Source organism: Rhodovulum viride (genome assembly GCF_003265965.1).
GTDB lineage: Bacteria > Pseudomonadota > Alphaproteobacteria > Rhodobacterales > Rhodobacteraceae > Rhodovulum > Rhodovulum kholense.
On the sequence record NZ_MUAV01000004.1, the window covers coordinates 53,754 to 109,499 of the forward strand.

At 68.1% G+C, this 55,746-nt stretch carries 51 protein-coding genes and 2 tRNA genes (2 of these 53 running past the window's edge); 22 read left to right on the forward strand and 31 right to left on the reverse strand.

Features of this window, described 5'->3' with window-relative positions:
- Positions 1 to 403: the 5' portion of a cupin domain-containing protein gene (locus tag BYZ73_RS04315; RefSeq protein ID WP_112315033.1), read on the reverse strand. 26 nt of this gene lie to the left of the window's left edge; 403 of the gene's 429 nt are visible here — the first part of the coding sequence; its start codon is at positions 401 to 403; the stop codon falls past the left edge of the window.
- A gap of 262 nt (positions 404 to 665) precedes the next feature.
- On the opposite strand from BYZ73_RS04315, the gene BYZ73_RS04320 reads away from it, so the two are divergent.
- Positions 666 to 911 carry a hypothetical protein gene (locus tag BYZ73_RS04320; protein WP_146746255.1) on the forward strand — a complete coding sequence of 82 codons (246 nt, stop codon included), beginning with the start codon at positions 666 to 668 and terminating at the stop codon, positions 909 to 911.
- Between the two features lie 134 nt (positions 912 to 1,045).
- On the opposite strand, the gene eno is transcribed toward BYZ73_RS04320, so the two are convergent.
- The 9 genes from eno to mazG all read right to left on the reverse strand — a co-directional run bounded on the left by eno (position 1,046) and on the right by mazG (position 11,214).
- Complete coding sequence (gene eno, locus BYZ73_RS04325; RefSeq protein ID WP_112315035.1) at positions 1,046 to 2,323, reverse strand: phosphopyruvate hydratase; 1,278 nt, start codon at positions 2,321 to 2,323, stop codon at positions 1,046 to 1,048.
- A gap of 48 nt (positions 2,324 to 2,371) precedes the next feature.
- The gene (locus BYZ73_RS04330; protein ID WP_112315036.1) at positions 2,372 to 3,247 is read right to left on the reverse strand and encodes a DMT family transporter; all 876 of its coding nucleotides are present in this window, start codon (positions 3,245 to 3,247) and stop codon (positions 2,372 to 2,374) included.
- Positions 3,248 to 3,351: 104 nt separating this feature from the next.
- The gene (locus tag BYZ73_RS04335; protein WP_112315037.1) at positions 3,352 to 4,326 is read right to left on the reverse strand and encodes a zinc transporter ZntB; all 975 of its coding nucleotides are present in this window, start codon (positions 4,324 to 4,326) and stop codon (positions 3,352 to 3,354) included.
- A gap of 2 nt (positions 4,327 to 4,328) precedes the next feature.
- A complete protein-coding gene (locus tag BYZ73_RS04340; RefSeq protein WP_108026087.1) occupies positions 4,329 to 5,594 on the reverse strand; it encodes a cation:proton antiporter in 1,266 nt (421 codons plus the stop codon).
- A gap of 97 nt (positions 5,595 to 5,691) precedes the next feature.
- Entirely contained in the window at positions 5,692 to 7,131 is a 1,440-nt protein-coding gene (locus tag BYZ73_RS04345) for a protein adenylyltransferase SelO (RefSeq protein WP_112315038.1), read from the reverse strand.
- A 129-nt stretch (positions 7,132 to 7,260) separates the two neighbouring features.
- A complete protein-coding gene (locus BYZ73_RS04350) occupies positions 7,261 to 7,881 on the reverse strand; it encodes a VPLPA-CTERM sorting domain-containing protein (RefSeq protein WP_112315039.1) in 621 nt (206 codons plus the stop codon).
- Between the two features lie 302 nt (positions 7,882 to 8,183).
- The gene (locus BYZ73_RS04355; RefSeq protein ID WP_112315040.1) at positions 8,184 to 9,122 is read right to left on the reverse strand and encodes a nucleoside hydrolase; all 939 of its coding nucleotides are present in this window, start codon (positions 9,120 to 9,122) and stop codon (positions 8,184 to 8,186) included.
- A gap of 113 nt (positions 9,123 to 9,235) precedes the next feature.
- Positions 9,236 to 10,243 (reverse strand): Fe(3+) ABC transporter substrate-binding protein, encoded by a 1,008-nt coding sequence (locus tag BYZ73_RS04360; RefSeq protein ID WP_112315041.1) that lies wholly within the window; start codon positions 10,241 to 10,243, stop codon positions 9,236 to 9,238.
- 122 nt (positions 10,244 to 10,365) lie between these two features.
- Positions 10,366 to 11,214 carry a nucleoside triphosphate pyrophosphohydrolase gene (mazG, locus tag BYZ73_RS04365; RefSeq protein WP_425451062.1) on the reverse strand — a complete coding sequence of 283 codons (849 nt, stop codon included), beginning with the start codon at positions 11,212 to 11,214 and terminating at the stop codon, positions 10,366 to 10,368.
- Between the two features lie 98 nt (positions 11,215 to 11,312).
- Here mazG and speB point away from each other — a divergent pair, with 98 nt between their 5' ends.
- The 5 genes from speB to BYZ73_RS04390 all read left to right on the forward strand — a co-directional run bounded on the left by speB (position 11,313) and on the right by BYZ73_RS04390 (position 15,599).
- The gene (speB, locus tag BYZ73_RS04370; protein ID WP_112315042.1) at positions 11,313 to 12,293 is read left to right on the forward strand and encodes an agmatinase; all 981 of its coding nucleotides are present in this window, start codon (positions 11,313 to 11,315) and stop codon (positions 12,291 to 12,293) included.
- Positions 12,290 to 12,760, forward strand: coding sequence for a DUF1499 domain-containing protein (locus tag BYZ73_RS04375; RefSeq protein ID WP_112315043.1), 471 nt, complete (start codon positions 12,290 to 12,292; stop codon positions 12,758 to 12,760). The genes speB and BYZ73_RS04375 overlap by 4 nt, the downstream gene beginning before the upstream one ends.
- 31 nt (positions 12,761 to 12,791) lie before the next feature.
- Positions 12,792 to 13,844: a peptide chain release factor 1 gene (prfA, locus tag BYZ73_RS04380; RefSeq protein ID WP_108026105.1), complete on the forward strand. Its 1,053-nt coding sequence runs from the start codon at positions 12,792 to 12,794 to the stop codon at positions 13,842 to 13,844.
- Positions 13,841 to 14,686, forward strand: a complete 846-nt coding sequence (gene prmC, locus BYZ73_RS04385; RefSeq protein WP_112315044.1) for a peptide chain release factor N(5)-glutamine methyltransferase — start codon at positions 13,841 to 13,843, stop codon at positions 14,684 to 14,686. Before prfA ends, prmC begins: the two co-directional genes overlap by 4 nt.
- Before the next feature lie 238 nt (positions 14,687 to 14,924).
- The gene (locus BYZ73_RS04390) at positions 14,925 to 15,599 is read left to right on the forward strand and encodes a DUF4167 domain-containing protein (RefSeq protein ID WP_112315045.1); all 675 of its coding nucleotides are present in this window, start codon (positions 14,925 to 14,927) and stop codon (positions 15,597 to 15,599) included.
- Between the two features lie 94 nt (positions 15,600 to 15,693).
- On the opposite strand, the gene rsmA is transcribed toward BYZ73_RS04390, so the two are convergent.
- From rsmA to lptF, 6 genes are all read right to left on the reverse strand, one after another.
- The gene (gene rsmA, locus BYZ73_RS04395; RefSeq protein WP_108026111.1) at positions 15,694 to 16,542 is read right to left on the reverse strand and encodes a 16S rRNA (adenine(1518)-N(6)/adenine(1519)-N(6))-dimethyltransferase RsmA; all 849 of its coding nucleotides are present in this window, start codon (positions 16,540 to 16,542) and stop codon (positions 15,694 to 15,696) included.
- Between the two features lie 80 nt (positions 16,543 to 16,622).
- A complete protein-coding gene (gene pdxA / locus BYZ73_RS04400) occupies positions 16,623 to 17,606 on the reverse strand; it encodes a 4-hydroxythreonine-4-phosphate dehydrogenase PdxA (RefSeq protein WP_112315046.1) in 984 nt (327 codons plus the stop codon).
- The gene (locus tag BYZ73_RS04405; protein ID WP_108026115.1) at positions 17,603 to 18,838 is read right to left on the reverse strand and encodes a peptidylprolyl isomerase; all 1,236 of its coding nucleotides are present in this window, start codon (positions 18,836 to 18,838) and stop codon (positions 17,603 to 17,605) included. Before BYZ73_RS04405 ends, pdxA begins: the two co-directional genes overlap by 4 nt.
- 28 nt (positions 18,839 to 18,866) lie before the next feature.
- Complete coding sequence (locus BYZ73_RS04410) at positions 18,867 to 21,035, reverse strand: LPS-assembly protein LptD (RefSeq protein ID WP_112315047.1); 2,169 nt, start codon at positions 21,033 to 21,035, stop codon at positions 18,867 to 18,869.
- A complete protein-coding gene (gene lptG, locus BYZ73_RS04415) occupies positions 21,035 to 22,135 on the reverse strand; it encodes an LPS export ABC transporter permease LptG (protein WP_108026119.1) in 1,101 nt (366 codons plus the stop codon). Before lptG ends, BYZ73_RS04410 begins: the two co-directional genes overlap by 1 nt.
- Complete coding sequence (gene lptF, locus BYZ73_RS04420) at positions 22,132 to 23,259, reverse strand: LPS export ABC transporter permease LptF (RefSeq protein WP_108026449.1); 1,128 nt, start codon at positions 23,257 to 23,259, stop codon at positions 22,132 to 22,134. Before lptF ends, lptG begins: the two co-directional genes overlap by 4 nt.
- A 132-nt stretch (positions 23,260 to 23,391) precedes the next feature.
- On the opposite strand from lptF, the gene BYZ73_RS04425 reads away from it, so the two are divergent.
- From BYZ73_RS04425 to BYZ73_RS04440, 4 genes are all read left to right on the forward strand, one after another.
- Positions 23,392 to 24,861 (forward strand): leucyl aminopeptidase, encoded by a 1,470-nt coding sequence (locus BYZ73_RS04425; protein ID WP_112315048.1) that lies wholly within the window; start codon positions 23,392 to 23,394, stop codon positions 24,859 to 24,861.
- A 45-nt stretch (positions 24,862 to 24,906) separates the two neighbouring features.
- Entirely contained in the window at positions 24,907 to 25,308 is a 402-nt protein-coding gene (locus tag BYZ73_RS04430) for a VOC family protein (RefSeq protein ID WP_112315049.1), read from the forward strand.
- Positions 25,309 to 25,317: 9 nt separating this feature from the next.
- On the forward strand, positions 25,318 to 25,776 hold the full coding sequence (locus tag BYZ73_RS04435; RefSeq protein ID WP_112315050.1) for a DNA polymerase III subunit chi: 459 nt from the start codon (positions 25,318 to 25,320) through the stop codon (positions 25,774 to 25,776).
- 70 nt (positions 25,777 to 25,846) lie between these two features.
- Positions 25,847 to 26,737, forward strand: a complete 891-nt coding sequence (locus tag BYZ73_RS04440; RefSeq protein WP_245943049.1) for a shikimate dehydrogenase — start codon at positions 25,847 to 25,849, stop codon at positions 26,735 to 26,737.
- Here BYZ73_RS04440 and BYZ73_RS04445 read toward each other — a convergent pair.
- The 5 genes from BYZ73_RS04445 to BYZ73_RS04465 form a co-directional block, all read right to left on the reverse strand.
- Positions 26,734 to 27,180, reverse strand: a complete 447-nt coding sequence (locus BYZ73_RS04445; RefSeq protein ID WP_112315051.1) for a PaaI family thioesterase — start codon at positions 27,178 to 27,180, stop codon at positions 26,734 to 26,736. The two genes, BYZ73_RS04440 and BYZ73_RS04445, sit on opposite strands and share 4 nt — an antisense overlap.
- A gap of 62 nt (positions 27,181 to 27,242) precedes the next feature.
- On the reverse strand, positions 27,243 to 27,824 hold the full coding sequence (locus tag BYZ73_RS04450) for a retropepsin-like aspartic protease family protein (RefSeq protein ID WP_112315052.1): 582 nt from the start codon (positions 27,822 to 27,824) through the stop codon (positions 27,243 to 27,245).
- Between the two features lie 60 nt (positions 27,825 to 27,884).
- Entirely contained in the window at positions 27,885 to 28,505 is a 621-nt protein-coding gene (locus BYZ73_RS04455; protein ID WP_108026131.1) for a MarC family protein, read from the reverse strand.
- Positions 28,506 to 28,508: 3 nt separating this feature from the next.
- Entirely contained in the window at positions 28,509 to 30,371 is a 1,863-nt protein-coding gene (locus BYZ73_RS04460) for an ABC-F family ATP-binding cassette domain-containing protein (protein WP_112315053.1), read from the reverse strand.
- Positions 30,372 to 30,412: 41 nt separating this feature from the next.
- A complete protein-coding gene (locus tag BYZ73_RS04465; RefSeq protein ID WP_112315054.1) occupies positions 30,413 to 31,858 on the reverse strand; it encodes an alanine/glycine:cation symporter family protein in 1,446 nt (481 codons plus the stop codon).
- A 179-nt stretch (positions 31,859 to 32,037) separates the two neighbouring features.
- On the opposite strand from BYZ73_RS04465, the gene ndk reads away from it, so the two are divergent.
- Positions 32,038 to 32,460 (forward strand): nucleoside-diphosphate kinase, encoded by a 423-nt coding sequence (gene ndk, locus BYZ73_RS04470; RefSeq protein WP_075785376.1) that lies wholly within the window; start codon positions 32,038 to 32,040, stop codon positions 32,458 to 32,460.
- A gap of 99 nt (positions 32,461 to 32,559) precedes the next feature.
- Here ndk and BYZ73_RS23975 read toward each other — a convergent pair whose 3' ends face one another.
- Positions 32,560 to 32,685, reverse strand: a complete 126-nt coding sequence (locus BYZ73_RS23975; RefSeq protein ID WP_281269462.1) for a hypothetical protein — start codon at positions 32,683 to 32,685, stop codon at positions 32,560 to 32,562.
- A 269-nt stretch (positions 32,686 to 32,954) separates the two neighbouring features.
- Entirely contained in the window at positions 32,955 to 33,278 is a 324-nt protein-coding gene (locus BYZ73_RS04475) for a hypothetical protein (RefSeq protein ID WP_108026136.1), read from the reverse strand.
- A gap of 391 nt (positions 33,279 to 33,669) precedes the next feature.
- On the opposite strand from BYZ73_RS04475, the gene pufB reads away from it, so the two are divergent.
- The 5 genes from pufB to BYZ73_RS04500 all read left to right on the forward strand — a co-directional run bounded on the left by pufB (position 33,670) and on the right by BYZ73_RS04500 (position 41,223).
- Positions 33,670 to 33,825: a light-harvesting antenna LH1, beta subunit gene (gene pufB, locus BYZ73_RS04480; RefSeq protein ID WP_042460741.1), complete on the forward strand. Its 156-nt coding sequence runs from the start codon at positions 33,670 to 33,672 to the stop codon at positions 33,823 to 33,825.
- A gap of 21 nt (positions 33,826 to 33,846) precedes the next feature.
- Entirely contained in the window at positions 33,847 to 34,038 is a 192-nt protein-coding gene (locus BYZ73_RS04485) for a light-harvesting protein (RefSeq protein WP_075785378.1), read from the forward strand.
- Between the two features lie 156 nt (positions 34,039 to 34,194).
- Positions 34,195 to 35,604, forward strand: a complete 1,410-nt coding sequence (locus BYZ73_RS04490; RefSeq protein ID WP_112315055.1) for a PucC family protein — start codon at positions 34,195 to 34,197, stop codon at positions 35,602 to 35,604.
- A 121-nt stretch (positions 35,605 to 35,725) separates the two neighbouring features.
- Entirely contained in the window at positions 35,726 to 37,525 is a 1,800-nt protein-coding gene (locus BYZ73_RS04495; protein WP_245943050.1) for an autotransporter assembly complex protein TamA, read from the forward strand.
- Positions 37,525 to 41,223, forward strand: a complete 3,699-nt coding sequence (locus BYZ73_RS04500; protein ID WP_112315056.1) for a translocation/assembly module TamB domain-containing protein — start codon at positions 37,525 to 37,527, stop codon at positions 41,221 to 41,223. The genes BYZ73_RS04495 and BYZ73_RS04500 overlap by 1 nt, the downstream gene beginning before the upstream one ends.
- A 39-nt stretch (positions 41,224 to 41,262) precedes the next feature.
- Here BYZ73_RS04500 and trpE read toward each other — a convergent pair whose 3' ends face one another.
- The 5 genes from trpE to fabI all read right to left on the reverse strand — a co-directional run bounded on the left by trpE (position 41,263) and on the right by fabI (position 47,326).
- Complete coding sequence (gene trpE, locus BYZ73_RS04505; protein ID WP_112315057.1) at positions 41,263 to 42,777, reverse strand: anthranilate synthase component I; 1,515 nt, start codon at positions 42,775 to 42,777, stop codon at positions 41,263 to 41,265.
- Positions 42,778 to 42,783: 6 nt separating this feature from the next.
- On the reverse strand, positions 42,784 to 44,634 hold the full coding sequence (locus BYZ73_RS04510) for a peptidyl-prolyl cis-trans isomerase (RefSeq protein ID WP_112315058.1): 1,851 nt from the start codon (positions 44,632 to 44,634) through the stop codon (positions 42,784 to 42,786).
- 66 nt (positions 44,635 to 44,700) lie between these two features.
- Positions 44,701 to 45,885, reverse strand: a complete 1,185-nt coding sequence (locus BYZ73_RS04515; RefSeq protein WP_112315059.1) for an aminotransferase — start codon at positions 45,883 to 45,885, stop codon at positions 44,701 to 44,703.
- 9 nt (positions 45,886 to 45,894) lie between these two features.
- The gene (gpt, locus tag BYZ73_RS04520) at positions 45,895 to 46,401 is read right to left on the reverse strand and encodes a xanthine phosphoribosyltransferase (RefSeq protein ID WP_108026153.1); all 507 of its coding nucleotides are present in this window, start codon (positions 46,399 to 46,401) and stop codon (positions 45,895 to 45,897) included.
- A 100-nt stretch (positions 46,402 to 46,501) separates the two neighbouring features.
- Positions 46,502 to 47,326, reverse strand: a complete 825-nt coding sequence (gene fabI / locus BYZ73_RS04525) for an enoyl-ACP reductase FabI (RefSeq protein ID WP_108026155.1) — start codon at positions 47,324 to 47,326, stop codon at positions 46,502 to 46,504.
- A gap of 100 nt (positions 47,327 to 47,426) precedes the next feature.
- Here fabI and pdxH point away from each other — a divergent pair, with 100 nt between their 5' ends.
- From pdxH to BYZ73_RS04550, 5 genes are all read left to right on the forward strand, one after another.
- Positions 47,427 to 48,032 (forward strand): pyridoxamine 5'-phosphate oxidase, encoded by a 606-nt coding sequence (gene pdxH / locus BYZ73_RS04530; protein WP_108026158.1) that lies wholly within the window; start codon positions 47,427 to 47,429, stop codon positions 48,030 to 48,032.
- Positions 48,033 to 48,152: 120 nt separating this feature from the next.
- Complete coding sequence (locus BYZ73_RS04535) at positions 48,153 to 48,698, forward strand: cold-shock protein (RefSeq protein ID WP_112315060.1); 546 nt, start codon at positions 48,153 to 48,155, stop codon at positions 48,696 to 48,698.
- Positions 48,656 to 49,165 (forward strand): DUF192 domain-containing protein, encoded by a 510-nt coding sequence (locus tag BYZ73_RS04540; RefSeq protein ID WP_112315061.1) that lies wholly within the window; start codon positions 48,656 to 48,658, stop codon positions 49,163 to 49,165. The genes BYZ73_RS04535 and BYZ73_RS04540 overlap by 43 nt, the downstream gene beginning before the upstream one ends.
- Before the next feature lie 49 nt (positions 49,166 to 49,214).
- Positions 49,215 to 49,291: transfer RNA gene (locus BYZ73_RS04545), tRNA-Pro, on the forward strand.
- 486 nt (positions 49,292 to 49,777) lie between these two features.
- Positions 49,778 to 53,449 (forward strand): vitamin B12-dependent ribonucleotide reductase, encoded by a 3,672-nt coding sequence (locus BYZ73_RS04550; RefSeq protein WP_112315062.1) that lies wholly within the window; start codon positions 49,778 to 49,780, stop codon positions 53,447 to 53,449.
- A 237-nt stretch (positions 53,450 to 53,686) separates the two neighbouring features.
- Here BYZ73_RS04550 and BYZ73_RS04555 read toward each other — a convergent pair whose 3' ends face one another.
- The 3 genes from BYZ73_RS04555 to BYZ73_RS04565 form a co-directional block, all read right to left on the reverse strand.
- Entirely contained in the window at positions 53,687 to 54,322 is a 636-nt protein-coding gene (locus BYZ73_RS04555) for a hypothetical protein (protein WP_112315063.1), read from the reverse strand.
- A gap of 158 nt (positions 54,323 to 54,480) precedes the next feature.
- Positions 54,481 to 54,555 (reverse strand) — tRNA-Asn (locus tag BYZ73_RS04560).
- An 80-nt stretch (positions 54,556 to 54,635) separates the two neighbouring features.
- Entirely contained in the window at positions 54,636 to 55,565 is a 930-nt protein-coding gene (locus BYZ73_RS04565; RefSeq protein ID WP_112315064.1) for an MBL fold metallo-hydrolase, read from the reverse strand.
- 43 nt (positions 55,566 to 55,608) lie between these two features.
- Here BYZ73_RS04565 and BYZ73_RS04570 point away from each other — a divergent pair, with 43 nt between their 5' ends.
- Positions 55,609 to 55,746 carry the start of an ATP-binding protein gene (locus BYZ73_RS04570; RefSeq protein ID WP_425440028.1) on the forward strand. The gene runs 1,182 nt beyond the window's last position, so only the first 138 of its 1,320 coding nucleotides appear in the window; its start codon is at positions 55,609 to 55,611; its stop codon lies off the right edge, out of view.

The following is a 55,746-nucleotide window of genomic DNA, read 5'->3' on the forward strand; positions in this document are numbered from 1 at the left end:
GCGGGGCCATCTCGAACCCCTCGAAGCGGAAACCCGGGCTGACCGTGCAACTGACCAGCGTCCAGGCGCCCAGCGGGCGCGCGGCCTGCCAGTGACCGGCGGGCACGACGCCCTGGGGCCGCGCGCCCCGGGTCAGATCCGCCCCAAGGATCATCGGAACGGCCGGTCCTGCGTCGGTCGCCGACACGGTCAGTTCCAGCGGATCGCCCGCGTGATAAAGCCAGATCTCGTCGGCATCGACCCGGTGCCAGTGACTGCGTTGCCCCTCGGCCAGCAGGTAGTAGATCGCGGTTCCGGCGGGGCGGGTGCCGGGCGCGGCCTCGGCCACCCAGGTCTGGCGATACCAGCCCCCTTCGGGATGCGGGGCAAGCCCGAGCGTCGCGATGATCTCGTCCGCAGTCATGGCGTGAGCCTAGCGGGGCGGCGTCTGTGGGGGAAGCGGGTTCGCCGGCGGGCGGGCGGCGGATTTCGGCCAGCGGGTGCCGGTCATGCGTGTGGACCCCGAGAAGGGGACATGAAACCGCATGAGAAAGGTGCTAAGAGCACGTCCCATAGGCAACGGAAAACGCGCGGAAAATCTTCCGCCTGCTGCAAAATCTGAAACGGCGATCCCGTCAGGGGGTCGGCGGCGTTTTCCTGTTGTCGCCATGCAAGGGGACACAAGGATGAGCATGACCGAAGAGACCGATGCGCCCGAGCGGCGCGAAAACCTGTCGAACGACGATATTGTGTCGCGAATTCTAGGGTTTACCCTTTTCTGCATGGGGCTTTCCCGCGCCCCTGCGGATCAGGTCGCCCGCGGTCGTGGATGGCTGGACGAGATGGGCCAGCCGACGCCCGATGGGAAAGCCCTGATCGAAGCTCTGATGAGCCGCGATTCGGCCTACGGGGTCTACAAGTTAGTATACTGATGTAGACGGGGGCATGCAAGCCGGAACTGCGACGGCAGGTCGCGGGGCGGGCTGCGGCCAATTGGCAGCTGCCGGACAGGAAAAAGGCGCGTGCCCGGGGGCCGCGCCTTTCTTTTGTCATCGGGCTGTCGGGATCAGCCGCGCAGGATCGAGGTCCCCGCATATTCGGCGGTCTCGCCCAGCATTTCCTCGATGCGGATCAGCTGGTTGTATTTCGCCAGCCGGTCCGAGCGCGACAGCGAGCCGGTCTTGATCTGCCCGCAATTGGTGGCGACGGCCAGATCGGCGATGGTCGCGTCCTCGGTTTCGCCCGAGCGGTGCGACATCACGTTGGTATAGCGCGCGCGATGGGCCATATCGACGGCCTTCAGCGTCTCGGTCAGCGACCCGATCTGGTTCACCTTGACCAGCATCGAGTTGGCGACGCCGGCCTTGATGCCATCCGCGAGCCGTTTCGGGTTGGTCACGAACAGATCGTCGCCCACCAGCTGCACCTTGCCGCCCAGCGCGTCAGTCAGCAGCTTCCAGCCGTCCCAGTCATCCTCGGCGCAGCCATCCTCGATCGAGATGATCGGGTAGTCGGCACAAAGCTTCGACAGATAGTCCACGTTCTCGGCGGCGGTCAGGCTGAGACCCTCGCCCTTCATTTCGTATTTGCCGTTCTCAAAATACTCGGTCGAGGCGCAGTCGAGCGCGAGATAGATGTCCTCGCCGGGTTTGTAGCCCGCCTTCTCGATGCTTTTCAGGATGAAGTCGAGCGCGTCGCGGGTCGAGTTCAGCGCGGGGGCAAAGCCGCCCTCGTCGCCGATGGCGGTGTTGTGGCCCGCGGCGGCCAGTTCCTTCTTGAGAGTGTGGAAGACCTCGGACCCCATGCGCACGGCGTCGCGGATCGTCTCCGCGCTGACCGGCATGATCATGAATTCCTGGATGTCGATGGGGTTGTCGGCATGTTCGCCGCCGTTGATGATGTTCATCATCGGCACCGGCAGGATGCGGGCCGAGGTGCCGCCCACGTAGCGGTAGAGCGGCTGGGCGGTGTAATCGGCAGCGGCCTTGGCGGCGGCCAGCGACACGCCGAGGATGGCGTTGGCGCCGAGGCGGCCCTTGTTCTCGGTGCCGTCGAGCTCGATCATGGTGGCGTCGATGGCGACCTGCTCGGTCGCGTCGAAGCCCACCAGCGCCTCGGCGATCTCGCCGTTGACGGCGGCCACGGCGTCCAGCACGCCCTTGCCCATGTAGCGGGACTTGTCGCCATCGCGGCGTTCGACGGCCTCATGGGCGCCGGTCGAGGCACCCGAGGGCACGGCGGCCCGGCCCATGGTGCCGTCCTCGAGGATCACGTCGACCTCGACGGTGGGGTTGCCGCGGCTGTCGAGGATCTCGCGGCCGATGATGTCGATGATGGTGCTCATGGGGGGGCAGTCCCTTTCTAATGCACGAAGAAAAACTCGGGCCGAGTTCTAGCGTCCGGCGCGGCGAAGGGAAAGGGTGCGTTCGCGCCAGAGGGTATAGAGCCCCGAGGCGATGATGACCGCGGCCCCGATCAGGGTCAGTGTATCGGGGCGCTCGCCGAAGGCCAGCATGGCGATGACAAGGGCGAAGATCAGCCGCGTGTAGCGGAACGGCGTCACCACAGCGACATCGCCGACGCGCATGCCCTCGACGATGGCGTAATAACCCGCGACCCCCATCACCAGGGCGCCGAACAGCGAGATGGCCTCGGCGCGGTCGATCGCCACGGGGGCCTGGCCGAGCCCCATCATCACCAGCCCCACCGGCACCAGCATGAAGAAGCCATAGGCCGAAAGCTGCAGCGAGCCCACATTGCGCGGCGTGGCCCGGGTCGCGAGATCGCGCAACGCCAGCCCGAAGACCGCAACCACCGCGAAGATCGAGGCGGGCTCGAACCCGTCGAGCCCGGGGCGCACGACGAGAAGAACGCCGAGAAAACCGACAGAGATCGCGGTCCAGCGCCGCCAGCCGACCTGCGCCCCCATGAACAGCGCCGCGCCCAGTGTGACGGCTAGGGGCGTTGCCTGCAGGATGGCCGAGGCCGAGGCCAGCGGCGTCAGCGCGATGGCGGTGACATAGCAGAGCGTGCCGACGATCTCGCCGAAATTGCGCAACAGGACCGGGCGGCTCAGAAGCGCCCGCGACCAGAGCCGCTGCCCGCGTCGCAGCGCCATCAGCGAGAAGATGACGCCGCCGCCCAGCCCCAGAAGCGTGAGGATCTGCCCGATCGGCAGCGTCGCGGCCACGGTCTTGACGAACATGTCCTCAAGGGCAAACGCGGCCATTGCCGCGACCATCAGCACGATGCCGCGCATGTTGTCCATTTTTCAGGCGTCCTCAGGAAAGGGTGTCGGTCCCGATTATCGGCCCGAAGCGCCAGAGGAAAGTGAAATCGCCCTTTGTCCGGCCCGTCTGGCAGCGCCCGGGATCAGAGCCAGCGCAACAGCCGGAACAGCGCCAGAAGCCCGAGAGCCAGGACCACATTGGCCGCCGAGAGCAGGGCGAAGGCCCAGGGGTTGGCGGTGCCGGGCATGCCCGCGACGTTCACCCCGAAGAGCCCGGTCAGGAAGCCCAGCGGCAGGAAGATCGCCGCCACCACCGACAGCACATAGCCGTTGCGGGCCATGACCGTGCCGCGCAGGCCTTCCAGATGGTCATGCAGCGCCACCAGCCGGGCGGTCACCGCGTCAAGCTCCTCGACCGTGCGTGCGGCGCGGTTGGCGCTTTCGCCCAGAAGGATGCGCGCCTCGGCGTCGATCAGCGCGGTCTGCCCTTCTGACAGCCGCCCCAGTGCCTCGCGCTGCGGCCCGGCATGGCGGCGCAGCCGGATCGCCTTGCGCCGCAGGGGCGCGAGGTCGACGGCGCGGTCCTCTTCCTCGCGCTCGAGGATCGCCTCCTCAAGCTCGTCGGTCAGGTCCTCTAGCTCGACCGAGACCGCCTCGAACCGGTCGGTCAGGCCCTCGGCGATCTCGGCGAGGAAGGCGCCGGGGCTTGGCGGTGCGGTCCCGGCCGCGGCCGCGCGGCGCAGATCGTCGAGCGCAAAGACCTTGCTGCGGCGCACGCTGACCACCAGCCCCGGCGCGACCCAGATCCTCAGCGAGACCATGTCCTCGGGCTCGGCGCCTGCGTTGAGGTTGACGCCCCGCAGGTTGACGATGAGCCCGCCCTCGAGCGGGGTGCAGCGCGGGCGAGTTTCGGTCTGGAGAATGGCCTCGGCCGCGACGGCGGGCAGATGCGCCTCGGTCCAGTCGGCGAGCGCCGGATCGGCCAGCGCGAAATGCAGCCAGCGCCAGGCGGCGCCGGGGCCGGGGGTCGCGGCGGGCCAGGCTTCGGCGATCGGCCGGGCGGTGCCATCGGGGCCGATGTCGAAGGCGGCCAGAGGGTGGGGCGGGACGGGGTTCATGGCTAGACCAGTTTGGGTTCGCGGCTGAAGCGGCGGGCGAGCGCGCCGACCGACAGCCCCTGCACCAGGATCGAGAAGACCACGATGACATAGGTTGCGGTCAGGATCAGAGGTTTCCAGTCGCTGTCGGGCAGGCTCAGCGCCAGCGCGACCGAGATCCCGCCCTTGAGCCCGCCCCAGGTCATGATCGGGATGGTGCCGCGTTCAAAGCCCTGGCGCCGCCCGATCAGCAAGACCGGGACCGCGACCGACACCAGCCGCGCGGCCAGCGACAGCGCCACCGCCGCGACCAGCGTCTCGATCCCGTCAAGATCGAAGGCGACCGCGAAGACCTCGATCCCGATCAGCAGGAACAGGACCGCGTTGAGGATCTCGTCGATCATCTTCCAGAAGGCATCGACATATTTCCGGGTCTCGTCCGACATGCCGTATTTCATGCCGACATGGCCGATCATCAGCCCGGCCACCACCGCCATGATCGGCGCCGAGACCCCGGCCGCCACCGCCAGTTCGTAGCCCCCGAAGGCCAGCGCCAGGGTGATCAGCACCTCAAGCGCATAGTCGTCGATCCGGCGCATCACCCGGAAGGTCAGCCAGCCCAGCACGCCCCCCAGCAGCGCGCCGCCCACCGCCTCGCGCAGGAACAGCATCGCCGCTGCGGCAACCGCGTTTCCGCCCTCGGCCGCGCCATGGGCGCCATGGGCCGCCGGGAAGGCCAGCCCGATCAGGATCAGGAAAACCACATAGGCCACCCCGTCGTTGAAGAGGCTCTCGCCGGCGATGGTGGTTTCCAGCGACCGGCTGAGCCTGGCCGCGCGCAGCACCCCCAGCACCGCCACCGGGTCGGTCGGCGAGACGACGGCGCCGAAGACCAGCGCCACCAGAAGTGGCATGCCGGTCAGCCAGGAAAAGCCCACGCCCACCACCGCGACCGACAGCGCGACGCCGATGGTCGCCATCACGAAGACGCTCAGCGCCTGGGCGCGCAGATCCTCGACCTTCACATGCAGCGCGCCCGCGAACAGCAGCAGGCCCAGCATGCCTTCCAGCAGCGCGTCGGAAAAGTCGATCCCCAGCACCAGATCGCGCAGTCCGCTGCCGATTCCGAGCCCCGGCACCAGCGCATCGAGCGCCATCGCGGCCAGCGAAACGATGAGCGCGACCAGCAGGATGCCGATGGCCTGGGGCAGGCGGAGGACGAAATAGTTGATGGTGCCGAAAAGTGCGGCCAGCACGATCAGCAGGGAGGCGAGTTGAAGAGGCGGCATGCCGGGGTCCAGGGGTCGTTGAGGGGACGCAGTCGGGGACCATGGCTAGCCCGATCCCCGCACGGGGCAAAGCGGAAACGCCCCGTCAGGGGGCGGGTCAGGTGCCGCAGAAGGTCTGGCGGACTTCTTCACCGGGCGCGGGCGGGGCGCGGAAGGCGCGGGCCTCGTCCTGGGGATCGAAGGGATGGGCCAGCACCTGATGCAGCCGCTCGAACGGGCCGAGATCGCCTGCGCGGGCGGCCGCGATCGCCGCCTCGACCCGGTGGTTGCGGGGAATATAGGCGGGGTTGGCGGTGCGCATCCGGGCCTGGGCCGCGGTGGGCGAGGTGCCCTCGCGGTCGAGCCGGGCCTGCCAGCGTGCGGTCCAGGCCTCGAGTCCCGCGCGGTCGCGAAGCCTGCCGGGCGACCGGCCTTCGGCCAGGTCGCGGAAGGTGTTGGTGAAATCGGCCCGCTCGGCGGCCATCAGGTCCAGAAGCCCGTGGATCAGCTCGGCATCCCCGTCCTCGGCGGTGCCAAGCCCGATCTTCGGGCGGAAGACATCGAGCCAGGCCGCCTTGAAGAGATCGGGAAAGCCGTGCAGGGCTGCGGTCGCAGCCTCGATGGCGCGCTCGCGGTCGGGGTCGATCAGCGGCAGCAGGGCGGTCGCCAGCTGCGCCAGGTTCCAGACCGCGATATCGGCCTGCCGCCCGTAGGCATAGCGCCCGAACTGGTCGATGGAGCTGAAGACCGTGTCCGGGTGATAGCCGTCCAGGAAGGCGCAGGGGCCATAGTCGATGGTCTCGCCCGCGACCGAGGTATTGTCGGTGTTCATCACCCCGTGGATGAAGCCCACCCCCATCCATTGCGCCACCAGCCGGGCCTGGGCGGCCAGCACCGCGCCCAGCATGTCGAGCACGGTTTCGGTCTCGGGGTAATGGCGGGCCATGACATGGCGCGCCAGCGCCTCGAGCGCATCGGTGTCCTTGCGCACCGCGAAATACTGGAAGGTGCCGACTCGCACATGGCTGGCCGCGACCCGGGTCAGCACGGCGCCGGGCAGGCGGGTCTCGCGGATCACCTCCTCGCCGGTCGCGACGGCGGCCAGCGCCCGGGTCGTCGGAATGCCGAGCGCGTGCATCGCCTCGGACACCAGATATTCGCGCAGCACCGGACCCAGCCAGGCGCGCCCGTCGCCCATCCGCGAATAGGGGGTGCGGCCCGCGCCCTTCAGCTGAAGGTCGTGCCGGGTGCCGTCAGGCGCCACGACCTCGCCCAGCAGAATCGCGCGGCCATCGCCCAGTTGCGGCACGAAGCCGCCGAACTGGTGCCCGGCATAGGCCTGGGCCAGCGGCTCGGCGCCCTCGGGCAGGCGGTTGCCGGCCAGCGTCTCGACGCCCTCGGGCGAGGCCAGCGCCTCGGGGTCGAGCCCCAGCGCCTCGGCCAGCGGCCGGTTCAGCGCCAGCAGTCGCGGCGCGCGCACCGGCTCGGGGGCCTGACGGCTGAAAAACCGGTCCGGCAGGCGGGCATAGGAATTGTCGAAGCGGATCGAAAGGGTCATGCTGCGGACGTAGGCCGGGCGCCGGGGCTTTCCAGCGGAGGGGTTTCCCGGAACGGGCAAGGCCCCCGGGGTGGTACCGGGGGCCTGCGGGTCTGTCAGGTGCCTTGAGGGCCGCGGATGCGCGCGGTCTCAGGCTTTCTTCTTGCGACGGCCGACCGCGGCCAGGCCGCCAAGCCCGCCCAGCAGCATCAGCCCCGCCGCCGGAAGCGGCACCGGTGCCACGGTGATCGAGGCCAGCTTGTAGGAATCGTCTATCGCATCGGCGCCAAAGCTGATCGTGGTGCCGCGCAGCCCGCTCAGCGGATAGGGGTTCGGGCCCGACCGCTCTTCGGGCGAGACCAGCGTGCCATCGACGAAAAGATCGAAGCTGTCGGAATTGCCCCAGAACGAGAAGAGCACCGCCGAGAAGTCGACGGTCTGGCTGAACGACAGGGTCAGCAGGTCGTTGCCGAGAGCGCCGTCGATGTCGATATAGGGGCCGTCGAGAAAGCCGGTGACGCCCAGGCCATACTCGCTCTGATAGACGGACCGGTCGCAGGACCACGTGGTCGAGCAGTCGGTCTGCACGATCGCGTCCGGGTTGGGAAAGTCGCGATAGACGCCGGCATAGGCGGTCACCGTGATCCCGTCGACGGTCAGCTGGTGGCTGGAATCGAGCGACATGGTCGTGAAGTCGAACGTCGCGGCCGATGCCGCACCCGCACCAAGGACAACTGCCGCCGCCGCAGCGGCATAAGTCATTCTGGACATGTGTATTCCCCCATTCGTAGTAAAGTAATAATTCCTGCGAAATGGTGCAGGTAACAATTTCTTAACAGATCCGGCGCTCCCGGGCAAGAAAGGCTGGCCGGGGTGCCGGGGCGGGCAAATCCGACGCAGGGGGCGATCTGAAATGGAGAATTGCAAGCTATTGTAGAAAATGAAGTTTCCGCATGGGAGATTCCTGTCGTGAAATGCCTGAATGGAACTCTCGTTTTGCGTGAGTTTCGCAAATGAAACTGAAATGCGGCCGGTGCGGGAAATGCGGGACCAGTGATCTGGGTCTTATGCCGTCAAAGCCGGCCGAGCCGGTCGGTCAGCAGCGCGAAGAATGCGTCCGCGTCGATGTCGCCCATGAAGGTCGCATTGGGGGCGCGGCCCGAGACGCCCCACCAGTCGGCGACGGTCATGCCGCGGGTAAAGCGGCCCTCGGTCTCGAGCTCGACATTGACATGGCGGCCGCGGAACAGGTCGGGCCGGATCAGATAGGCGGTGACGCAGGGATCGTGCAGCGGCGCGCCGTCCGAGCCGTATTTCTTGCGGTCGAAGCGTTCGAAGAAATCGGTCATCGCGGCCACGGCGTCGCCCGCAGCGGTGCCAAGCGCCCGGAACGCGTCGTTGCGCGGCTTCGTGACCAGCGCCTTGTGGGTCACGTCCAGCGGCATGACGGTCAGCGGCACGCCCGAGGCAAAGACGATGGACGCGGCCTCGGGGTCGACGAAGATGTTGAACTCGGCCGTGGGGGTGATGTTGCCGACCTCGAAATAGGCGCCGCCCATCAGCACGATCTCGCGGATCTTCGGCGCGATCTCGGGCGCCTCGCGCAGCGCGGTGGCGATGTTGGTCAGGGGCCCCAGCGGGCACAGCGTGACCTCGCCCTCGGGGGCGGCGCGCAGGGTCTCGATCAGGAAGGCGACGGCGTGGGCGTCCTGCAGCGGCATGGTCGGGTCGGGCAGGGCGGGGCCGTCGAGCCCGGTCTTGCCATGGACATGCTCGGCGGTGACAAGCGCGCCCGCCAGCGGCCGGTCGCAGCCCGCGAAGACCCGGATGTCGGGCCGTCCGGCCAGTTCGCAGACAATGCGTGCATTCTTCTGGGTCAGCGCCAGCGGCACGTTTCCGGCGACGGCGGTGATGCCAAGAACCTCGATCTCGTCGGGGCTGGCCAGCGCCAGCAGGATCGCGACGGCGTCGTCCTGGCCGGGATCGGTATCGATGATGATCTTGCGGGGCATGGCGGGTCTCCGGGAGGGGGGCCTGCACCGTGGCGCGGGCGCGCCGGGATGTCCAGCGCGCCCGCCTTTCGGGTCAGTGGCCCTGTCCGGTAGAGGCCCTGCCCGAAACCTGCTCAGCCGTCGAAATCGACTTCCTCGACCAGCCGCAGCGCCGCCGCACGGTCGCGCGACAGGGCGATCAGGTTGACGTCGTCGGCGGTGAAGCTGCCCCAGCTTCTCACCAGGTCCGAGGGCTCGGTGCCGGGCACGACGGGATATTCGTAATTGACCTCGGCATAGATTTCCTGGGCGTGGTCCGAGGTGAGATATTCCATGAATTTCAGCGCGTCATCGCGGTTCGGCGCGGCCTTGGTCATGGCGATGCCCGAGATGTTCACATGGGTGCCGCCGCCCTCGAAGACCGGGAACAGCACGTTGACCGAGTTCGCCCAGGCCTCCTGTTCGGGGTCCTTCAGCATCTGGCCCATGTAATAGGTGTTGCCAAGCGAGATGTCGCATTCGCCCGCCCAGATGGCCTTGACCTGCGCGCGGTCGTTGCCTTGGGGCTTGCGCGCGAGGTTGGCTTTGACGCCCTCAAGCCAGGTCTTGGCGGCCTCTTCGCCATGGTGGTGGATCATCGCCGCAACCAGCGCCAGCGTATAGGCATGGGTGCCCGATCGGGTGCAGATCCGGCCCTTCCATTTCGGATCGGCCAGATCCTCGTAGGTGGTGATTTCCGAGGGATCGACCCGGTCCTTGGCGGCATAGACGATCCGGGCGCGGGTGGTGACCCCGAACCAGTGATTGTCGGCATCGCGGAAGGCGGCCGGGATCTTCTCGATCAGCGTGTCGCTGTCGACGGCCTGGGTCACGCCCGCATCGACCGCTTCGGCCAGCCGCGCCACGTCGACGGTCAGGATGATGTCGGCCGGGCTGCGCGAGCCCTCGGCCTGAAGTCGTTCGACCATGCCCTTGTTGAGAAAGGCGATATTGGTGGCGATGCCGGTATCTTCGGTGAAGGCGTCGAGGATCGGCTGGATCAGCTCGGGCTGGCGATAGGAATAGATATTCACATCGGCCTGGGCAGTCGGGGCCAGCGTGGCCGCCGCGGCCGTGGCCGCAAGGGCAGTGCGCAAGGTCATGGGGTCTCCTGTCCGGTCTGGTGCGTCGCGGACAAGGTAAGCCTGACAATTTTAGTCGGGTCAAGGTGCCGCAGCCTTGGGTCGCTCACATCCGCTTGAGGCGGCGTGAGCGCGGCCCGGGCCTAACCTTGCGCCTTTTCCTCGGCCTTCACCGCGTCCCAAAGCGCGTCCATTTCGGCCAGGTCCGACTCTTCGGGGCGCTTGCCCATGGCCGCCAGCCGGGCCTCGATGCCGTTGAACCGGCGGGTGAATTTCGCATTGGCGGCGCGCAGCGCCTCTTCGGGCTCGATCTTCAGGTGGCGGGCGAGATTGGCCACCACGAACAGAAGATCGCCGAATTCCTCGAACACCTCGGCCTCGGTCAGGGTGTCGCGGGCCTCGGCCAGTTCCCGGGCCTCCTCGACGATCTTGTCAAGCACCTGCGCCGTCTCGGGCCAGTCGAAGCCGACCCGCGCCGCGCGCTTTTGCAGCTTGACCGCCCGGGTCAGCGCGGGCAGCGCCAGCGCCACGTCGTCCAGCACGCCCCTGGCCTTCTTTCCGGCCCGCTCGGCCGCCTTGATCGTTTCCCAGTCGCGGGTCTGCTGTTCGGCCGACTTGTCGCGGCTTTCGTCGCCGAAGACATGCGGGTGACGCGCCACCATCTTGTCCGAGATGCGGTCGGCAACGGAGTGAAAGTCGAACAGCCCCGCCTCGGCCCCCATCTGCGCGTGATAGACCGATTGCAACAGCAGATCGCCCAGCTCGCCCTCCAGCTCGTCCCAGGCCTCGCGCTCGATGGCGTCGGCCACTTCATAGGCTTCTTCTATCGTGTAGGGCGCGATCGAGCGGAAATCCTGTTCGATGTCCCAGGGGCAGCCGGTCTCGGGGTCGCGCAGGCGCCGCATGATTTCCAACAGGCGCGGCAGGCCGCCCCTGGGGTCATGGATCAGGCGGTCGGAATCCTCGGTCATCTGGGCCTCGCAATCTGGCATCGGCAGGAGTTGGACAAAGACAGGCCGGGGTGTAAAGCCGGGGCTGGAGAAAGGGAACCCGCGCGCTATCCTGCGCGGGGTGCAGGAGGGGGCATGCGATGGCACTGGAAGACGCGAAATCCGAGGTGGACGGGGCGATCACCCGCAAGGGGCATCGCGGTCTTGCCTATGAGAACGCCTTCGCGGGGGTAACCTCGTTCATGCGCCGCAGCCTGACCAAGGATCTTGCGGGCGTTGATCTGGCCATCACCGGCATTCCCTTCGATCAGGCGGTGACGAACCGGCCCGGCACCCGCTTCGGGCCGCGCGCGATCCGCGAGGCCAGCACGCTGCAGGCCTTCGACGTTCCCTATGGCTGGGGCTACAACCCGTTCGACGCCTTCGACATCGTCGATTACGGCGACATGGCTTTCGATTATGCCAGCGTGGCCGAGTTTCCGGCCCGGGCCGAGGCCCATGTCGCGGGCATCCTGAAGGCGGGCGCGGCCTGCATCGCGCTGGGCGGCGATCATTCGGTGTCCCTGGCCCTGCTGCGCGCCCATGCGGCCAAACATGGACCGCTGGCGCTGGTGCAGTTCGACGCCCATACCGACACCTGGGCCGATGACGACTTGGCGCGGATCGACCACGGCACGATGTTCGGCAAGGCGGTCAAGACGGGGCTGATCGACCCGGCGCGGTCGGTCCAGATCGGCATCCGCACCGACAATCCCGATACGATGGGCATAACCGTGCTGGACGCGCCTTACGTCCATGAGCATGGCCCCGCCGCCACCGCCGCCCGGGTGCGCGAGATCGTGGGCGAGGCGCCGGCCTATGTCAGCTTCGACATCGACGCGCTGGACCCGGCCTTCGCGCCGGGCACCGGCACGCCGGTCTGGGGCGGGCTGACAAGCGCCCAGGCGGCGGCGGTCCTGCGGGGGCTGCGCGGGATCGACACGGTGGGCGGCGACGTGGTCGAGGTCTCGCCGCCCTATGACCCGACCGGCGTCACCGCCATTGCCGGGGCACATGTCGCGGTCGAACTGATCTGCCTCTGGGGCTGGACCCGCCGGGGCGAGACCGGAGCCAGGCCATGAAGATCCTGCCGCTTGTCCTTTTGCTTCTGGGGATTGCCGCTGTGGGCGGCGCGGTCTGGTTTCGCATGGTTCCGGACGATCCGGGGGTCTGGCATGTCGACCCGCTGACCGCGACGAAGCCCGAAACCCCCAATGCCGCGCTTGTCCGCCCCGAAGGCGGCGACCGCGCGGCGCCGGTCTATCCCGTCACCCCCGAGGCGCTGGCAGAAGCCTTCGACGCCATGGCGCTGGCCCAGCCGCGCACCTCGCGGATCGCGGGCGCGCCCGGCGATCTCTTCATGACCTATGTCCAGCGCTCGGCGCTTTGGGGCTTTCCGGATTATATCTCGGTCCGCATCCTGCCCGAAGGGGACGGGGCCACCTGGGCTGCCTTCTCGCGCTCGCGCTATGGCCATTCCGACCTTGGCGTGAACGCCAAGCGGCTGACCGACTGGCAGGCGGCGCTCGAGGCCCGGCTGGCCTCTTGACCGTCCCCCGGCTTTCGCGCGACAGAGCGCCATGGTCCCGCTAGACAAACTCGAACAGATCTCGCGCCGCTTCGGCTATCTCGAAGCCCGGCTTGCCGAAGGTGCCGGGGGCGATTTCGCCCAGATCGGCCGCGAATATGCCGAGCTGAAGCCCGTGGTGGCCGAGATCGAGGCCTATCGCGGGCTGCTGTCGGATATCGACACCGCCGAGGCGATGCTGAAAGACCCCGAGATGCGCGCGCTGGCCGAGGAAGAGCTGCCCGACCTGCGCGCCCGCCTGCCCGAGATGGAACAGGCACTGAGGATCGCGCTTCTGCCCAAGGACGCGGCCGATGCCCGCCCTGCCATCGTCGAGATCCGGCCCGGCACCGGGGGCGAGGAAGCCGCGCTTTTCGCGGGCGACCTGCTGCGGATGTATCAGCGCTATGCCGAGACCAAGGGCTGGCGTTTCGAGATCCTCGAGGAAAGCCAGACCGAACTGGGCGGGATCAAGGAAGTGACCGCCACCGTGCAGGGCGAGGGCGTCTTCGCGCGCCTCAAATACGAATCCGGCGTGCACCGGGTCCAGCGCGTGCCCGCGACCGAATCCGGTGGCCGCATCCATACCTCGGCTGCGACGGTCGCCGTGCTGCCCGAGGCGCAGGAGGTCGATATCGACATTCCGGCGGGTGACATCCGGATCGACACCATGCGTGCCTCGGGCGCGGGCGGCCAGCACGTCAACACCACCGACTCGGCCGTGCGCATCACCCACCTGCCGACCGGGCTGGTCGTCACCTCGTCGGAAAAATCCCAGCATCAGAACCGCGCCATCGCCATGGCTGTGCTGCGCGCGCGGCTGTTCGACCTGGAGCGTCAGAAAGCCGCGGACGAACGCGCCGCGGCCCGCAAGGCGCAGGTCGGCTCGGGCGACCGGTCGGAACGGATCCGCACCTACAACTTTCCGCAGGGCCGGATGACCGACCACCGGATCAACCTCACGCTCTACCGACTGGACCAGGTCCTGGCGGGCGATCTCGACGAAGTGATCGACGCGCTGATCGCCGACGACCAGGCCACGATGCTGGCCGAGATGGAGGGATGACCGCGCCCACCGGGTCGGTCCTGCTGGCGGGCGCCGTGGCGCGGCTGCGCGCGGCCGGTATCCCCGATCCGCAGCGCGATGCCCGGCGCCTTCTGGCCCATGCTCTGGAAATCGCGCCCGGACGCCTGACCCTCGTGCTGCCCGAGCCCGTGCCCCCGGCGGCAGAGGCGCGCTTTGCCGCCGCGCTCGACCGTCGTTCGGCGCGCGAACCGGTGTCGCATATCGTCGGGCTGCGGACCTTCTGGGGCCGCGATTTTCGCGTCAGCCGCGACGTGCTGGACCCCCGGCCCGAGACCGAGACGCTGATCGAGGCCGCCCTTTCCGCCCCTTATTCCAATGTGTTGGACCTGGGCACCGGATCGGGCTGCATCCTTCTGACGCTGCTGTTGGAGCGGTCGGGCACGGCCGGAACCGGTACCGATATCTCGGCCCCGGCGTTGGCCGTGGCGCGCGAGAACGCGGACCGGCTGGGATGCGACGGCGCGCGCTTCGTTTTGTCGGATTGGGACACGGCGGTCGAGGGGCGGTTCGATCTTGTCGTCTCGAACCCGCCCTATATCGCCGAGGCTGAGATGCCGGGCCTTGCCCCCGATCTGGCCTTCGAGCCGCGCGGTGCGCTGACCGATGGCGGCGACGGGCTGTCGGCCTACCGCGCCATCGCCCGTGCGGCGCTTGCCCGCCTGGCGCCCGGCGGTCGGCTCCTGGTCGAGATCGGCCCGACCCAGGCCCGCGCGGTTTCCGCGATCTTTGCCGGGGCCGGCCTTGAAACCGTCGCGATCCGGCCCGATCTCGATGGTAGAGACCGGGTTGTCGAGGCACGCGTCGCGGCGCCGGGGACGTAACGTCAAAACGTTGCGTGCCGCGCGTGGCTCTCGCCAAATGGCCGCAATTGGTGTATTTACCTCTTGCCAGCGTCTGTGGCCCGTGTTTACTGCACGCAGCGTTGGCCGGGTGCCGGGTAGGCGCCCCTCGCGCAAGACAAGCCAAAAAAGGGTCGACAGGGGCTCGTTTTGGACCCGCGCATTTCGACGCGCGGCCCTGTCCCAAGACACCACCACTAGGCTGGAAACAAGAACACGCATGAGACCGTCCAAGTCACGTTCGCGCTCCAAGTCGAACCGGTCGCGCTCGATCGGTAATATCGTCAATCGGGTCTTCGACAGTTCGGGCCCCGAGGGGAAGGTGCGCGGCACCCCGCAGCAGATCATCGACAAGTATAACCAGCTGGCGCGCGACGCCCATCTGGGGAACGACCGGGTCGCTGCCGAGAACTTTCAGCAGCATGCCGAGCATTACGCGCGGCTGCTTGGCGAGGCCCAGCGCGAGCAGGACGCCCGCCGCGAACAGCAGGATGCCCAGCAACCCCGTCCGCGCGAGCGCGACGAGGCGCAGGAGACCTCTCAGGGCAACGACGAGGCCGAGGAGTTCGCACCGAAGGCGGCCTCCGACAGCGGCACCGACGTAATCGACATCGTCGGGGATGACGACGGTCAGGAAAGCACCCTGGTCGAGACCCCCGAGGAAAGGCCCGCGCCGAAACCGCGCCGTCCGCGCAAACCGCGCGCGGTCAAGCCCAAGGGCGACGAGGCCGGGGGCGCCGCAGAGGGCGGCGAGTCGGGACATGGGGACTCGGGTCAGGGCGGCGATCAGCCCGATACACCGAAATCCGGCACCGGGAAACGGCGCGGCGACACGGCCGCGAATGACGGCCAACCGGCCAGTGACCCGCAGCGCGAGGCCCCCGCGGCCGAGTGATCGGCGCAAGCTTCGGCGGCCTTTCCGAATGACCGGCGGCGCCATGCGCCGCCGATTTCATGTCAGGTATAAGGTCCGCGGCACGGGCTTTGCGTCAGCCGCGCGCGGCGACCAGAGCCCGCGCCAGGGCGCAGAACGCCTCCAGCGGCAGCTGTTCGGCGCGCTCGGTGGGGGCGATGCCGACGGACTGCAGCAGATCCTCGATTCCGGGGGCGAGTCCCTTGAGGCTTGCCCTCAGCATCTTCCGGCGTTGCCCGAAGGCCGCCGCCACCACCCGTTCCAGCACCGCCGGATCGGCCTCGAAGCGGGGGGCGGGCAGGGCGGTCAGATGCACCACGGCCGAGGCCACCTTGGGCGGCGGCGTGAAGGCCTCGGGCGGCAGCTTCAGGGCGATCCGCGCGTCCGTGCGCCATTGCGCCAGGATCGCGAGCCGCCCATAGGCCTTGCTCCCCGGCTCGGCCACGATCCGCTCGGCGACCTCCTTCTGGAACATCAGCGTCAGGCTCGACCAGACCGGCGGCCAGATGGCGGGCGTCAGCCAGCGCACCAGAAGCTCGGTGCCGACATTGTAGGGCAGGTTCGCCACGATCTTCACCGGCGGCGTCAGATGCGCCAGCGGATCGAGCGCCAGCGCGTCGCCATTCACCACTTCGAGCCGCCCGGGATAGGCCGCCGCGATCTCGGCCAGCGCGGCCAGGCACCGCGTGTCCTTCTCGACCGCCAGAACCCGCCGCGCGCCCTCGGCCAGAAGCCCCCGGGTCAGCCCGCCGGGGCCGGGCCCCACCTCCAGCACGTCGGCTCCGCCCAGATCGCCCGCCACCCGCGCGATCTTGGCCGTCAGGTTCAGATCCAGAAGAAAGTTCTGCCCCAGCGCCTTTTTCGCCGACAGCCCATGCGCTGCGATCACCTCGCGCAGCGGCGGCAACCCGTCGATCGTGCTCATGCCCGCGCCCTTTCTTCTTCTTGGCGAAAATACCCGCCGGGGGTCCGGGGGTGGCACACCCCCGGCGCCGGCCACATGGCCTAGCGCCGCCCCGCCGCGCGCGCCAGCGCCATCTCGCGCGCCAGCTCCAGCGCGGCAATCAGGCTCGACGGATCGGCCCGGCCGGTGCCCGCGATGTCGAAGGCGGTGCCGTGATCGGGCGAGGTGCGGATGAAGGGCAGCCCCAGCGTCACGTTCACGCCGCCCGCGAAATCGAGCGTCTTGATCGGGATCAGCGCCTGGTCGTGATACATCGCGACCGCCACGTCATAGCGCGCCCGCGCCTCCGGGTGAAACATCGTGTCGGCCGACAACGGCCCCGCGATCCGCATCCCCTCGGCCCGGAGCCGGTCCAGCAGCGGACCGATCAGCGCGATTTCCTCGCCGCCCATCGCGCCGCCCTCGCCCGCATGGGGGTTGAGCCCGGCCACCGCCAGACGCGGGGACTCGATCCCGAAATCGCGGATCAGCGCGGCCTCGGTGATCCTGAGGCTTCTTTCCAGCAGATCGGCGGTCAGCGCCCGCGGTACCTCGGCCAGCGCGATATGGATGGTCACCGGCACCACCTTCAGGGCGGGCGCGGCCAGCATCATCACCACGTGCTCGACCCCGGCCAGATGGGCCAGGAACTCGGTATGGCCGGGATGCGGAAACCCGGCCCCGTCCTGCAGCGCCTTCTTGTGGATCGGCGCGGTGCACAGGGCCGAGGCCTTCCCCTCCTGCACCAGCGCGACGCCGCGGGCGATGGCCTCGATCACGCCCGCCGCATTGGCCGGGTCGGGGCGGCCCGGAACGGCGGGGGCTGGGAAGGGCAGGCGCAGCACCGGCAGCGCGGTCGCGGCCACATGCATCGCCTCGGCGGGCGCGTGGATCTCGGTATGGGGCGTGCCCTCGGGCAGGTGCCGGGGGTCGCCGATCCAGAAGAAGGGCAGGCGCGCGCCCAGGGTCTGCCAGGCGCGGGCCGCGATTTCAGGGCCGATCCCGGCGGGTTCGCCGCAGCTCAGCGCGATGGGCAGGCCGGTCATGGCTCGCGGATGATGGCGTCGGCTTTCAGCTCGGCAAGATAGCTGTCGGCATAGCCCGCCATCCGCTGGCCGAACAGCTGCCGCCGCACCGCCTCGCGGTCGACCGCGCCGTCCTCGCCCAGATCGGGCGTGCGGCCGCACAGCATCAGCACCACCGCGGCCCGGGCATTGCCCAGCGCATAGGACACCTCGTTATCGTCGAGCTTGGCCAGTTCCTGCGCCACTTCGGGCGGCAGATCGCTGACCTGGCGGGTTTCGCGCACCAGCCGCTCGGGCGGCAGGCCGTGCGCCACGCCGTAAAGATCGTCGCAGGTATCGGCCTGCATCCTGACCTTCATCGCCTGCGCCAGCGTCCCGCCGGGAATGATGAACTTGGCATAGTCGACGGCGGCGGTCTTCGGCCCCTCGGTTCGGCCCTCGCGGATCGAGCGCAGCTGGAACAGAACGATGGCATTGTCCATCTCGATCGGTTCCGACACCTTGCCCGGCCCCAGCGCCAGCACCTGCCCGGCGACAGAGGGCGGCAGCTTCGAGAGCGGCATCCAGCCCATGCGCCCGCCCTGATCGCGCGACCGCGACACCGAATACTTGCGCGCCGCGGCGGCGAAGGCATCGGCGCTGTCGATGGATCCGGTCAGCTGGCGCGCCAGCGCCAGCGCATCGCGCCGATAATCGGGCGTGTCGGCCCGCAGCACGATTTCCGACAGCAGCACCTGGGTTCCCGCCGCGGCGGCCGAGCCGCCCCCGGCGGCCGATTGCACCGCGCGGTCGATCTCGGCATCGGTGACCTGGGTCCGCGGCCCGTATTTCGCGCGCACGACCTCGCGCCAGGCCAGCCCGGACTTGACGAAATCGCGGAAGCTTTCCTCGGACACCCCGGCCTGGCCGATCAGCACCACGAACTGGTCGACATCGAGGTTTCCGCGCGCGGCGAATTCTTCCATGCCTTCCTTCAGCTGCTCGTCGCTGACCGTGATCCCCAGCCGTTCGGCCTCGTCCAGGCGCAGCCGGTCGTCGATCAGGCCGTCCAGCGCGACCTTCTCGATATTGGGCGGATTGCCGAGCAGCCGGAGGAACTGGATCCGCTGATCCATCTCGTAATTGGTGATCGCCTTGTCGTTGACGAACAGCCGCGGGGCGAAGGGGCCTCCCTGCTGCGCCATGCTGCCATCGGCACCGCTCAGCACCAGAATTGCCACGGCCGCAGCCGCAAGGCCAACGCGTCCGATCATGCCTGTCCTCCGTTCTTCGTCTGCCTCATCAGCGCATGCACCGCCGTGCGCCGCCGCTCTTTCCCCGCGATCCGAACCCGGCCAGAGAGACCGTCAGATCGAAATCGGTGGACGGGTTCACATTAGTGGACGAGGTGAAGCGGCGCGAGAGGGAAAGATCCACGCTCACGCACTCATTGCTGTATTCGAGCCCCAGCCCGGCCTTGGCGGCCTCGTCGGCCACGAAGTCGTAGCGCCAGTTGGCCTTGCCGGTCCAGTTGCGGTGAAAGTCGTAGGCGGCGTCGACCAGCCATTCCGACCGGTCGTCGGTGCGGTCTTCCGACGGGTTGGCCTCGACCCAGAGCAGGCTCGACCCGATGTCGATCCCGTCCTTTTCCCAGTCGATCCTGAGATCGTTCTTGGTGAAGTCGAACGAGTCGTCGAAAATGGCCCTGTTGGTCAGGCTGACCGCCGTGCCGAAATCGAGCTTGACCGCAGTCAGCCAGTCCGACATGTCGCCCTCGAGCCCCGAGCCGCTGGCGAACTGGTCGTCATCCTCGAAGCGCCAGATCCGCCCGACGGTCAGACCCAGAGCCCATCCGCTGGGGGCATAGCGGGTCCAGCCCAGACCGAGATTGGCGCGCAGCCCGGTTTCGCGCGCATCCTCGCCCGCAAAGCGCGACATCGAGAAAAGGTTGCCCTCGTCGAATTCGACCAGCACCCCGTCCTCGTTCGGGATGTCGCTGTCGTCGTCATGGCTCCAGGCCAGCTGGACCACCGGTTCGAGGATCTGCGAGCTGCCATCGGCCGCGCTCTTGACCATCGGCCAGCGCAGCTCGACCGCCGCGCCGGGGGTCAGCCGGGTCTGGTTGCCGCCATAGACGGCGTCGTCGCCGATTTCGTAATGATCGAGCGTGACCTCGCCCAGCGTCGCCAGAACCATCCCGTTCCGAAGCGTCCAGTCGCGGCGCCAGTTCGCGCCGATGGTCACGCGGCCCAGATCCATGCCGTCGCCATAACTGTCGAAATCCGGCCCGTCGGTCTCTTCGGTCGACCGGCGGTGCAGCATGTCGGCCGAAAACTCGAGCCGGGCCAGACCGCCCAGCGTCGCGGGTTCGAACCGGCGCACATAGTCGGCCTCGCCCACGAGGGAGGGCATTGTGGAATTGTCTTCCGAGTCGCGGAGCGTCTTGAGATGGCCGATCTCGGCGCGGATCAGCTCGTCGCGGCGGGCGCGGCTGATCTCGACCGAGCTTTCCAGCCGGTCCTGTTCGGAATAGCCGTAATCCAGCAGATAGGCGCGGTCCGAGACAGTCTCGATGTCGAAATCGAGCTTGAAGTCCCGGGGCAGATCGAAGCTGCCTTCGGCAAAGAGGTAATGCCGGGTCTCGCCCTCGAGGATGTCGTCGCGCGAGATGGCGCCGTTCAGCTCGATCTCGCCCCGGGTGAAGGCGCGGCGGTAGCGCAGTTCCAGGGTGCGCGTCTGACTGCCCGAGAGATAGGGGGTCAGCGTGAGGTCCTGCGAGGGGCCGAGTTCGATGAAATAGGGGATCTTGATGCCGGTGCCGAGCTGGTCGGTGATCCGGGTCGAGGGCGTCAGGAAGCCGGTCGCGCGCTTGCGCGACGGGTCGGGCACGCGCAGATGCGGCAGATAGAAGACCGGCACGCCCGCGACCTCGAGCCGGGCATGGTCGAAATAGATCTGGCCTTCCTGTTCGTCATGGATGATGCGGCTGGCCCGGATCTGCCACAGCGGCACCTCGCCGTTCACGCAGACCTTGCAGGTCGAGGCGACGGTTTCGCCCAGCCGGTTGTAGCGCCCCGCCACCCGCTGGATATCGGCCGCCGCGATCTGCAGCTGCTGGTCCAGCACCATCCGGGCCGAGCGCAGGATGCCTTCGGTCATGTCGGCCGAAAGCTCTGCGCTGTCGGCCAGAAAGACGGTGTCGGGACCCGAGGTCAGGGTGATCGGCCCCTCGATGGCCAGGGTCTCGCCGTCGCGGTCATAGACGATCCGCGCGGCCTCGAGCCGGGTCTTGCCATAGAAGACCTCGACATTGCCCTCGGCCACCAGCTCGCGCAGATCGCCGACCGAGATCCGGTCGGCGACCAGGGTCGCGGCCGGGCGCGCGGCCTCTTCGGCGAAAAGCCGGTCGGGCAGCGTGGCTGCACCCGTCGTCAGGGCGGTGGTCAGGGCGAAGGCAAGAAGGGCCCGCATCAGCCGTCCTCCAGGTGCAGCAGCAGTCCGAGCGACAGCAAGATCCCTGCCAGCGGCGGGCTCCAGGCCGCGAGCGCCACGGGAATCTGGCCGTTCTCTCCCAATACCTGCGCGAAGTTGCGCAGGAAGAACAGCCCCAGTCCAAGCCCCAGCGCCAGCATCGCCATCGTGCCGGTGCGGCCGAAGCGGACATGGCGCATGGTGAAGGCCGCGCCCAGCAGCACCATGGCCGCCATCACCAGCGGCATGGCCAGTTCCATCTGGAACCAGACCCGCTGGGGCAGGGCCGAAAAGCCCGCCCGGTCGAGACCTGCGATGAAGGCGGGCAGATCCCAGATCGCGACGGCGGCGGGGCGGGCAAAGCTGTCGCGGATGTTCTCGAGCGTCAGGTCGGAGGGCAGCACCAGCTGCGGCGAGACCACCGCCCGGGCTTCGGGATTGTCGATCTCGGGGCCGAAGCCCCAGCGCTTGGCGTCGCGGATGTCCCAGCCCTGGGGCCGCAGCCGGGCCTCGGCGGCCTCGATCCGCCAGACCGGGGCGCCCTTGGCATCGAGCGACAGGAAGGTCACGTCGTAGAACCGGGTGGCCTGGGCATCGGCGCGCGCGGCGCGGATCACGGTCTGGCCCGAAAGCGAGCCCTGCCGGAGCCAGAGCCCCTCCGAGCTGACCGACAGCACGCTGGCCTCGCGCCCCTTGTAGCGGGAAGAGACCGAGTCATACTGGCGCGAGGTGGCGGCGATGATCGGGTTGAAGATCGCGACGGCGATGACGCCATAGACCAGCGCCACCACGACCGGCGCGGTCAGGCTGCGCAGCGCCGAGCGCCCCGAGGCGCGGGCGATCACCAGTTCCGAGCTGCGCGCCAGCGCCAGAAACAGCGCGACCGTCGCCATGACCGCGATCAGCGGCAGGATCGTGTAAAGATCGCCCGGCACCTTCAGCAGGGACAGATGCAGCGCGCCGCCGATACCCAGGGTGCCGGTGTCGAAGTCGCGCAGCTCCTCGACCATGTCGATCAGCACCATGATGGCGCCGAAGATGCCGAGGATGGCCAGCAGATAGAGCGTGAACTTGCGGGCGATGTAGAAATGCAGGGTCATGCGGCGCGCTCCCGGGGCGGGCGGGGACGGCGGCGGCGCATCGCCGACAGCCAGATCAGCCCCAGCCCCAGCGCGATGCCGATCAGCGGCGGGGCATAAGTCACGGGCCAGAGCGCCGCATCGCTTTGCGCGACGCCCGCGGCCGAGTTGCTGAGGAAGTTGACCGCGATCAGCAGGGCGATGGCCAGCCCGATCTGGCGGCCGAGCCCGAAGCGCGAGAACCCGCCGGCCATGAGCGCCCCATAGCCGATCAGCGCACCGGCCACGGCCAGCAAGGCCTGGGCGGTGCGCGCATGGCCCTCATAGAGAAAGAGCGCAAGCGGCTTGCCCGACGCCTCGATCAACTCGGGGCTGGGAAACAGCAGGTCGCGGGTCGACATCTCGTCCAGCGACGGGCGGCGGATCCGCGCGCTGCCGATCAGGCCCGAGATGTCATAGGCGAAATCGTCGAAGGTGGCGGTCGAGAGCCGCCGGTCCTCCTCGCGCAGCCACTGGGCCATGCCGTCGATCATCACCAGCTTGGGGCCGTCCTCGCTTTGCACCAGAAAGGCGCGGTTCGCGGTATAGGTGACGCGGGTCGCGGGATCGGTGGCGTCCGACAGGTAGATCTGTTTCAGCTCGCCCGACCGGGCGATCTCGCGGATGAAGACGGTGATGCCGCTGGCCGGGTGCAGGAACTGCCCCGCCGACAGGAACCGGGCGGTGAAATCGCGCGAAATCTCGGCCTGGCGCAGGTCGAGCTGGGCGCGGCTGGCGGGCACCAGGAAATGGGTCAGGATGCAGATCGGGATCGCCACCAGCAGCCCGAACAGCGCGACCGGCCGCGCCAGGCGCCAGGGGCTGCAGCCAAGCGCCTGCATCACCACCATCTCGCTTTCGTTGGTCAGCCGGTTGACCACATAGACCGTCGCCGCGAAGGCCGCGATGGGCAGCACCAGACGGATCACGTTGGGCAGCGTCAGGGCCGCGAATTCCAGAAAGACCAGGGCCGACTGCCCGTCGCCGATGATGTCGTTGAACAGCGACACGCCCCGGTTGACCCAGTAGACCGAGACCAGCACGAGGGCGAAAAAGCCGAACAGGACGGTCAGCTGCGCCAGAAGGTATCGGTCGAATCTGGGCACAAATATCCCCGGCAGGTCCATGATCGGGCGGCAGACTAGTCCAATCGTCTTGGGGGGAAAACTGCTATCTGGTCAAGCGGGGGGTGCCGGATTAGGTAGGGACCGACAGGTATACCAGATCAGGAGCCGCCGATGAGCACCCCCGTCGCCATTGCCTTTGCCGAAACCGATCTTGAGGCGGTCGCGGGTGCCGCGGGGCGGATCGCGGTCCTTGTCGATGCCGAGGGCAAGCTCGATCCCGGCGCGCGGCGGGTCAACCGCCTGACCAGGGGCGCGCTGGCGCGGTTCACCGACAGCGAGGCCTTCGCCGGGATGAAGACCGCCGAGATCGTGACGCTGGCCTGGCCCGCCGGGCTGGCCGCCGAGGCGGTCGATGTGGTGCGGCTGGACCGCAAGGCCAGCCAGGCCGATGCCCGGCGGGCGGGGGCCGAACTGGCCAAGCGGCAGGGCAAGGCCGACGTGCTGCTGCTGGCGGGCAGCCATCCGCGCGCCGCCGACATCGCCTTCGGCTTTGCGCTGCGCGCCTACAGTTTCGATGCGCACCGCACCGCCGAGCCGGTGGTGCCGGGCGCGGTCAAGGTGATGGTCGCGAAGCCCGAAGAGACCGCGGCCCAGGCCGGGCCGATGGCGGCGCTGGCCGAGGGCGTCTTCTTCACCCGCGATCTGGTGAACGAGCCCGCCAATGTGCTGACCACCGACGATTTCGCCGGGCGGCTGGCCGCGATGCAGGAGCTGGGGCTCGATGTCGAGATCCTCGAGGAGGACGAGCTGAAGACGCTGGGCCTGCGCGCGCTGCTGGCGGTGGGGCAGGGGTCGGAAAGCCCGTCCAAGGTGGTGGTGATGCGCTGGAACGGCGGCGCGGCCGATCAGGCGCCGCTGGCGCTGGTGGGCAAGGGTGTCGTGTTCGACACCGGCGGCATCTCGATCAAGCCCGCGCAGGGCATGGAAGAGATGACCATGGACATGGGCGGCGCGGCGGTGGTCGCGGGCGTCATGCGGACGCTCGCGCTGCGCAAGGCGAAGGCCAATGTCGTGGGCGTCGTCGGTCTGGTCGAGAACATGCCCGATGGCCGCGCCCAGCGTCCGGGCGACATCGTGCGCTCGATGAAGGGCGACACGATCGAGGTGATCAACACCGATGCCGAAGGGCGGCTCGTGCTGGCCGATGTGCTGTGGTACACGCAGGACCGGTTCAAGCCCGCGGGCGTGATCGACCTTGCCACCCTCACCGGGGCCATCATCGTCGCGCTCGGCAATGCCAATGCGGGCGTTTATTCCAACGACGACGGGTTCTGCGCCGATTTCCTGAAGGCAGCCGCCACCGAGGGCGAGGGTGCCTGGCGGATGCCGCTGGGCGAGTCCTACGACAAGCTGATCAAGTCGCGTCTGGCCGACATCAAGAACTCGGCCGGCCGGCCCGCGGGCTCGATCACCGCGGCGCAGTTCCTTCAACGCTTCGTCGCGCCGGGCACGCCCTGGATCCATCTCGACATCGCGGGCGTCGCCATGGTGCAGGACGAGACCGTGCTGGCGCCCAAGGGGGCGACGGGGTGGGGCGTTTTGGCGCTCGACCGGCTGGTGGCCGACCGTTTCGAAGCGTGACGCACCGGTGCTAGGATCGGGTCGCAGAGAGGAAGGACGAGCCCGATGATCATTCCTGCGACCCGCTACCGCGATCCCGAGGCGGCGCTGTTGTTTCTGGTGGGCGTTCTGGGCCTCGAAGAGCAGGCCGTCTATCGCGACGACGAGGGCAACCTGATCCATGCCGAGCTTCGGCTGGGGGACGGGTTGATGATGTTCGGCCCCGCCGGACGGGGCGGGCTCGCCGCGCATCTGGCCGATCCGGGCGAGATCGGCGGGCGCGAGACGACGACGATCTACGCCGTCGTGCCCAATGCGACCGAGCTGCACGGGCGCGCGGTCGAGGCGGGCGCCCGGATCGTGATGCCGCTGGCCGAGCAGAGCCATGGCGGCACCAGCTTCTCGGTCGCCGACCCCGAGGGCCATATCTGGACCTTCGGCACCTACAACCCCCTCGCGCGGCGCTGACCGGGGCCGATGGGACAGGCGCTGTTCTATCATCTGACCCGGGGTCCGCTGGAGGATACCCTGCCCACGCTTCTGGACAAGGCGCTGACGCACGGCATGCGCGTGGTTGTGCGCGGCACCGACCGCGAGCGGCTGGCCTGGCTCGACGACCGGCTGTGGCTGGGCGACGGCTTTCTGCCGCATGGCATGGTCGGAACCGGGTTCGATGCCGACCAGCCGGTGCTTTTGACCGCCGAGGCGACGCTGCCGAACGGCGCGCGCTGCCTGATGGCGGTCGACGGGGCAGAGGTCACCCCCGACGAGACCCGGGCGCTGGACCGGGTCTGCATCCTGTTCGACGGCAACGATCCGGCGGCGGTCGAGCGGGCGCGGGGCCAGTGGCGGCTGATCTCGGGGGCGGGGCTGGCGGCGCAATACTGGTCCGAGGAAAGCGGCCGTTGGCAGAAGAAGGCCGAAAGCGGCGGCTGAGCGCTCCGGCTTGACGGGGCCGCGTGCCCCCGCCAGTCTGACCCGACGCGGCAGGGCTTGGGAGGGCGCCGTGACGTCTGGGATTTCCGGGGATGGGGCGCCGATCCTTCTGGGCCTGATCGGCCGGGGCATCGCGCGCTCGCGCAGCCCCGCCATGCATATGGCCGAGGCGCGGGCGCAGGGGCTGACACTGCTGTACCGCGTGCTCGACATGGACGCGCCGCCGCGGCGGGGGCTCGATCTGGCCGGGATGCTGGCCGCGGCCGAGGCGGCGGGCTTCGACGGGCTGAATGTGACCCATCCGTTCAAGACCGAGGTGACCGGCCTTCTCGACGAGCTGTCGGAAGAGGCACGCGCGGTCGGGGCCGTCAACACCGTGCTGCTGCGCGGCGGGCGGCGGATCGGCCATAACACCGACCTTTGGGGATTCGCCGAAAGCCTGAGGCGCGGTCTGGCGGATGCGCCGCGCGGGCATGTCCTGCTGATCGGTGCGGGCGGCGCCGGGGGCGCGGTCGCGTACGCCCTTGTGCGGTCGGGCGTCGCGCGACTGTCGATCCATGACAGCCAGCTGGACCGGGCCGAGGCGTTGGCGGACCGGCTGTCCGCCCCGGGCGGCGGGTGTGCTGTCCGGGCCATCGCCGATCCGGCGGCGCTGATCCGGGACGACAGGCCAGACGGGATCGTCAACGCAACCCCGATGGGCATGGCCGGGCATCCGGGGATGGCGGTCGCGCCCGATCTGCTGGGCCCCGGGCTTTGGGTGGCGGATATCGTCTATGTGCCGCTCGAAACCCCGCTTCTGGCCGCCGCGCGCCGGGCCGGATGCCGGGTGCTGCCGGGGGCGGGCATGGCGCTGTTCCAGGCGGTGCGGGCCTTCGAGCTGTTCACCGGCCGCTCCGCCGATCCGGCGCGGATGCGGGCGGCGATCGAGCGCTTCGATGCGGGGAGAGCCCGGAGTTAGCCGCGCGGGCGCAGCACCATCTGGGTCTGGATCACATTGGCGGCGAGGGTCCCGTCGCCCCGGGTGATGGTCGTCTGCCAGACCATGGTGCTGCGCCCGCGATGAAGCGGCACGGTCTCGCAGCGCGCGGTGTCGCCAAGCGCCACGGTGCGGAAGAAGTTCGTCTTGCTCTCGATGGTCGAGGTGCCTTCGCCCGCCTCGAGATCGAGGTTCAGGAAGGTCGCAGTGCCGCCCAGATTGTCGGCAACCGCCATGATCGCGCCGCCATGCAGCGTGCCGTTGCGGTTGGTCAGATCCTCGGTCACCAGAAGCTCGGCCAGGACCCGGTCGGGCGCGGCCGAGACCACGGTCAGCCCCAGCAGCCGGGCGAAGGGCGGCTGATTCGCCGCGATCTCTGCGATCCGGTCGCTGTCGGGTCCGGGGTCTTGGGTCGGGTCTGTCATCGGGGGCGCCTCCTCGCTGCTTGCGCCCAGCCTAGCGGGCCGCGCCGGCGGGGGCGAGCGGTTCAGCGCGTCAGGATCATCCGGTCGCGGACAAACTCGATCCGTTCGAAGCGGTTGAGATAGGCCATGCCCAGAAGCGATTCGCGCATTTCGCCGGAATTGACGAAGGCGCGCAGGTTGCGGTCGGTGATCGCCCCCAGTTCGACCGAGTCGAGCCGCACGGGCGCGGTGCGGACCGCGCCATTGGCGGTATGGGCCTCGCCGAAGAACTGCAGGCTCCGTGGATCGATCCCCACCCGTTCGGCATCGTCGCGGGTCAGCACGACATCGGTCGCGCCGGTATCGACGACAAAGCGGATCGGAACGTCGTTGATCCGCAGCGTCATGTAGTAATGGCCATCGGGCGCGCGGGGCACCTCGATCCGGTTTTCGTCGGCAAAGACGGTCTGGCGCGGGGCCACATCGTTGCGGATATCGGACCAGAGCCCGAAGCCCGCGATCACGCCGATGAAGATCAGCCCCCAGATCGCCGCCTGCTGGGCGACTTGCCCCAGCCGCCTGCGGTGCGACAGCAGGAAATAGCCCGCGATGACCGTGGCCAGCAGGACAAGATAGATCAGCCGTCCGAAATCGTCGCCGGTCATGACGCTCCTTTCCCGGGGATAGGACCGATATAGGCGGCGGGAGGCGAAACGCGAAGGGGCTCAGGCCGGGGCAAGGCCGAAATCCCTGAGCCCGTCGAGGATGAACTGCACCGAAAGTGCTGCCAGCAGCATCCCCAGCAGCCGCGAGACGACGACGATGCCGGTATGGCCCAGCGCGCGTTCCAGCAGGCTGGCCGCCAGGAACAGCGCGACACAGATCCCGATCACCGCAATCATCGACAGATGGATCAGCAGCATGTCGAGGGGCGCGCGGTCGATCTGTCCGTTCAGAAGGATCATCGTCGCCATCGCGCCGGGCCCGGCCATCAGCGGGGTTGCCAGCGGAAAGACCGACGGGTCGGGCAGCTCTTCATGGGCACGGTCCTCGCGCCTCTTGCTGCGCCGCTCGAACAGCATCTCGAGCGCGGTCAGGAACAGCAGGATGCCGCCCGCGATGCGGAAGGCGGGCATCGAGATCCCGGCAAAGGCCAGCACCTTTTCCCCGAAGATGCCGAACAGCGTCAGCAGACCGACCGCGATGGCGGCGGCGCGCAGGCCGATGGCCCGGCGCTGGCGGGTGCCCATGCCCTGGGTCAGTGCCACGAAGACCGGCGCCAGCCCGATCGGATCGACGATCACGAAGAGGGTGATGAAGGCGCTGACGTGAAAGCCCAGATCCATGGCTCAGACCTCGGCCGAGTCGAGCTTTTCCAGCGCGGCCATCCAGAGCGCCTCGGCCCGTTCCATCGCCTCTTCGGCCTCGGCGAACTTCTTTTGCCACAGGATGCGTTCATCGGCGCGGGCGGGGTCGTAAAGGTCGGGATCGGCCAGCTTTTCCTGCAGCTTGCCGCGCATTTCGCCAAGCTTCTCGACCCGTTGTTCGCATTTGCGGACCTCGGCGCGCAGCGCCAGGATCTCGTCGCGCGAGGCGCGTTTCGGGGTTTCGGGCTTAGCGGCCTTGTCGACGGTCGCGACCTTTTCGGGAACGTCGGTGCCCAGCAGCATCCGGCGATAGGCGTCGAGGTCGTCCTCGTAGGGCGTGACCCGGCCGCCCTGCACCAGCCAGAGCCGGTCGGCCACCATCGACAAGAGGTGCATGTCGTGGCTGACAAGGATCACCGCACCCGAATAGTCGTTCAGTGCCTCTGACAGCGCCTCGCGGCTTTCGATGTCGAGGTGGTTGGTGGGTTCGTCGAGAATCAGCAGATGCGGCGCGTCGAGTGTCGCCAGCAGGAGCGACAGCCGCGCCTTCTGCCCGCCCGAAAGCCGCCCGACCTCGGTTTCGGCCTGATCGGCGCCCAGACCGAATCCGGCAAGGCGGGCGCGCAGTTTCGCGGGCGCCTCGTCGGGGCGTTCGCGGCGCAGGTGGTCCAGAGGGGTCTCGTCCAGATGCAGCTCGTCCACCTGATGCTGCGCGAAATAGCCGATTCTCAGCCGGTTGGCGGTGGTCATCCGGCCCGAGAGCTTGTCGAGCTTGCCCGCCAGCAGTTTCGAGAAGGTCGACTTGCCCTCGCCGTTCCGGCCCAGAAGCGCGATCCGGTCGTCCTGGTCGATTCTCAGCGACAGGCGTTGCAGGACGGGCGTGCCGTCATAGCCGACCGCGGCCCCTTCCAGCGCCACGATGGGCGGCGACAGTTCGTCGGGCTGGGGGAAGGTGAAGACCACGCGCGCCAGATCCTCGGGCGCGGCGATCGGGGTCATCCTCTCCAGCATCTTGATCCGGGCCTGGGCCTGCTTGGCTTTCGAGGCCTTGTAGCGGAAGCGGTCGACGAAGCTTTGCAGATGCGCGCGCCGCAGGTCCTGTTTCTTGGCCTCCGCGGCCTGCACCGCGCGCTGTTCGGCACGCGCCCGGGCGAAGGCGTCATAGCCGCCCGCATACAGCGTGAGCTTGCGGTTCTCGAGATGCAGGATATGGCCGACCGCGCGGTTCAGAAGCCCGCGGTCGTGCGAGATCAGGATCACCGTATGCGGATAGCGCGCCAGATAGCTTTCAAGCCAGAGCGCGCCTTCGAGGTCCAGATAGTTGGTGGGCTCGTCCAGCAACAGCAGATCGGGGCGCGCGAAAAGCACGCCCGCCAGCGCGACCCGCATCCGCCAGCCGCCCGAGAAGTCCGAACAGGGCATATGCTGCTGGGCCTCGGAGAACCCGAGCCCGCGCAGGATCGACGAGGCCCGCGCCTCGGCCGACCAGGCGTCGATATCGGCCAGCCGGGTCTGGATTTCGGCGATGCGGTGGGGGTCGGTCGCGGTCTCGGCCTCGGCCATCAGGCTCGCCCGCTCGGTATCGGCGGCCAGCACCGTGTCCAGCAGCGAGGTCGCGGACGAGGGCACCTCTTGCGCGACGCCGCCGATCCGGGCGTGGCGCGGGAAGGAGATCGCGCCCGAGTCGAGCGTGAGTTCCCCCCGGATCAGCCGGAAGAGCGTGGTCTTGCCGGCCCCGTTCCGGCCGATCAGGCCGACCTTGTGGCCATCGGGAATGACGGCCGAGGCGCCCTCGAACAAAGGGCGCCCCTCGATGGAATAGCGAAGATCGTCGATGCGCAGCATGGCCCGGCTTTAACAGGGCGCGGGCGGCGGGGAAAGTCGCGTCAGGCGCCCCGTTCGGCGGCGACATCCTCGTTCCAGATCGTGCGGTCGATTCCCTTCGGGTCGATCTCGGGGTGCTTCGACAGCCGGAAATAGGGCTCGGCCCGGGTCTTGCGCTGCTCGAAATAGTCCCTGGTCAACCGGATCACCGTGCCCGACAGCAGAATCAGGGCGATCAGGTTGATGGTGGCCATGGTCGCCATCGAGGCATCGGCAAAGTTGAAGACCTTGGTTACCGGCTGCACCGCGCCCCAGATCACCATGCCGACCTGTGCGGCCTTCAGGATCGCCAGCGGCACACCGCGGCCAAGCCCGAGAAACTCCATCACGTTCTCGGAATAGGCGTAGTTGCCGATGATCGAGGTGAAGGCGAAGAAAAGAATCGCCACCGCGATGAAGGGCGGGCCGAAGGCGCCGATATGGGCCGACAGCGCGTTCTGGGTCAGCTCGGTTCCGGTGATTCCGTCGGGGCCGTAATCGACCACGCCCGACAGCAGGATCATCAGCGCGGTCGCGGTACAGATCAGCAGCGTGTCGATGAAGACGCCAAGCCCCTGCACCATGCCCTGGCTCGACGGGTGATGCGGGTCGGGCACGGCCACGGCCGCGATATGCGGGGCCGAGCCCATGCCGGCCTCGTTCGAGAAGAGCCCGCGCTTGACGCCGTTCAGGGCGGCGGCGGCAAAGCCCCCGGCGAATCCGCCGACCGCCTGGTCGATGCCGAAAGCGCTTTTGACGATCAGCGCCAGCAGGCCGGGGATCTCGGTTGCGTGCACGACCAGCACATAGGCCGCGACCAGCAGGTAGATCCCGGCCATGATCGGCACCACCCGTTCGGCCACGCTGGCGATCGAGCGGATGCCGCCGAAGATCACCACCCCTGTCAGCGCGCCGATGGCGATGCCGGTCGCGAGTTTCGGGATGCCGAAGGCGCCGTCGGCGGCATCGGCGATGGAATTCGACTGGACCGCGTTGAAGATCAGCCCGAAGGAACAGAGGAAGAAGAAGCAGAACACATAGCCCAGCCATTTGGCGCCCAGCCCGTGCCAGATGTAATAGGCCGGCCCGCCGCGATACTGGCGGTCGGCATTGCGCACCTTGTAAAGCTGGGCAAGCGTCGATTCGGCATAGGCCGTGGCCATGCCGACCAGCGCCACCATCCACATCCAGAAGACCGCGCCCGGTCCGCCCAGATAGATCGCGACCGCGACGCCCGCCAGATTGCCGGTTCCGACCCGGCTGGCGAGGCTGACGGTCAGGGCCTGCAGCGGGGTGATGCCGCTGCGATCCGACTCGCTGGAACTGACGACGACGCGGATGAATTCGGGAAAGTGGCGGAACTGGAGCCCGCCGAGGCGGATTGTCAGGTAAAGCCCGGCTCCGATCAGACCCCAGATCAGGACATAGCCCCAGAGCACGGTGTTCAGGAAATCTACAATCACGGTCATGAAAAGCCCTTTTCACAGAGGCGCGCGAACACGCACCCCAACGTGAGCGGGCGTGATCGGTTCCCTCGCGACTCGCTCGCAGCTGCGGCGAAAGCCTGTTTTCAAGGGCCGGGGCGCGTGCTAGCAGGGCCGCGATTTTTCCCCGCCGTCCCCGGGCGGCGCCCAAGAGGACGCAAGACATGGCGATTCAACGCACCTTCTCGATCATCAAGCCCGACGCGACCCGCCGCAACCTGACCGGCGCGATCAACGCCAAGCTGGAAGCCGCGGGCCTGCGCATCGTGGCGCAGAAGCGCATTCACCTGACCAAGGCCCAGGCCGGCGTCTTCTACGCGGTGCACAAGGAACGCCCCTTCTACGACGAACTCTGCGAGTTCATGGCCTCCGAGCCGATCGTCGTGCAGGTGCTGGAAGGCGAGGACGCGATTGCCAAGAATCGCGAAGTGATGGGCGCGACCAACCCGGCCGAAGCCGCCGAGGGCACCATCCGCAAGGAATTCGCCCTGTCGATCGGCGAGAACTCGGTTCACGGGTCGGACGGCGCGGACACCGCCAAGGAAGAAATCGCCTATTTCTTCTCGGGTCTCGAACTGGTCGGCTGAGCCGCCGGCCGAGTCGCGGCCGCTGAGGCGCCAGACCGGCGCGCGGTACAGAAATCAAGGGGCCGGTTCCGCAGGAGCCGGCCCTTTCGGTTTGTGCCGTCAGATGCTGGCCCAGTCCTTGAACACCGGGCCCTTGGCGGAGTCGGGGGCGCTGTCCGGGCGCGGACGGGCCGAGTCGCCCTTGGACGAAACGGGGCGCGGCTGGGAAGAGGGGGGGCTGGCCATGGGCGGGACTCCTTTCGCGGCAAACACTGGGGGCCGGTGCACGGTCACATGCCCGACGGCAACCATCTGGCCGCAGAAACCGGGCGCTGTGCGGGCAAGACTCGGGCGAAAAGGAGCTTTGGGTTCTTCGGCCGGGCAGGAGCCCGCCTTGGGGCGGCCGGGCCGGAAAAGGCTTCGTCTGACGGAGTGTCCGATTGGGGGGCGTCAGGCAAAGAAAAGCGCCCGCGCGGGGGATCGCGCGGGCGCATCTGCGCCAAACGGCGGCCGAATTACTTCTCGGCCACCGCGTAATGGGCGCGTTTGGACAGGAGCGGCCAGCCCATGCGCGACGACAGCGGGGTCGGATCCGCGGTCTTCAGCTCGACATGGCCTTCACCCATGCCGCCCAGCAGCGGCCAGTTCATCTGGCGCGACAGCGGGGTCGGGTTGCCGGTCATCAGTTCGGTTTTCGAGGTGCTGCTCTCGGAGAGGCATTTGAAGCCAAGCGCGTCCGAGAAGGGCGTGGTGGTGCTTTCGCCGTCGGCTTCGACGTCGGTGAGCAGGCGTTGCTTGCTGGAAAGTTTCGGCATCCAGTCGTCCCAGAAATATTTCATGGATCCTCCAGGTTGTTGCGTCCGCGATCGTCGACGACAGGAGCAGAGCTTCGGTCCGGGCCCGACGAGAACGGCGAATTGCAGTTGGGCGCGTTATTATTACCCCACCTGCGTGAGGAGAATTCAAGGGTCCTGACGGTCGCAGGACCCGGCGCCGCAGGGGCTGCGACGTGCTGTCAAGAGGGTTCGATATGTCGCACGATTCTGGGGCCATGTCAGGCTGCGTTGACATTGCCAACGTCAATCGCTTGTGACATCGTTTGCTTGTGACGATGCCGGGTCGGAAGCCCAGCGAGAACATCGCTAAGGAAATCTCCGGTCTGCTTTGTCGACGCCTGCGTGCAGGCTCTGCACGTACCACAGTCGAAAACCATATTGGGGAGACGACAATATGACTGACGATATGGACAAAGTCTGGCCGACCGGCCTGACCCTTGCCGAAGCCGAAGAAGTGCACAAGCAACTCATCGACGGCACCCGCGTGTTCGGCGCGATCGCGCTGTTCGCCCACTTCCTGGCTGCCATCGCCACCCCGTGGCTCGGCTAATCTAGAGAGAGGATATAGATCATGAACAACGCGAAAATGTGGCTCGTCGTTAAGCCCACCGTTGGTATCCCGCTCTTCCTGGTTGCCTGCGCCATCGCTTCCTTCCTGGTGCACCTGATGCTGGTTCTGACCACCGGCTGGATGGGCGACTACTACGCCGGCTCGTTCGAAGCCGCGTCGCTGGTCACCAACGCCACCACGCTGCTCTCGTAAGCCTTTCGGCTCGAGACAGGAATTTGCGAGGGCCGGGGTTTCAGCCTCGGCCTTCGTGCCTTCGGGGCGGTGACGTCCCGGCCCTACTGGAAACGCGCCCCAGCGGGCAATAGGACACGGGCCCCCTGTGTCGGGCCGCGTGTGGAGTGTGACCGCATGAATCGACTGAGCAAGATGGCGGTGAATCGTATCGCCACGGTCGGCCCCCGATTCCTCCCCTTTGCAGATGCCGCCAGCGAAGACCTGCCTCTCAGCCGCCTGTTGCGGCTGTCGATGTTCCAGGTCTCGGTGGGCATGGCGATGGTGCTGCTGGTCGGCACCCTGAACCGGGTGATGATCGTCGAGCTCGAAGTGCCGGCGTCCATCGTCGGCATCATGATTTCCCTGCCGCTTCTGTTCGCGCCTTTCCGCGCGCTGATCGGTTTCAAGTCGGATACCCACAGATCGGCGCTTGGCTGGCGGAGGGTGCCCTACATCTGGAAGGGCACGCTTTTGCAATGGGGCGGCTTCGCCATCATGCCCTTCGCGCTGATCGTGCTGTCGGGGCAGGAAAGTGCGGCCGGTGCGCCGGAATGGATCGGCATCCTCAGCGCCGCCATCTCGTTCCTGCTGGTCGGCGCGGGCGTGCATACGGTGCAGACCGTCGGCCTGGCGCTCGCGACCGACCTCGCCCCCCGCGAGGACCAGCCCAACGTGGTCGGGCTGATGTATGTCATGCTGCTGGTCGGCATGATCGTCAGTGCGCTGCTGTTCGGTATGTGGCTTGAGGACTTCTATCACGCCAAGCTGATCAAGGTGATCCAGGGCGCGGCCGTCGCGACCATGGTCTTCAACGTCATCGCCTTGTGGAAGATGGAGGCGCGCGACCGAACCCGCGCCAAGCCGCGCCCCGAAAGCGAACCCGAACCCAGCTTCCGCGAGGCCTGGGGGCTCTTCACGCGCGGACCCAACGCCCGCAAGCTTTTGTGGGTGATCGGGCTCGGCACGCTGGGCTTCGGCCTGTCGGACGTTCTGCTGGAACCCTTCGGCGGCCAGGTCCTGGACATGTCGGTGGCGGCGACCACCAAGCTGACGGCCTCGGTCGCGGGCGGCACGCTGGTCGGCTTTGCCTGGGCCTCGCGGGTGTTGTCGCGGGGCTATGATCCGATGGCGATGGCCGGATGGGGCGCGCTGGTGGGGCTGCCCGCCTTCGCCGCGATCACCTTCTCGGCGACCCTGCAATCCGAGCCGATCTTCGTGCTGGGCACGATGCTGGCGGGCTTCGGGGCGGGGCTTTTCAGCCATGGCACGCTGACCGCCACCATGCGCTCGGCGCCGAAAGCCCAGGTCGGGCTCGCGCTCGGTGCCTGGGGCGCGGTGCAGGCGACCTCGGCCGGGGCCGGGATTGCGCTGGGCGGCGTCTTCCGCGACGCGGTGCTGCATTCGCCCATCGGCGACGTGTTCGGCGCGGCCACGCCCTATTTCTTCGTCTATGCGATCGAGCTGGCGCTGCTGGTGGCGACCATCGTCGTCGGCTACCGGCTGATGCTGAGCCGCGCCTTCGGCATCGAGAACGCGCCCGACTGACGCGGACGCCCGTGCCCCCGCGCCAGACGCGGCGGGGGCACGCCCTTTCCGGGCAAAATCCGGTCCCCGGGGTTTCCCCTGCCGCCGTCTTGGCTAAGTATGCCGGGAAAAGGGGCCGGATTTGATCGACTCGCGTTGCATTCCCTCGTTCGCCGTCCTGACGGCGATCCTGCTGTCGGTCGCCCCGCGACCGGCCGCCGCGACCCAAGCCGTGCTGAGCGCGCCCGGCGCACCCGACGCGGTGCGGCAGGCGCTTGAGAACTCGGCACTGTCGTTGCAGGCGGCCAGCGAACCCGATGCCAGCGCGCAGGACATCTTTGCCGCCGCCCGGGCCGATTACGCCCGTCTTGTCGGCGTGCTCTATGCGCGCGGCTATTACGGTCCCGAGGTCCATGTCACCCTCGACGGGCGCGAGGCGGCCGATCTGTCGCCCCTGTCGGTGCCCGCCCGGATCGGCCGGGTCGAGATCCGGGTGGCGACCGGGCGGCCTTTCGCCTTCTCCGAAGCCCAGATCGACCCGCTGGCCCCCGGCACCGACCTGCCCGAGGGGTTTGCCCCGGGGCGGCCTGCCGAGGCGGGCACCATTCGCGCTGCGGCCGAGGCCGGGGTCGATGGCTGGCGCGCGGCCAGTCACGCCAAGGCCCGGGTCGCGGGCCAAAGCCTGATTGCCAATCATCCGGCCGCAACGCTGGCCGCCCGGGTGCGGCTCGATCCCGGGCCTGCGGTCCGGTTCGGCGATCTCGTGATCGCCTCAGGCTCGCGGGTGCGCGAAGACCGGCTGAGGGCCATTGCCGGGCTGCCGATGGGCGAGCCCTTCGACCCCGAGGCGCTGGACCGAAGCGCCGAGCGGCTGCGCCGGACCGGCGCCTTCCGGTCGGTGCGCCTGACCGAGGCCGAGACGCTCGGCCCCGGCAACAGCATGGATATCGGGCTGGAGGTGGTCGACCAGAAGAAACGCCGCCTGGGCTTCGGGATCGAGCTGTCCTCGCTCGAGGGCGCGACGGTCTCGGGCTACTGGATGCATCGCAACCTTCTGGGCGGGGCCGAGCGGCTGCGCTTCGATTTCGAGGTGGCGGGGATCGGCGGGCAGGAGGGCGGCGGCGAGGATCTGTCGCTGTCGGCCCGCTTCGACCGCCCGGCGGTGATCGACGCGGATACCGGGCTTTACCTGCTGGGCGCCGTCGAGGATCTGGACGAGCCCGATTATACCGAGACCAACGCCCGGGTGGGCGGCGGCCTGACCCGGATCTTCACGCCGCATCTGAGCGGCGAGGCCGGGGTGCTGTTGCGCTATTCCGATGTCAGCGACGATCTCGGCGACCGGCAACTGACCCATCTGACCTTTCCCGTCAGCCTGACCTGGGACCGCCGCGACGATGCGCTCGACGCCCATGACGGGTTTTATCTCGACGGCAGCGTGACCCCGCTTCTGGCGGTGGGCGGCGCGGCCGAAAGCGGCGCGCTGATCAAGGCCGATGCGCGGATCTACCAGCCGCTCGGGTCCCGGGTCGTGCTGGCCGGGCGGGCGCAGATCGGGTCCGTGGTCGGTGCGTCGAGCGATGGCGTCCCGCCCGCGCTTTTGTTCTTTTCGGGCGGCGGCGGCACGGTGCGCGGGCAGCCCTACCAGTCGCTCGCGGTCGATCTGCCGAATGGCGACAGGATCGGCGGGCGGTCCTTCGTCGGACTGTCGGGCGAGGCGCGGGTCGGCGTCACCCGCGCGATCCAGATGGTGGCCTTCTACGATGCGGGCTTCGTCGGGCCCGACTCGTGGGTGTCGGACGGAGACTGGCATTCGGGCGCGGGGCTCGGGCTGCGCTATGACACCGGGATCGGTCCGATCCGCTTCGACATCGCGGCGCCGGTCGACGGCGATACCGGCGACGGGGTTCAGTTCTATATCGGTATCGGGCAGGCCTTCTGATGCGCGCGTTTCTCGGCTTTCTTCTGCTTCTGCTCACCGCGCTGCCGCTGGCCGCGCAGGAGGACGACCGCGGCGTGCTGGTGCGCTTTCTCGAGGATAAACTCTCCTCGGCCGGGCGCGAGATCCGGATCGAGGGGTTCGAGGGCGCGCTGTCCTCGCGCGCGACGCTGAAAGAGCTGACCATCGCCGACGAGGACGGTGTGTGGCTGACCGTGCGCGGCGCCGTGCTCGACTGGTCGCGGGCGGCGCTTCTGCGGGGCGAGGTCAAGGTCGACGAACTGTCGGCCGACGAGATCCTGCTGCCGCGCCTGCCCAAGGGCGAGGGCGCCAGCGTCGAGCAATCCGAGGCCACGCCCTTCGCGCTGCCGGACCTGCCGGTCTCGATCGACATCGGCCGGGTCAGGACGCCGCGGCTGGTGCTGGGCGAGGCGCTGATCGGCCAGGAGGCCGAGATGGCGCTGGACGGGGCGCTGAGCCTCGCGGGCGGCGCGGGCGAGGCCGATATCACCGCGACCCGCAGCGATGCCGACGGCGCCTTCGCGCTGAAGGCCGCCTATGCCAATGACAGCCAGACCCTGTCGCTGGACCTGTCGCTGACCGAAGGGGCGGGCGGCATCGTGTCGAGCCTTGCAGGTCTGCCGGGCGCGCCGCCGCTGGCGCTGACGGTCGAGGGCGACGGGCCGCTCAGCGATTTCGGGGCCGATCTGGCGCTGGCGACCGAGGGCGAGCCCCGGGTCGCGGGCCGCCTGACCATCACCGCGCCCGAGGAGGCGACCGAGGCCCGGGCCTTTGCCGCGACCCTTTCGGGCGATCTCGGCCCGCTGGTGGCCGAGCGGCTGCGGCCCTTCTTCGGCGACTCGGCCGATCTGGCGGTTGAAGGTGTGCGCGGCGCCGACCGTCGGCTCGATATCTCGCGACTCGAAGTCTCGACCGGGGCCTTGCAGCTGGGCGGAACGCTGGCGCTGGCGCCCAGCGGCCTGCCGGAAAAGGTCGATCTGTCGGGGCGGCTGTCGGGGCCGGTGGTTCTGCCGGTCTCGGGGCTGGACACCACGGTCGAGGCCGTGTCGCTCGATGCGAAATTCGATGCCGCGACCAGCGAGGCCTGGCAGGCCGACATCGCGCTGGACGGGTTGACCAGCGGCCCGCTGAAGCTTGGCCATGCCGATCTGACCGGCACCGGCACGATTCGGTCCGAAGCGTCCGCGCTGGACGCCGACATCGCCTTCCGCGCCAGCGGGTTGAGCCATTCCGACCCGGCGCTGGCGCGCGCGCTGGGCCCGGCCGTCGACGGCAGCGCGCGCCTTTCCTGGCAGGCCGGGACGCCGCTTTCGCTGAGCGATCTGGCAATCGCGGCGGGCGATGCGCGGCTGACGGCCAAGGGCACGCTGGGCGCCGCCGCCGAGGGGCTGCCCTTCGACGGCGAGATCGGCGCGGCGCTTGACGATCTCTCGCGTTTCGGGGCCTTGGCGGGCCGGGCGCTGGGCGGCGCGGCCCGGGCCGATCTGACCGGGCGCTACCGTCTGCTGGACGGGATCTTCGATCTGACGCTCGCGGCCGAAACCACCGATCTCAAGACCGGAACGCCCCGGCTCGATCCGCTTCTGGCCGGAAAGGGACAGGTGCAGGTGGCGGCGGCGCGGGGGCCCGAGGGGACCGCGCTGAAGGCGCTGCAGGTCGAAACTCCGGGCATCCGTCTTGAGGGCAAAGGCGATCTGTCGACCGCCTCGGGCGGGCTGACCCTGACCGGGCAGGTACCCGACCTGGCGCTGGTCGATCCGAAGCTGACCGGGCCGGGCACACTCGACACCGCCTTCGGCTGGGAATCGGGCGGGCGGCTCAGGCTCGACCGGTTCGAGGCCCGGGCGGCCGGGGCCGAGATTGCCGCCCAGGGCGCGCTGACGCCCGGCGACCCGACCCTGCCCGCCGAGGGCAAGGTGACGCTGAGCGCGCCGAAGCTCTCGGTCTTTTCGGGGCTTGCCGGACGGCGGCTGTCGGGATCGGTGGACGCGACGCTGACCGGGCAGGGCGCGGTCAAGGGCGATTTCGAGGCGGCGCTGAGCGCCGAGGCGCAGGGGCTGGCCATCGGTCTGGCCCAGATCGACCGGCTGATCGGCGGCAAGACAACGATCGAGGCCGAAGGCGCGCGCAGGGGCGGCGCGATCTCGGTCGGACGGCTCGACATCGCGACGCCACGGCTCACGGTCAAGGCCGAGGACAGCGCGGGCGACGGCACGCTCGATCTGGCGGCACGGCTGTCCGATCTGGCGCTGCTGGTCGAGGGCTTCCCGGGACCGGTCGCGCTGAAGGGCACGGCCCGGCCCGACGGGGCCAACTGGCGTCTGAAACTCGATGCGACCGGGCCGAGCGGTACAACCGCGGCCGTTGCGGGCACGCTGGCCCGCGATGCCTCATCGGCCGATCTGAGCCTGAAAGGCCGTGCGCCGCTGTCGCTGGCCAATCCGTTCATCGAACCCCGCAGCCTTGACGGGATGGCGGCCTACGATCTGACGTTGAAAGGTCCGCCGGGGCTGTCGGCGCTGTCGGGCCGGGCCACGACCTCGGGTGCACGGCTTTCCGCGCCGACGCTGGGCGCGGCGCTGACCGATATCGGCGGTCGGGTGGATTTGTCGGGCGGACGCGCGCGGCTTGACCTCAGCGGACGGCTGGGCGGCGGGCAGGTTGCTGTCACGGGGCCGATCACGCTGTCCGGGGCCTTCCCGGCCGAACTGGCCATCCGGCTGACGCAGGCGCGCCTGCAGGACCCGGCGCTTTATGAAGCCAGCGTCGATGGCACCGTGACCGTCACCGGCCCGCTGACCGGCGGCGCGCGGATTGCCGGGCGGCTCGATCTGGGGCGGACCGAGATCACCGTGCCCTCGACCGGGCTTGGCGGCGGCGGCGAGCTGCCCGATCTCGTGCATCGGGGCGCCCCGGCGGCGGTGCAGGCGACGCGGGTGCGGGCCGGACTGGTCGAGACCGACAGCGGCGGCGGGGGCGGACGGCCCTATCCGCTGGACCTGACGGTGTCGGCGGCCTCGCAGGTCTTCGTGCGGGGCCGGGGGCTCGATGCCGAGCTGGGCGGGCGGTTGGTTCTGGGCGGGACCACCGCCGATGTCGCGGCCACGGGCCAGTTCCAGCTGATCCGCGGGCGGCTCGACATCCTCGCGCAGCGCTTCACGCTGGACGAGGGGCAGGTGACGCTGTCCGGCCCGTTCGATCCGCAGCTGCATTTCGTGGCCGCGACCCAGTCGGGCGACGTGACTGCGCGAATCCTCGTCGACGGGCGTGCCAGTTCCCCCGATATCTCGTTCCAGTCGGACCCCGATCTGCCGCAGGAAGAGGTGATCTCGCGGATCCTGTTCGGCCGCGGGCTCGACACGCTGTCACCCTTGCAGGCGGCCGAGCTGGCCTCGGCGGTGGCCACGCTGATGGGCCGGGGCGGGCAGGGGATTCTGGGCACGCTGCGCAGTGCGACCGGGCTCGACGATCTGGACGTGAATTCGACCGAAGAGGGCGGCACCGAGCTGAGTGCGGGCAAGTACCTGTCGGACAACGTCTATTCGCAGGTGATCGTCAATCCGGATGGCGAGAGCGAGATCAACCTCAATCTCGACGTGTCGCCTTATGTGACCGTCAAGGGCCATGTCGGCGCCGAAGGCGATACCGGCATCGGGATCTTCTACGAACGCGATTACTGAGAACGGCAGGGCCCGCGCCCGCCGGGGCGCGGGAGCGGTTCAGCCGTTGCTGCGGCGCACGAAGCGGGCGGCCTCGGCGGCGGCGGCGCGCAGAGCGTTCGACTTGTTGACGGTTTCCTGCCATTCGGCGGCCGGGTCGGAATCGTAGACCACGCCGCCGCCAGCCTGAATGTAAAGCTTCTCGTCCTTCAGGACGGCCGTGCGCAGCGCGATGCACATGTCCATGTCGCCACCGGCCGCGAAATAGCCGACGCCGCCGCCATAGACGCCGCGCTTTTCGGGTTCGAGCTCGTCGATGATTTCCATCGCGCGGACCTTGGGCGCGCCCGAGACCGTGCCCGCAGGCAGACCGGCCAGCAGGGCCGACAGCGCATCCTCGCCCTCGGCGATCTCGCCCACCACGTTCGAGACGATATGCATGACGTGGGAATAGCGTTCGATGATGAATTTCTCGGTCGGATGGACGCTGCCGATCTTCGCGACCCGGCCGACATCGTTGCGCCCCAGATCGAGCAGCATCAGATGTTCGGCCAGTTCCTTCCGGTCGGACAGCAAATCGGTCTCGAGCGCGCGGTCCTCGGCAGGGGTGGCGCCGCGCGGACGGGTGCCCGCGATGGGGCGGATCGTGACCTCGCCGCCGCGCAGCCGCACCAGGATCTCGGGGCTCGCGCCCACGACCTGGAAGCCGCCGAAATTGAAGAAGAACATGAAGGGCGAGGGGTTGGTGCGCCGCAGGCTGCGATAAAGCGAGAACGGCGGCAGCGGAAAATCCTGGGTCCAGCGCTGGGCCGGAACCACCTGGAAGATGTCGCCCGCGCGGATGTAGTCCTTGGCGGTCTCGACCGCGGCCATGTAGCTTTCGCGGGTGAAGTTCGAGACCGGCTCGCCGATCTCGCGGGCCTCGCCGAAATCGCGGGTCTCGGCGGGCACCGCCCGGTCGAGATCGCGCAGCGCATCCATCACCCGCTCGGCGGCCTGGGCATAGGCGGCGCGGGCCGACAGGCCGGGTTCGGGCCGGGCGGGCGAGACCACCGTCACCTCGCCCTTGACGCCGTCCAGCACCGCCACGACCGAGGGCCGCAGCATCAGCGCGTCGGGCAGGCCCAGCGGGTCGGGATTGACGTTCGGCAGCCGCTCGACCAGCCGGATCATGTCATAGCCCAGATAGCCGTAAAGTCCCGCCGCGATCGAGGGCAGGTCCTCGGGCATGTCGAGGGCGCTTTCGGCGAGGATCTGGCGCAGCGCCGTCAGCGGATGCCCCTCCATCGGCTCGAAGGCGTCGGGATCGAAGCGCGCCATGCGGTTGACGCGGCTGGTTTCGCCCCGGCACTCCCAGATCAGGTCGGGCTTGAGGCCGACCACCGAATAGCGGCCGCGCACCTCGCCGCCGGTGACCGATTCCAGCATGAAGCTGTCGGTCCGGGCACCCGCGAGTTTCAGCATCAGGGAAACCGGCGTATCCAGATCGGCGGCCAGCCGGGCATAGACGACCTGGGCGCGACCGGCCTCGTAACCTGCCTCGAAGGCGGCGAACTCGGGAATGATCTTCGACATGGGCGCTTACCGGAACTGGGCATGGACGGCGTTGATCGCCGCCTGGTCGAGGGAAAGCCCGGCAGCGTTGGTCACCGCCTGGGCGAAAGTGCCGTAAAGGTCCTGGGCGATCCCCTGGCTGGCCTGCGAGGCGATGCTTTGGCGCAGCGCCTCGGCGCCCGGATCGTTCGCATCGGGCGGCAGGATCGCATCGAGCCGGATCAGCCAGACTTCGTCGCCCGCGGGCACCACGGCGGTATCGCCCTCGGCCCCCAGCGCGAACAGCGCATCGGACAGCGGCTGCGGCATCAGTCCGCCGCGCGACAGCCCGCTTTCCGAGGTGACCTGGGGCCCGAGCGCGGCCATGTCCTCGCCGCCCTCGACCCGCGCCTTCAGCGCCTCGGCCTTTGCGGCAAGCTCGCGCGCGGTCTCTGTCGCACGCCAGTCCTCGGCGACCTGGTCGCGCACGGCGTCAAGCGGGCGCAGGGTGGGCGGGGTTTCCCCGTCGAGCCGCAGGGCGAAGATGCCGCCGTCGTCCAGTTCCTTCACTTCGGGGAAATCGCCCTCGACGGCCGCGTTGGCGGCGTCGCGGAAGTCCGGATAGGCGGCGATGCCCTGGTCGCTGCCGGCGGTGAAGTCGATCTCGCCCAGCTCCATGTCGGTTTCGCGGGCCAGATCCTCAAGCGTCGCACCCGCCGCCAGCAGGTCGTCGAACTCCGACATCTTGTCGGCGATCATCCGCACCGCGCGGTCATGCACCGCCTCGGGGGCGAGGGTTTCACGCGCCTCCTCGAAGGGGATTTCCTGCTTGGCCAGGATCGCGTTCACCCGGAAGATCGCGGGGCCAAGATCCGACATCACCGGCCCGGCAAGACCGGGTTCGGTCAGCGCAAAGACCGCCTGTCCGGCCTCGCCGCCGATCTGCACCTCGGAGACGTCGCCAAGGTCGATATCGTCGATCGAGAGGCCGCGCGCGGCGACCGCGTCATCGAAGCTTTCTTCGCCAGAGGCGATCTTGTCCCAGGCGGCCTGCGCCTCGGTCATGTCTGCAAAGACCAGACGTTCGACCAGACGTTTCTCGGGCTGCACGAACTCGTCGATATGTTCTTGATAAAGCTGATGAAGCAGCTCTTCGTCGGGCTCGATCCGGTTCGCCATCATCTCGGGGGTGAGCCAGGCATAGGTGATCCTGCGCGTCATCGGGGCGGTATAGGCAGCGGGGGTCGCCTCATACTGGGCGGTCAGGTCGTCCTCGGTCGGGTCGGGCACCGGCGCGTCGAGATCCTCGGCGGTCAGGTGGATCAAGCTGACGCTGCGCCGTTCGGCGATGAAGCCGTAAAGCTTGTCGACATAGGTCTGGGGCGCGCTCAGCCCGGCAACAACGGCCGTCTGCAGCAGCGAGCGCGCGGCCTCGTCGCGGAGCGAGGCCTCGAACTGCGCCTCGGTCAGGCCGTTCTGGGACAGGGTGTAGCGATAGGCCTCGCGGTCGAAGCTGCCATCGGGGCCCTTGAAGGCGTCGATCCGCATCACCTCGCGGGCGACCTGATCGTCGCCGACCGACACGCCGATCCGGGCCATCTCGTTGTCGAGCGCGGCATTCGAGATCACCTGGGCGCGGACCGCATCGACCAGCCCGGTCGACTGGGCTTCGGCGATGCTCATGGTCTGGCCGCCGGTTGCCGCGGCGCGGGCGCGCAATTCGCGCTGGAGAGCGCGGGCATAGGTGTCGGTGCTGATCCTGGTGTCGCCGACGCTGCCGATGGTTTCGACCCGGCCGCCGAAATTCTTGACCCCGAAGCCACCGAGGCCCAGCACCACGAAGATCAGCATCAGCCAGACGAGCGTCTTCGAGATTTGCTTGCCTTTGGACTTGGACATCGGGCCGCCTCCCTGCCGGATCTGGGTTCGCTGCTGTGTAGGTCTTTGCGCGGTCCCCCGCAAGCGTCAGGGGCGGAAGGCCGCAAGCCGCTCGAACAGCGTCCGAAGGCCCGGACGGTCGATATTGGCAAAGGCGATCCGCAGCTGGTCGCGGCTGCCCGGATCGGCCTCGGGCAGGAACATCGCCCCCGGCAGCAGCAGCACGCCCGCCTCGGCCACGAGCCGGCGGGCCAGCGTCGTCGCATCGAGCGCGAAGGGGTGGCGCGCCCAGGCGAAGAAGGCGCCCGCACCCATCAGCTCCCAGCCCGGCAGGGCGGCGAAGCCGGTTTCGACGGCGGCGCGGCGGGCGAGGATCTCGGCCCGTTCGTCGGCCTTCCAGGCGGCGAGGTTGCGCAGCCCCCAGAGCGCCGCGCGCTGGCCAAGCTGATTGGCGCAGATCGCCACCGTGTCGAGGAACTTCCCGACCTCGGCCACGATCGGTTCGGCGGCGACCAGCGCGCCCACGCGATGCCCGGTCAGCCGGTAGGCCTTGGAGAAGGAATAAAGCTGGATCAGCGTGTCGCCCCAGTCGGGATCGGCGAACAGCCGGTGCGGGGCGCCGTCACGCCCGTCGAAATCGCGGTAGGTCTCGTCGAGGATCAGGGCGATCCCGTGATTGCGGCAAAGCGTCAGGACCTCGGCCACGAGCCCCGCCGGATATTCGAGCCCGGTCGGGTTGTTGGGCGTGACCAGCACGATGGCGCGGGTGCGCGGCGTGATCAGCGCCGCGGCGCGCTGGACCTCGGGCAGCAGGTTGGCTCCGGTCGAAAGCGGCACTGCCCGCACGCCGGCCATGTCGAGCCACATCTTGTGGTTGAAATACCAGGGCGTCGGCAGGATCACCTCGTCCCCGGCGGCGGCGATGGCCGAGACGGCCGCGCAGAAGGCCTGGTTGCAGCCTTGGGTGATGGCGACCTGTTCGGGCCGGATCGCGCCGCCATAGGCCGAGGACCACTGGTCGGCGATTTCGGCGCGCAGCTCGGGCAGGCCCAGCACGGGGCCGTAAAGATGCGCGCCCGGATCGTTCAGCGCGGCCTCGGCGATGGCCTGGCGCAGCGCCGCGGGCGGCGGGTCCATCGGCGCGGCCTGGCTGACATTGAGAAGCGGCCGGTCGGGCGGAAACTCGATCCCGTCAAGCCAGCGCCGCGCCTCCATGATCGGGGGCGCGAAACTGGCGGCGGTGCCGCCGCGCGGTGGCTGGCGGGCGGGCATCGCGGCCCCCTATTCCCCGGCGCGGTAGGGTTTGACGTATTGCAGTGCCATGTCCCAGGGGAAGAAGATCCAGGTGTCCTGGCTGACCTCGGTGATGTAGGTGTCGACCTGCGGCCGGCCCATCGGCTTGGCATAGACCGTGGCGACATGGGCCTTGGGCATGGTCGCGCGGACCACCTCGAGAGTGCGCCCGGTATCGACCAGATCGTCGACGATCAGCACCCCGGTGCCGTCGCCCACCAGATCGCGGTCAGGCATCTTGATGATGACCGGCGCGCTCTGGGACTGGTGGTTGTAGGACTTGACCGAGATCGTGTCGACCATGCGGATGTCGAGTTCGCGCGAGACGATCATCGCCGGGGCCATGCCGCCCCGGGTGATCCCGACCACCGCGCGCCAGGCGCCGTTGTCGGGCCCCTGTCCGTCGAGCCTCCAGGCCAGCGCCCGCGCATCGCGGTGCAGCTGGTCCCAGCTGACGTGAAAGCCTTTTTCATGGGGCAGGCGGTCGGGGGCCATCGGTGTCTCCTGTGCGTGCGTGCGACGAATGGCAGGTGGCGCGCGCCCGCGTCAAGCGCCGCCGCACGCGCCGCGGCGCCCGATGGGGGGCGCGGACGGCTCAGCCGTCCTTGCGTCCGGTGACCGCGTCGATATCGGGCGCGTCGACCGCCTTCATGCCGACGCTGTGATAGCCGGCATCGACATGGTGCACCTCGCCGGTGACCGCGCTGCCGAGATCCGACAGAAGATAAAGCGCCGATTTTCCGACTTCGTCCTGGGTCACATTGCGCCGAAGCGGCGAATTCAGTTCATTCCATTTCAAGATATAACGGAAATCGCCAATGCCACTGGCGGCCAGCGTCTTGATCGGTCCGGCGGAAATGGCATTGACGCGAATTCCATCCTTGCCGAGGTCTTCGGCCATGTAGCGGACCGAGGCTTCGAGGGCGGCCTTGGCGATGCCCATCACGTTATAGTGAGGCATCACCCGCTCTGCCCCGTAATAGGTCAGCGTGAGCGCCGAGCCGCCTTCGGTCATGAGGCGGGCGGCGCGCTGGACGGCGGCGGTGAAGGAGAAGACCGAGATGTCCATCGACATCAGGAAGTTCGACCGGGACGTGTCGACATAGCGGCCGCGCAGCTCGTTCTTGTCCGAGAAGCCGATGGCATGGACGATGAAATCGAGCCGGCCCCAGCGCGCCTCGAGCGCGGCGAAGAGGGCGTCGAGCGACTCTTCGCTGGCGACGTCGCATTCCAGCACCATATCGCTGCCCAGGCTCTCGGCCAGCGGCATCACGCGTTTCTTAAGTGCTTCGCCCTGATAGGAAAAAGCCAGCTCAGCGCCGGCGTCCGCGCATTGCCGCGCGATCCCCCAGGCGATGGACTTGTCGTTGGCGAGTCCCATGATCAGGCCTCGCTTGCCCTCCATCAGCTTTGTCGACATCCGAGGTCCCCTCGACCATCTGTTCAAAATTTTGCCGCCGGTGTAGGGCAAATGCACGAACCCATCAAGTGCCACAGGGTCAACCAGGAGGACGCAGGCCATGAGCGACCGGGACGGACACTTCGCAGGCGACGATCCCTTCGCGATCGCGCGCGCCTGGCTGGCCGAGGCCGAAAAGACCGAACCGAACGATCCGAATGCGATCGCTCTGGCCACGGTCGACGCGCAGGGATTGCCGAATGTGCGGATGGTGCTGCTGAAGGAGATTGAGCCCGACGCTTTCCTGTTCTACACCAATTACGAAAGTGTAAAGGCGGGTGAAATTACCCTAACGAATAAAGCGGCATTCGTGTTACACTGGAAATCATTGCGGCGCCAGATCCGGGTCCGTGGCGTGACCGAAAAGGAAGAAGGCGAAAAAGCCGATGCCTATTATGCCTCCCGTGCGTTGCAGAGCCGACTTGGAGCCTGGGCGTCTCGGCAGTCGCGACCCTTGGCGTCGCGGCGCGAATTGATGGCCGAGGTGGCGCTTGTCACCGCCAGGCGCGGCGTGTCGCCGCAACGGCCGCCCTTCTGGGGAGGCTTCAGACTGAGGCCCCTCGAGATAGAATTCTGGGCCGACGGGGCCTTCCGCCTGCACGACCGGTTTCGCTGGTGCAGAGATACACTTGACGCTGAGTGGAAGATCGCCAGACTCTACCCTTGATTGCCCGGAGGCGGTCCGGGCAACGCGCGGCGGGACGATGGGGCGTCGAACTCTTTTTGGGGAGTGCGTCTGGCCAGCGTCCAGGCGCCTGAGGCATCAAAGACGACCGGGACCGGACGTATGGACAAGGACAGCGACACGGCGTTGCGCGTCGAAGGGCGTGTTAAGTGGTTCGATCCGTCAAAGGGGTTCGGCTTTGTCGTGTCCGACGAAGGCGGCCCGGATATCCTGCTGCACGCGAATGTGCTGCGGAACTTCGGACAGAATTCGGTGTCGGACGGGGCGGGGATCGTTCTGGTCGTGAACCGGACGGCCCGCGGGTTGCAGGCGACAGAGGTTCTGAAGATCGAGCCGCCCGTGGCCACCGGGGCGCCCCCGCTTGAGGATGCGATGCATCTGACGGCCGAACAGGTCGCGGCATTGCCGCTGGAACCCGCGCGCGTTAAATGGTTCGACAAGGCCAAGGGCTTTGGTTTTGCCAATGTCTTCGGCCGCGACGACGACGTGTTCATTCATATCGAGGTGCTGCGGCGGTCGGGACTGGCCGATCTGCAGCCGGGCGAGGCCATCGCGGTGCGGGTCACCGAAGGCCAGCGCGGCCGCCTCGCAATATCGGTGGGTCCATGGGAAAGCGCGCTCGGTCCGGACGGGGCCTTCGCAAGATAGCGGTCAGGGCGGCGGCAGCCAGTCTTCTGGTCTGGGCGGTTGCGGGGGCGGCGCGTGCCGCCGATTGCGCCGAAACCCGGGTCGATCTGCGCGGCGACTGGGGCACGGCGCGGTTCACGGTCGAGATCGCCGATGACGAGGCCGAGCGGGCGCTTGGCCTGATGAACCGAACCCATCTGGCCGGATCGGCGGGGATGCTCTTCGTCTATCCAGACCCGCAACCCGTCGCCTTCTGGATGGAGAACACGCTGATCCCGCTCGACATGATCTTCCTCGACGAGGCAGGGCGGGTGAAGAAGGTGCATGCCAACGCGGTGCCGCTGGACCGGACGCCCATCGATGGCGGGCCGGGCATTCTGGCGGTGCTCGAGATCAATGGCGGGCTTGCCGGCCGGCTGGGCATCGCGCCCGGCACCGAGCTGCGCCATCCCGCCTTCGGACCGGACGCCGCCTGGCCCTGCGACTAGGGCCCAAGCCTCTTTCCTTGCGGCCGCCCGGGCGCTATGGAGGCGGCCACGGGGCGTAGCGCAGCCTGGTAGCGCGACGGCTTTGGGTGCCGTAGGCCGTGGGTTCGAATCCCGCCGCCCCGACCATAACCCACTTCGTTAACCTTTTGAGCTTTTTCGGCTTTTTCGCCGCAGGCTCTGGCAGAATTCGTTAACTCGGGGGACGAATCTCAACCTTCGCGTGCAAGCCCTTCTTCTCGCGCGGTTTTCCATCCCCATCCTGTTTTCCACAAGCTGTGGATGACTCAAGCCCTTGTGGTCAGCCGCCCAGTCAACCCCAAAAACTTGGCCTTCGGCGCAAGAATCGCGTTGACCAATCCCCTAATTTTCCGTCAATTTGTATGGGCTGGGCGGGGCAACACTAGATCTAGTGGCTCGACCGAGGGTCGGGAACAGCGCCTCGGCGGGACAGGACCAAAGGCATTCAGCACGCGAGATGGCGGGCACGTCCGGTCCGGCGGCACGGCCGTCGGAGGAGAGCATGCCTTTGCCTGACGGCAGACAGCTTGGCAGACGGGCACGCGACGCTCTCGCGGCGCCCGGACAGAAAAATACGGGATACGGGGCAGATCCATGAAGATCGAACGCAAATTCACCACCGAAGAAACCGGCGCCTACGGGGCGCTCGAGTTCGTCTCGACGACGTCGGAGATTCGCAATCCGGACGGCAAGGTGGTGTTCCGGCTCGATGAGGTGGAGGTCCCCGCGGGCTGGAGCCAGGTCGCAAGCGACGTGATCGCGCAGAAATATTTCCGCAAGGCGGGCGTCCCGGCGCGGCTGGCCCGCGTGCCCGAAGAGGGCGTGCCCGCCTTCTTGTGGCGGTCCGTGCCCGATACGGACGAGCTGGAAGCCCTCCCCGAGGATGCGCGCTTCGGCGGCGAGACCTCGGCGCGGCAGGTCTTCGACCGGATGGCCGGCGCCTGGACCTATTGGGGCTGGAAGGGCGGCTATTTCACCACCGAGGACGATGCCCGCGCCTATTACGACGAGATGCGCTACATGCTGGCGACCCAGATGGCCGCGCCCAACAGCCCGCAATGGTTCAATACCGGGCTGCACTGGGCCTATGGCATCGACGGTCCGGGGCAGGGGCATTACTACGTCGACTACAAGTCGGGCAAGCTGACCAAGTCGGGTTCGGCCTATGAACACCCGCAGCCCCATGCCTGCTTCATCCAGTCGATCAAGGACGATCTGGTGAACGAGGGCGGCATCATGGACCTCTGGGTCCGCGAGGCGCGGCTGTTCAAGTACGGCTCGGGCACCGGCACCAACTTCTCGTCGCTCCGCGCCGAGGGCGAGGCCCTGTCGGGCGGGGGCAAGTCCTCGGGTCTGATGGGCTTCCTTCGGATCGGCGACCGGGCCGCGGGCGCAATCAAGTCGGGCGGTACGACCCGTCGAGCAGCGAAGATGGTGATCTGCGACATGGATCACCCAGACATCGAGTCCTTCATCAACTGGAAGGTCATCGAGGAACAGAAGGTCGCGAGCCTCGTGGCGGGCTCCAAGACCCATGAAAAGCACCTGAACGCGATCTTCGATGCGATCCGCGTTTGGGACGGCAATGCCGATGCGGCCTTCGACCCGGGCAAGAATGACGGCCTGAAGGCCGCGATCCGGGCCGCCAAGAAGGCGATGCTGCCCGAAGCCTATGTCAAGCGCGTGCTCGATTACGCGCGCCAGGGGTATTCCTCGATCGAGTTCCCCACCTATGACACCGATTGGGACAGCGAGGCCTATGCCACGGTGTCGGGCCAGAATTCCAACAACTCGGTCCGCGTGACCGACGCCTTCCTGAAGGCGGTCCGCGAGGACGCAGATTGGGAACTGGTCCGGCGGACCGACGGCAAGGTCGCCAAGACCGTCAAGGCCCGCGAGTTGTGGAGCCAGGTGGGCCACGCCGCCTGGTCCTGCGCCGATCCGGGCATCCAGTTCCATGACACCATCAACGCCTGGCACACCTGCCCGGCCGATGGCGAGATCCGCGCCTCGAACCCGTGCTCGGAATACATGTTCCTCGACGATACGGCCTGTAACCTCGCCTCGATGAACCTGCTGACCTTCTGGGGCGACGGCGCGTTCCAGGCCGAGGATTATGCCCATGCCACCCGGCTCTGGACGCTGACGCTGGAAATCTCGGTGATGATGGCGCAGTTCCCGTCGAAGGAAATCGCGCGTCTGTCCTACGATTTCCGCACGCTGGGGCTTGGCTATGCCAATATCGGCGGGCTTCTGATGACCATGGGCCTCGGCTATGACAGTGACGAGGGTCGGGCGCTGTGCGGCGCGCTGACCGCCGTTCTGACCGGCATCGCCTATGCCACTTCGGCCGAGATCGCGGGCGAGCTGGGTGCCTTCCCGGGCCACAAGCGCAATGCCGCCTCCATGCTGCGGGTGATCCGCAACCACCGCAACGCCGCCTGGGGCAAGGCCAAGGGTTATGACGGGCTTGCCGTGCCGCCGGTGCCGCTCGATCACGTCAACTGCCCCGACGAACGGCTGGTCGAGATGGCGATGTCGGCCTGGGACGAGGCGCTGGCGCTGGGCGAGAAACATGGTTTCCGCAACGCCCAGGTCTCGGTGATCGCGCCGACGGGCACCATCGGTCTGGTGATGGATTGCGACACCACCGGGATCGAGCCCGATTTCGCGCTGGTCAAGTTCAAGAAGCTCGCGGGCGGCGGCTATTTCAAGATCATCAACCGCTCGGTCCCGGCCGCGCTCGAGGCGCTGGGCTATGGACCTGCCCAGATCGAGGAAATCATCGGCCATGCGGTGGGCCATGGCACGCTCGGCAACTGCCCCGGCATCAACCATACCTCGCTGATCGGCCATGGCTTCGGTCAGGCCGAGATCGACAAGATCGAGGCGGCGCTGCCCTCGGCCTTCGACATCCGCTTCGTCTTCAACCAGTGGACCCTGGGCGAGGAATTCTGCACCCGTGTGCTGGGCATCCCGGCCGCCAAGATGGCCGATCCGGGCTTCGACCTGTTGCGCCATCTGGGCTTCAGTCGGGCCGATATCGAAGCTGCCAACGACCATGTCTGCGGGACGATGACGCTGGAAGGCGCGCCGCATCTCAAGCCCGAACATTACCCGGTCTTCGACTGCGCCAATCCCTGCGGCAAGAAGGGCAAGCGCTTCCTCAGCGTCGACAGCCACATCAAGATGATGGCGGCCGCGCAAAGCTTCATCTCGGGCGCGATCTCGAAGACGATCAACATGCCCAACGACGCCAGCATCGAGGATTGCCTGTCGGCCTATGAACTCAGCTGGTCGCTGGGGGTGAAGGCCAATGCGCTTTACCGCGACGGGTCCAAGCTCAGCCAGCCGCTGGCCTCGGCGCTTGTCGAGGATGACGAGGAGGCCGAAGAGATCCTGGCGACCGGCACCCCGGCCGAGAAGGCGCAGGTCATCGCCGAGAAGATCGTCGAGAAGGTGGTGGTCAAGGAGATCGTCCGCAGCCACCGCGAAAAGCTGCCGACCCGGCGCAAGGGCTATACCCAGAAGGCGATCATCGGCGGCCACAAGGTCTATCTGCGCACCGGCGAATATCAGGACGGGACGCTGGGCGAGATCTTCATCGACATGCACAAGGAGGGCGCGGGCTTCCGGGCGATGATGAACAACTTCGCCATCGCCGTGTCCGTGGGCCTGCAATACGGCGTGCCGCTCGAGGAATTCGTCGAGGCCTTCACCTTCACCCGGTTCGAGCCCGCGGGCGTCGTGCAGGGCAACGACTCGATCAAGAACGCGACCTCGATCCTCGACTACATCTTCCGCGAACTGGCGGTCAGCTATCTCGACCGGACCGATCTGGCCCATGTCAAACCCCAGGGCGCGGCCTTCGAGGAATTGGGCAACGGCCATGAAGAGGGCAAGGCCAATGTCGCCCCGATCTCGGACAGCGCAGCGTCGAAATCGCTGGAGGTGCTCAAGCAGATCAGTTCGACCGGCTATCTGCGCAAGCGCCTGCCGCAGGAGCTGGTGGTCTTGCAGGGCGGCATGGGGGCGGTGGCCTTCGCCAGCAGCATCGACACGGCGGCCGCGCTGCCCGCCGCGGGCCCGGCCTCCGGGGCGGCCACGGCGCTTGCCACCGGTACGGTGCCGATGGACGCACGCGTCAAGGCCAAGATGCAGGGCTACGAGGGCGATCCCTGCGGCGAATGCGGCAACTACACGCTGGTTCGGAACGGCACCTGCATGAAGTGCAACACCTGCGGTGCGACGAGCGGCTGCAGCTAAGACCGAGTAAATGTGTCGCTCCGGCTAAAGTTCCTCCCAAATCGGGCCAGTTTGTCCCGCTTTGGGGGGGGAGTCTGTTCCAGCCGGGCTGGCCTTCCCTGAGTTCGGAACCCCGCAGTTCGTGTATTTTTTCAGGACTGTCGGATGTTTCTGAGGAAATCGCGGGGTCGATCCCCGCCTCAGCATTTCCATGGGCGAAAGGATGCGCTTGAATCCTGGAGACGAACGGCCCCGCCCTCACCTCGCGACCTCGAGTTCTGCGTCAGGGCGATCGCACGTCCCGCAGGCCATCTTGACCGCGCTTCCGACCCGCCACCATGGACAACAGTCGTATGAAGCGGCTTCTCCCGCCTGGCCGACCTCGTTGAAGACGCCCGCTCCGCAAAGGTCCCGGAGGACCCTTGTGGGTAACTGCAAGCCGGCGGGGGCGGTCTGGCGAGGCGCTGGAGCCGTCACGAAGGGCTGCGCCTGCCGGACCTCGCCCGTTTCGGGGCAAGCCCCCTCGATCCTGGCGTCGGCATGGTCGACGAAGAGCTTCTCGCCAGCGGCATGGAGCTGGCGCATGACGGGCGACCGCCGCGCCACCCATGCCGAACCAGACCTTGCCCGCGTCGAGGTTAACCTGGTCCCAGTGCATCGCGAGGACTTCGGTCGGGCGCAACCGCGCGCCACGTTCGCCTTCGTCACGTCGGCGCGGCCGATCTTCACGCGGATGAAGTGGTTCCCGTGCTCGCCTGCGGCGTAGTAGGTTTTCGTGCGCTGACCGATGGACAGGTTGACCCCTGCGAGTTCGGTATCATGAACCCACAACGTCCCGGAATCCGGGTAGGGCAGGCCGTCAACAAGCGCCTGCGTGATCTTCTGGTGTGGCATGGCCGACCCCTGCGTTTGACCGATTTTTGACCGCTAGGTCAAACGTGTTGTCGGGTCTGTACGGGTGAATGCTCAACCGAGCATTTGAGGTAGGATGTTGATTTTATTGGTATTAGTCATGATCTTGCCCGCAATCGTAGCGGTATGGGCAAGATATATGGCTCCGGCGGTAGGGATCGAACCTACGACCAATTGATTAACAGTCAACTGCTCTACCGCTGAGCTACGCCGGAACTGGGGGGCGATATAGCAAGTCGATTCAGTGGCGTCCAGAGGGTCTTGCGGAAAAAATGCACGCGGATCGCGGGGGCTCTCAGATACGCTGCCAGAGCGCATCGGCGGACAGGGCGCCGTCCGGGGTCGCCAGGGAATGATCCGCCAGATCAATGAGATGGGCCAGGACGTTGCGGGTCGCGGCAGGCAGGAGGGCCGCGGGCGTGTCGGTGTAGACCGCGCGGGCAAGCGCGGCGGGCGTGGCCGGACCCCGGGACAGCTCGTCAAGGATGCGGGCGGCGCGGGCGCGGCGGTGGGCGGCGAGCGCCGCGATCCGGCCGGGACCGTCGGGCACCGGGGCGCCATGGGCCGGAAAGAGACGCCGCTCGGGCCGGGCGGCGAGCCGGTCCAGCGAGACCATGAAGGCGCCGAGATCGCCATCGGGCGGCGAAACCATAGAGCTGGCCCAGCCCATCACGTGATCGCCGGTGAAAAGCGCGCCCTCGTCGGGCGCGAGCCCGCTCCAGGCGAAGCAAAGGTGATTGCCCATATGGCCCGGCGTGTGCAGGGCGGTCAGCGTCCAGCCCGCGCCCTCGATGATGGCGCCGTCGGCAAGCGTCTCGTCCGGGGCAAATCCGGCATCGACGCCCTCGCCGCCGCCGAGCCCCTCAAGCGCCGCCAGATCGGCGCGGCGGCCCGCGCGGCTGTCGCCGAAGGCCAGGACCGGGGCGCCGGTCGCCTCAGCCAGCGGGCGGGACAGCGCGGAATGATCGAGATGGGAATGGGTGACGATGATCCGGTTCACCCGCTCGCCGGGGGCGAGCGCGGCCAGAAGTGCGGCGAGATGCGACGGCGAGGCCGGGCCGGGGTCGATCACCGCGACCTCGCCTTCGCCGAGAATGTAGCTGTTGGTGCCGCGGAAGGTCATCGGCGAGGGGTTGGGGGCCAGCACGCGGCGCAGCCCGGGCGCAAGCCGGTCGGCCCGGCCGGGTTCGGGGGCAAAGGGCTCGGGGGCGAAGGAGTCGTCCATCATTCCTCTTTCGTCGCGAAGGCGCTGCCGATATGGCTCTAGCATGGTGGACCGCTGGATCAAACGGGTGCTGCCGCGGGGGCTCTACGGCCGGGCCGCGCTGATTCTGATCGTGCCGATCGTGACCATCCAGCTGGTGGTCTCGGTGGTCTTCATCCAGCGCCACTTCGCCGATGTCACC

Excerpts from the sequence above, each read along its gene's own strand:
- BYZ73_RS04500 (WP_112315056.1), top strand. The coding sequence starts at position 37,525 with ATGCGCGCGTTTCTCGGCTTTCTTCTGCTTCTGCTCACCGCGCTGCCG.
- BYZ73_RS04540 (WP_112315061.1), top strand. The coding sequence starts at position 48,656 with ATGGGAAAGCGCGCTCGGTCCGGACGGGGCCTTCGCAAGATAGCGGTC.
- BYZ73_RS04320 (WP_146746255.1), top strand. The coding sequence starts at position 666 with ATGAGCATGACCGAAGAGACCGATGCGCCCGAGCGGCGCGAAAACCTG.
- BYZ73_RS04330 (WP_112315036.1), bottom strand. The coding sequence starts at position 3,247 with ATGGACAACATGCGCGGCATCGTGCTGATGGTCGCGGCAATGGCCGCG.
- prfA (WP_108026105.1), top strand. The coding sequence starts at position 12,792 with ATGGTCCCGCTAGACAAACTCGAACAGATCTCGCGCCGCTTCGGCTAT.
- BYZ73_RS04345 (WP_112315038.1), bottom strand. The coding sequence starts at position 7,131 with ATGACCCTTTCGATCCGCTTCGACAATTCCTATGCCCGCCTGCCGGAC.
- rsmA (WP_108026111.1), bottom strand. The coding sequence starts at position 16,542 with ATGAGCACGATCGACGGGTTGCCGCCGCTGCGCGAGGTGATCGCAGCG.
- trpE (WP_112315057.1), bottom strand. The coding sequence starts at position 42,777 with ATGTCGAAGATCATTCCCGAGTTCGCCGCCTTCGAGGCAGGTTACGAG.
- BYZ73_RS04465 (WP_112315054.1), bottom strand. The coding sequence starts at position 31,858 with ATGACCGTGATTGTAGATTTCCTGAACACCGTGCTCTGGGGCTATGTC.
- BYZ73_RS04350 (WP_112315039.1), bottom strand. The coding sequence starts at position 7,881 with ATGTCCAGAATGACTTATGCCGCTGCGGCGGCGGCAGTTGTCCTTGGT.
- prmC (WP_112315044.1), top strand. The coding sequence starts at position 13,841 with ATGACCGCGCCCACCGGGTCGGTCCTGCTGGCGGGCGCCGTGGCGCGG.
- mazG (WP_425451062.1), bottom strand. The coding sequence starts at position 11,214 with ATGCCAGATTGCGAGGCCCAGATGACCGAGGATTCCGACCGCCTGATC.
- BYZ73_RS04340 (WP_108026087.1), bottom strand. The coding sequence starts at position 5,594 with ATGCCGCCTCTTCAACTCGCCTCCCTGCTGATCGTGCTGGCCGCACTT.
- eno (WP_112315035.1), bottom strand. The coding sequence starts at position 2,323 with ATGAGCACCATCATCGACATCATCGGCCGCGAGATCCTCGACAGCCGC.
- BYZ73_RS04460 (WP_112315053.1), bottom strand. The coding sequence starts at position 30,371 with ATGCTGCGCATCGACGATCTTCGCTATTCCATCGAGGGGCGCCCTTTG.
- BYZ73_RS04355 (WP_112315040.1), bottom strand. The coding sequence starts at position 9,122 with ATGCCCCGCAAGATCATCATCGATACCGATCCCGGCCAGGACGACGCC.
- BYZ73_RS04425 (WP_112315048.1), top strand. The coding sequence starts at position 23,392 with ATGAGCACCCCCGTCGCCATTGCCTTTGCCGAAACCGATCTTGAGGCG.
- BYZ73_RS04405 (WP_108026115.1), bottom strand. The coding sequence starts at position 18,838 with ATGATCGGACGCGTTGGCCTTGCGGCTGCGGCCGTGGCAATTCTGGTG.
- pdxA (WP_112315046.1), bottom strand. The coding sequence starts at position 17,606 with ATGACCGGCCTGCCCATCGCGCTGAGCTGCGGCGAACCCGCCGGGATC.
- BYZ73_RS04390 (WP_112315045.1), top strand. The coding sequence starts at position 14,925 with ATGAGACCGTCCAAGTCACGTTCGCGCTCCAAGTCGAACCGGTCGCGC.
- pdxH (WP_108026158.1), top strand. The coding sequence starts at position 47,427 with ATGAGCGACCGGGACGGACACTTCGCAGGCGACGATCCCTTCGCGATC.
- speB (WP_112315042.1), top strand. The coding sequence starts at position 11,313 with ATGGCACTGGAAGACGCGAAATCCGAGGTGGACGGGGCGATCACCCGC.
- BYZ73_RS04335 (WP_112315037.1), bottom strand. The coding sequence starts at position 4,326 with ATGAACCCCGTCCCGCCCCACCCTCTGGCCGCCTTCGACATCGGCCCC.
- BYZ73_RS04375 (WP_112315043.1), top strand. The coding sequence starts at position 12,290 with ATGAAGATCCTGCCGCTTGTCCTTTTGCTTCTGGGGATTGCCGCTGTG.
- BYZ73_RS04550 (WP_112315062.1), top strand. The coding sequence starts at position 49,778 with ATGAAGATCGAACGCAAATTCACCACCGAAGAAACCGGCGCCTACGGG.
- BYZ73_RS04510 (WP_112315058.1), bottom strand. The coding sequence starts at position 44,634 with ATGTCCAAGTCCAAAGGCAAGCAAATCTCGAAGACGCTCGTCTGGCTG.
- BYZ73_RS04475 (WP_108026136.1), bottom strand. The coding sequence starts at position 33,278 with ATGAAATATTTCTGGGACGACTGGATGCCGAAACTTTCCAGCAAGCAA.
- BYZ73_RS04515 (WP_112315059.1), bottom strand. The coding sequence starts at position 45,885 with ATGCCCGCCCGCCAGCCACCGCGCGGCGGCACCGCCGCCAGTTTCGCG.
- lptG (WP_108026119.1), bottom strand. The coding sequence starts at position 22,135 with ATGACCCTGCATTTCTACATCGCCCGCAAGTTCACGCTCTATCTGCTG.
- BYZ73_RS04455 (WP_108026131.1), bottom strand. The coding sequence starts at position 28,505 with ATGGATCTGGGCTTTCACGTCAGCGCCTTCATCACCCTCTTCGTGATC.
- BYZ73_RS04535 (WP_112315060.1), top strand. The coding sequence starts at position 48,153 with ATGGACAAGGACAGCGACACGGCGTTGCGCGTCGAAGGGCGTGTTAAG.
- BYZ73_RS23975 (WP_281269462.1), bottom strand. The coding sequence starts at position 32,685 with ATGGCCAGCCCCCCCTCTTCCCAGCCGCGCCCCGTTTCGTCCAAGGGC.
- BYZ73_RS04435 (WP_112315050.1), top strand. The coding sequence starts at position 25,318 with ATGGGACAGGCGCTGTTCTATCATCTGACCCGGGGTCCGCTGGAGGAT.
- BYZ73_RS04430 (WP_112315049.1), top strand. The coding sequence starts at position 24,907 with ATGATCATTCCTGCGACCCGCTACCGCGATCCCGAGGCGGCGCTGTTG.
- BYZ73_RS04445 (WP_112315051.1), bottom strand. The coding sequence starts at position 27,180 with ATGACAGACCCGACCCAAGACCCCGGACCCGACAGCGACCGGATCGCA.
- BYZ73_RS04555 (WP_112315063.1), bottom strand. The coding sequence starts at position 54,322 with ATGCCACACCAGAAGATCACGCAGGCGCTTGTTGACGGCCTGCCCTAC.
- pufB (WP_042460741.1), top strand. The coding sequence starts at position 33,670 with ATGACTGACGATATGGACAAAGTCTGGCCGACCGGCCTGACCCTTGCC.
- ndk (WP_075785376.1), top strand. The coding sequence starts at position 32,038 with ATGGCGATTCAACGCACCTTCTCGATCATCAAGCCCGACGCGACCCGC.
- gpt (WP_108026153.1), bottom strand. The coding sequence starts at position 46,401 with ATGGCCCCCGACCGCCTGCCCCATGAAAAAGGCTTTCACGTCAGCTGG.
- fabI (WP_108026155.1), bottom strand. The coding sequence starts at position 47,326 with ATGTCGACAAAGCTGATGGAGGGCAAGCGAGGCCTGATCATGGGACTC.
- BYZ73_RS04565 (WP_112315064.1), bottom strand. The coding sequence starts at position 55,565 with ATGGACGACTCCTTCGCCCCCGAGCCCTTTGCCCCCGAACCCGGCCGG.
- BYZ73_RS04485 (WP_075785378.1), top strand. The coding sequence starts at position 33,847 with ATGAACAACGCGAAAATGTGGCTCGTCGTTAAGCCCACCGTTGGTATC.
- BYZ73_RS04410 (WP_112315047.1), bottom strand. The coding sequence starts at position 21,035 with ATGCGGGCCCTTCTTGCCTTCGCCCTGACCACCGCCCTGACGACGGGT.
- BYZ73_RS04450 (WP_112315052.1), bottom strand. The coding sequence starts at position 27,824 with ATGACCGGCGACGATTTCGGACGGCTGATCTATCTTGTCCTGCTGGCC.
- BYZ73_RS04360 (WP_112315041.1), bottom strand. The coding sequence starts at position 10,243 with ATGACCTTGCGCACTGCCCTTGCGGCCACGGCCGCGGCGGCCACGCTG.
- BYZ73_RS04490 (WP_112315055.1), top strand. The coding sequence starts at position 34,195 with ATGAATCGACTGAGCAAGATGGCGGTGAATCGTATCGCCACGGTCGGC.